At 67.0% G+C, this 54353-nt stretch carries 60 protein-coding genes and 1 tRNA gene (2 of these 61 running past the window's edge); 34 read left to right on the forward strand and 27 right to left on the reverse strand.

Annotation, left to right across the window (positions count from 1 at the left end; translation table 11 throughout):
• The 3 genes in view from leuS to holA are tightly spaced (at most 1 nt apart) and all read left to right on the forward strand, a layout consistent with a single transcriptional unit that may run on beyond the window.
• Positions 1 to 216, forward strand: the 3' portion of a protein-coding gene (gene leuS, locus IEV99_RS23010; RefSeq protein ID WP_188520171.1) for a leucine--tRNA ligase. 2415 nt of this gene lie to the left of the window's left edge; the window shows 216 of its 2631 coding nt (coding positions 2416–2631); its start codon lies beyond the left edge, outside the window; the stop codon is at positions 214 to 216.
• On the forward strand, positions 203 to 730 hold the full coding sequence (lptE, locus tag IEV99_RS23015) for an LPS assembly lipoprotein LptE (protein WP_188520172.1): 528 nt from the start codon (positions 203 to 205) through the stop codon (positions 728 to 730). The genes leuS and lptE overlap by 14 nt, the downstream gene beginning before the upstream one ends.
• Position 731: 1 nt before the next feature.
• The gene (gene holA, locus IEV99_RS23020) at positions 732 to 1751 is read left to right on the forward strand and encodes a DNA polymerase III subunit delta (RefSeq protein WP_188520173.1); all 1020 of its coding nucleotides are present in this window, start codon (positions 732 to 734) and stop codon (positions 1749 to 1751) included.
• 12 nt (positions 1752 to 1763) lie between these two features.
• On the opposite strand, the gene IEV99_RS23025 is transcribed toward holA, so the two are convergent.
• The 8 genes from IEV99_RS23025 to hemE form a co-directional block, all read right to left on the reverse strand.
• Positions 1764 to 2633, reverse strand: coding sequence for a ParB/RepB/Spo0J family partition protein (locus tag IEV99_RS23025; RefSeq protein WP_188520174.1), 870 nt, complete (start codon positions 2631 to 2633; stop codon positions 1764 to 1766).
• Between the two features lie 33 nt (positions 2634 to 2666).
• Positions 2667 to 3509: a ParA family protein gene (locus IEV99_RS23030; protein WP_188520175.1), complete on the reverse strand. Its 843-nt coding sequence runs from the start codon at positions 3507 to 3509 to the stop codon at positions 2667 to 2669.
• Between the two features lie 12 nt (positions 3510 to 3521).
• Positions 3522 to 4154: a 16S rRNA (guanine(527)-N(7))-methyltransferase RsmG gene (rsmG, locus tag IEV99_RS23035; RefSeq protein ID WP_371875822.1), complete on the reverse strand. Its 633-nt coding sequence runs from the start codon at positions 4152 to 4154 to the stop codon at positions 3522 to 3524.
• Positions 4151 to 6010: a tRNA uridine-5-carboxymethylaminomethyl(34) synthesis enzyme MnmG gene (mnmG, locus tag IEV99_RS23040; protein ID WP_188520176.1), complete on the reverse strand. Its 1860-nt coding sequence runs from the start codon at positions 6008 to 6010 to the stop codon at positions 4151 to 4153. Before mnmG ends, rsmG begins: the two co-directional genes overlap by 4 nt.
• Positions 6011 to 6075: 65 nt before the next feature.
• Positions 6076 to 7392 carry a tRNA uridine-5-carboxymethylaminomethyl(34) synthesis GTPase MnmE gene (gene mnmE / locus IEV99_RS23045; RefSeq protein ID WP_188520177.1) on the reverse strand — a complete coding sequence of 439 codons (1317 nt, stop codon included), beginning with the start codon at positions 7390 to 7392 and terminating at the stop codon, positions 6076 to 6078.
• Between the two features lie 76 nt (positions 7393 to 7468).
• Positions 7469 to 8734: a transcription termination factor Rho gene (rho, locus tag IEV99_RS23050; RefSeq protein ID WP_188520178.1), complete on the reverse strand. Its 1266-nt coding sequence runs from the start codon at positions 8732 to 8734 to the stop codon at positions 7469 to 7471.
• A 205-nt stretch (positions 8735 to 8939) separates the two neighbouring features.
• The gene (gene hemJ / locus IEV99_RS23055) at positions 8940 to 9365 is read right to left on the reverse strand and encodes a protoporphyrinogen oxidase HemJ (RefSeq protein ID WP_188520179.1); all 426 of its coding nucleotides are present in this window, start codon (positions 9363 to 9365) and stop codon (positions 8940 to 8942) included.
• A complete protein-coding gene (hemE, locus tag IEV99_RS23060) occupies positions 9362 to 10432 on the reverse strand; it encodes a uroporphyrinogen decarboxylase (RefSeq protein WP_188520180.1) in 1071 nt (356 codons plus the stop codon). Before hemE ends, hemJ begins: the two co-directional genes overlap by 4 nt.
• A 403-nt stretch (positions 10433 to 10835) precedes the next feature.
• Here hemE and IEV99_RS23065 point away from each other — a divergent pair, with 403 nt between their 5' ends.
• The 5 genes from IEV99_RS23065 to dnaQ are packed head-to-tail and all read left to right on the forward strand — an operon-like array spanning position 10836 to position 14496.
• Positions 10836 to 11666 (forward strand): pyruvate, water dikinase regulatory protein, encoded by an 831-nt coding sequence (locus IEV99_RS23065; protein ID WP_188520181.1) that lies wholly within the window; start codon positions 10836 to 10838, stop codon positions 11664 to 11666.
• Between the two features lie 3 nt (positions 11667 to 11669).
• Entirely contained in the window at positions 11670 to 12293 is a 624-nt protein-coding gene (locus IEV99_RS23070) for a Maf family nucleotide pyrophosphatase (protein WP_188520182.1), read from the forward strand.
• Positions 12290 to 13135 (forward strand): shikimate dehydrogenase, encoded by an 846-nt coding sequence (locus IEV99_RS23075; RefSeq protein ID WP_188520183.1) that lies wholly within the window; start codon positions 12290 to 12292, stop codon positions 13133 to 13135. The genes IEV99_RS23070 and IEV99_RS23075 overlap by 4 nt, the downstream gene beginning before the upstream one ends.
• Complete coding sequence (gene coaE / locus IEV99_RS23080; protein ID WP_188520184.1) at positions 13132 to 13743, forward strand: dephospho-CoA kinase; 612 nt, start codon at positions 13132 to 13134, stop codon at positions 13741 to 13743. Before IEV99_RS23075 ends, coaE begins: the two co-directional genes overlap by 4 nt.
• Before the next feature lie 27 nt (positions 13744 to 13770).
• Positions 13771 to 14496: a DNA polymerase III subunit epsilon gene (gene dnaQ, locus IEV99_RS23085; protein WP_188520185.1), complete on the forward strand. Its 726-nt coding sequence runs from the start codon at positions 13771 to 13773 to the stop codon at positions 14494 to 14496.
• A 65-nt stretch (positions 14497 to 14561) separates the two neighbouring features.
• Here the strand turns inward: dnaQ and secB are convergent, their stop codons facing one another.
• A complete protein-coding gene (secB, locus tag IEV99_RS23090) occupies positions 14562 to 15044 on the reverse strand; it encodes a protein-export chaperone SecB (protein WP_188520186.1) in 483 nt (160 codons plus the stop codon).
• A gap of 256 nt (positions 15045 to 15300) precedes the next feature.
• Between secB and IEV99_RS23095 the strand changes: the two genes are divergently transcribed.
• From IEV99_RS23095 to IEV99_RS23115, 5 genes are all read left to right on the forward strand, one after another.
• Positions 15301 to 16008: a Tim44/TimA family putative adaptor protein gene (locus IEV99_RS23095; RefSeq protein WP_188520187.1), complete on the forward strand. Its 708-nt coding sequence runs from the start codon at positions 15301 to 15303 to the stop codon at positions 16006 to 16008.
• Positions 16009 to 16021: 13 nt separating this feature from the next.
• Positions 16022 to 17212, forward strand: coding sequence for a murein transglycosylase A (gene mltA / locus IEV99_RS23100; protein WP_188520188.1), 1191 nt, complete (start codon positions 16022 to 16024; stop codon positions 17210 to 17212).
• 74 nt (positions 17213 to 17286) lie between these two features.
• On the forward strand, positions 17287 to 17784 hold the full coding sequence (locus IEV99_RS23105) for a Smr/MutS family protein (protein WP_371875823.1): 498 nt from the start codon (positions 17287 to 17289) through the stop codon (positions 17782 to 17784).
• Positions 17781 to 18152, forward strand: a complete 372-nt coding sequence (locus IEV99_RS23110; protein ID WP_188520190.1) for a helix-turn-helix domain-containing protein — start codon at positions 17781 to 17783, stop codon at positions 18150 to 18152. The genes IEV99_RS23105 and IEV99_RS23110 overlap by 4 nt, the downstream gene beginning before the upstream one ends.
• Before the next feature lie 54 nt (positions 18153 to 18206).
• Positions 18207 to 19205 carry an adenosine kinase gene (locus IEV99_RS23115; RefSeq protein ID WP_188520191.1) on the forward strand — a complete coding sequence of 333 codons (999 nt, stop codon included), beginning with the start codon at positions 18207 to 18209 and terminating at the stop codon, positions 19203 to 19205.
• A 75-nt stretch (positions 19206 to 19280) separates the two neighbouring features.
• Here IEV99_RS23115 and coaA read toward each other — a convergent pair whose 3' ends face one another.
• Genes coaA through hisB form a run of 7 tightly spaced genes read right to left on the reverse strand, consistent with a single transcriptional unit; the run spans position 19281 to position 23888 of the window.
• Positions 19281 to 20243, reverse strand: coding sequence for a type I pantothenate kinase (gene coaA / locus IEV99_RS23120; RefSeq protein WP_188520192.1), 963 nt, complete (start codon positions 20241 to 20243; stop codon positions 19281 to 19283).
• 30 nt (positions 20244 to 20273) lie between these two features.
• Complete coding sequence (locus IEV99_RS23125) at positions 20274 to 20597, reverse strand: phosphoribosyl-ATP diphosphatase (RefSeq protein ID WP_188520193.1); 324 nt, start codon at positions 20595 to 20597, stop codon at positions 20274 to 20276.
• A complete protein-coding gene (gene hisF, locus IEV99_RS23130) occupies positions 20594 to 21367 on the reverse strand; it encodes an imidazole glycerol phosphate synthase subunit HisF (RefSeq protein ID WP_188520194.1) in 774 nt (257 codons plus the stop codon). Before hisF ends, IEV99_RS23125 begins: the two co-directional genes overlap by 4 nt.
• Positions 21360 to 22118 carry a 1-(5-phosphoribosyl)-5-[(5-phosphoribosylamino)methylideneamino]imidazole-4-carboxamide isomerase gene (hisA, locus tag IEV99_RS23135; RefSeq protein ID WP_188520195.1) on the reverse strand — a complete coding sequence of 253 codons (759 nt, stop codon included), beginning with the start codon at positions 22116 to 22118 and terminating at the stop codon, positions 21360 to 21362. The genes hisF and hisA overlap by 8 nt, the downstream gene beginning before the upstream one ends.
• Positions 22106 to 22756: an imidazole glycerol phosphate synthase subunit HisH gene (gene hisH, locus IEV99_RS23140; RefSeq protein ID WP_188520196.1), complete on the reverse strand. Its 651-nt coding sequence runs from the start codon at positions 22754 to 22756 to the stop codon at positions 22106 to 22108. The genes hisA and hisH overlap by 13 nt, the downstream gene beginning before the upstream one ends.
• Positions 22753 to 23253 (reverse strand): DUF2628 domain-containing protein, encoded by a 501-nt coding sequence (locus IEV99_RS23145; RefSeq protein WP_188520197.1) that lies wholly within the window; start codon positions 23251 to 23253, stop codon positions 22753 to 22755. Before IEV99_RS23145 ends, hisH begins: the two co-directional genes overlap by 4 nt.
• Positions 23254 to 23300: 47 nt before the next feature.
• The gene (gene hisB, locus IEV99_RS23150) at positions 23301 to 23888 is read right to left on the reverse strand and encodes an imidazoleglycerol-phosphate dehydratase HisB (protein ID WP_188520198.1); all 588 of its coding nucleotides are present in this window, start codon (positions 23886 to 23888) and stop codon (positions 23301 to 23303) included.
• 195 nt (positions 23889 to 24083) lie between these two features.
• On the opposite strand from hisB, the gene hslV reads away from it, so the two are divergent.
• From hslV to olsA, 11 genes are all read left to right on the forward strand, one after another.
• The gene (gene hslV / locus IEV99_RS23155) at positions 24084 to 24641 is read left to right on the forward strand and encodes an ATP-dependent protease subunit HslV (RefSeq protein WP_188520199.1); all 558 of its coding nucleotides are present in this window, start codon (positions 24084 to 24086) and stop codon (positions 24639 to 24641) included.
• Positions 24642 to 24680: 39 nt separating this feature from the next.
• Positions 24681 to 25985, forward strand: a complete 1305-nt coding sequence (gene hslU / locus IEV99_RS23160) for an ATP-dependent protease ATPase subunit HslU (protein WP_188520200.1) — start codon at positions 24681 to 24683, stop codon at positions 25983 to 25985.
• Positions 25986 to 26033: 48 nt separating this feature from the next.
• Positions 26034 to 27608, forward strand: coding sequence for a murein biosynthesis integral membrane protein MurJ (gene murJ / locus IEV99_RS23165; RefSeq protein WP_188520201.1), 1575 nt, complete (start codon positions 26034 to 26036; stop codon positions 27606 to 27608).
• A gap of 77 nt (positions 27609 to 27685) precedes the next feature.
• On the forward strand, positions 27686 to 28726 hold the full coding sequence (gene trpS / locus IEV99_RS23170; RefSeq protein ID WP_188520202.1) for a tryptophan--tRNA ligase: 1041 nt from the start codon (positions 27686 to 27688) through the stop codon (positions 28724 to 28726).
• 61 nt (positions 28727 to 28787) lie between these two features.
• Positions 28788 to 29297: a universal stress protein gene (locus IEV99_RS23175; RefSeq protein ID WP_244644029.1), complete on the forward strand. Its 510-nt coding sequence runs from the start codon at positions 28788 to 28790 to the stop codon at positions 29295 to 29297.
• A 120-nt stretch (positions 29298 to 29417) separates the two neighbouring features.
• Entirely contained in the window at positions 29418 to 29981 is a 564-nt protein-coding gene (locus IEV99_RS23180; RefSeq protein WP_188520203.1) for a NifU family protein, read from the forward strand.
• 121 nt (positions 29982 to 30102) lie between these two features.
• On the forward strand, positions 30103 to 30708 hold the full coding sequence (locus IEV99_RS23185; RefSeq protein WP_188520204.1) for a malonic semialdehyde reductase: 606 nt from the start codon (positions 30103 to 30105) through the stop codon (positions 30706 to 30708).
• Positions 30709 to 30789: 81 nt separating this feature from the next.
• Positions 30790 to 31473, forward strand: coding sequence for a tRNA (adenosine(37)-N6)-threonylcarbamoyltransferase complex dimerization subunit type 1 TsaB (gene tsaB / locus IEV99_RS23190; RefSeq protein WP_188520205.1), 684 nt, complete (start codon positions 30790 to 30792; stop codon positions 31471 to 31473).
• A 55-nt stretch (positions 31474 to 31528) separates the two neighbouring features.
• Positions 31529 to 31954: a GNAT family N-acetyltransferase gene (locus tag IEV99_RS23195; protein WP_188520206.1), complete on the forward strand. Its 426-nt coding sequence runs from the start codon at positions 31529 to 31531 to the stop codon at positions 31952 to 31954.
• Positions 31955 to 32091: 137 nt separating this feature from the next.
• On the forward strand, positions 32092 to 32469 hold the full coding sequence (locus IEV99_RS23200; RefSeq protein WP_188520317.1) for a Fur family transcriptional regulator: 378 nt from the start codon (positions 32092 to 32094) through the stop codon (positions 32467 to 32469).
• A gap of 5 nt (positions 32470 to 32474) precedes the next feature.
• Positions 32475 to 33278 (forward strand): lyso-ornithine lipid O-acyltransferase, encoded by an 804-nt coding sequence (gene olsA, locus IEV99_RS23205; RefSeq protein ID WP_188520207.1) that lies wholly within the window; start codon positions 32475 to 32477, stop codon positions 33276 to 33278.
• A gap of 4 nt (positions 33279 to 33282) precedes the next feature.
• Here olsA and IEV99_RS23210 read toward each other — a convergent pair whose 3' ends face one another.
• The gene (locus IEV99_RS23210; RefSeq protein WP_188520208.1) at positions 33283 to 34092 is read right to left on the reverse strand and encodes an NAD-dependent epimerase/dehydratase family protein; all 810 of its coding nucleotides are present in this window, start codon (positions 34090 to 34092) and stop codon (positions 33283 to 33285) included.
• 174 nt (positions 34093 to 34266) lie between these two features.
• On the opposite strand from IEV99_RS23210, the gene IEV99_RS23215 reads away from it, so the two are divergent.
• Positions 34267 to 35496 (forward strand): MFS transporter, encoded by a 1230-nt coding sequence (locus IEV99_RS23215; protein ID WP_188520209.1) that lies wholly within the window; start codon positions 34267 to 34269, stop codon positions 35494 to 35496.
• A gap of 64 nt (positions 35497 to 35560) precedes the next feature.
• Here IEV99_RS23215 and rplT read toward each other — a convergent pair whose 3' ends face one another.
• The 4 genes from rplT to IEV99_RS23235 all read right to left on the reverse strand — a co-directional run bounded on the left by rplT (position 35561) and on the right by IEV99_RS23235 (position 38008).
• Positions 35561 to 35929, reverse strand: a complete 369-nt coding sequence (rplT, locus tag IEV99_RS23220; protein ID WP_188520210.1) for a 50S ribosomal protein L20 — start codon at positions 35927 to 35929, stop codon at positions 35561 to 35563.
• A 40-nt stretch (positions 35930 to 35969) separates the two neighbouring features.
• Positions 35970 to 36170 carry a 50S ribosomal protein L35 gene (rpmI, locus tag IEV99_RS23225; RefSeq protein WP_188520211.1) on the reverse strand — a complete coding sequence of 67 codons (201 nt, stop codon included), beginning with the start codon at positions 36168 to 36170 and terminating at the stop codon, positions 35970 to 35972.
• Positions 36171 to 36350: 180 nt separating this feature from the next.
• A complete protein-coding gene (locus tag IEV99_RS23230; protein ID WP_188520212.1) occupies positions 36351 to 37274 on the reverse strand; it encodes a dihydrodipicolinate synthase family protein in 924 nt (307 codons plus the stop codon).
• Positions 37271 to 38008 carry a GntR family transcriptional regulator gene (locus IEV99_RS23235; protein ID WP_308469389.1) on the reverse strand — a complete coding sequence of 246 codons (738 nt, stop codon included), beginning with the start codon at positions 38006 to 38008 and terminating at the stop codon, positions 37271 to 37273. Before IEV99_RS23235 ends, IEV99_RS23230 begins: the two co-directional genes overlap by 4 nt.
• Positions 38009 to 38165: 157 nt before the next feature.
• Here IEV99_RS23235 and IEV99_RS23240 point away from each other — a divergent pair, with 157 nt between their 5' ends.
• Complete coding sequence (locus tag IEV99_RS23240; protein WP_188520213.1) at positions 38166 to 39050, forward strand: SMP-30/gluconolactonase/LRE family protein; 885 nt, start codon at positions 38166 to 38168, stop codon at positions 39048 to 39050.
• Positions 39051 to 39101: 51 nt separating this feature from the next.
• Here the strand turns inward: IEV99_RS23240 and preA are convergent, their stop codons facing one another.
• Both preA and IEV99_RS23250 read right to left on the reverse strand, forming a co-directional pair.
• Complete coding sequence (preA, locus tag IEV99_RS23245; RefSeq protein WP_188520214.1) at positions 39102 to 40415, reverse strand: NAD-dependent dihydropyrimidine dehydrogenase subunit PreA; 1314 nt, start codon at positions 40413 to 40415, stop codon at positions 39102 to 39104.
• 11 nt (positions 40416 to 40426) lie between these two features.
• Positions 40427 to 41815 carry an NAD(P)-dependent oxidoreductase gene (locus tag IEV99_RS23250; RefSeq protein ID WP_188520215.1) on the reverse strand — a complete coding sequence of 463 codons (1389 nt, stop codon included), beginning with the start codon at positions 41813 to 41815 and terminating at the stop codon, positions 40427 to 40429.
• 413 nt (positions 41816 to 42228) lie between these two features.
• Here IEV99_RS23250 and IEV99_RS23255 point away from each other — a divergent pair, with 413 nt between their 5' ends.
• The 5 genes from IEV99_RS23255 to IEV99_RS23275 all read left to right on the forward strand — a co-directional run bounded on the left by IEV99_RS23255 (position 42229) and on the right by IEV99_RS23275 (position 46983).
• Positions 42229 to 43380: an extracellular solute-binding protein gene (locus IEV99_RS23255; RefSeq protein ID WP_188520216.1), complete on the forward strand. Its 1152-nt coding sequence runs from the start codon at positions 42229 to 42231 to the stop codon at positions 43378 to 43380.
• Between the two features lie 117 nt (positions 43381 to 43497).
• Positions 43498 to 44628 (forward strand): ABC transporter ATP-binding protein, encoded by a 1131-nt coding sequence (locus IEV99_RS23260; RefSeq protein ID WP_188520217.1) that lies wholly within the window; start codon positions 43498 to 43500, stop codon positions 44626 to 44628.
• A complete protein-coding gene (locus IEV99_RS23265) occupies positions 44625 to 45533 on the forward strand; it encodes an ABC transporter permease (protein WP_210318700.1) in 909 nt (302 codons plus the stop codon). The genes IEV99_RS23260 and IEV99_RS23265 overlap by 4 nt, the downstream gene beginning before the upstream one ends.
• A gap of 8 nt (positions 45534 to 45541) precedes the next feature.
• Positions 45542 to 46390: an ABC transporter permease gene (locus IEV99_RS23270; RefSeq protein WP_188520218.1), complete on the forward strand. Its 849-nt coding sequence runs from the start codon at positions 45542 to 45544 to the stop codon at positions 46388 to 46390.
• A 254-nt stretch (positions 46391 to 46644) separates the two neighbouring features.
• On the forward strand, positions 46645 to 46983 hold the full coding sequence (locus tag IEV99_RS23275; RefSeq protein ID WP_188520219.1) for a hypothetical protein: 339 nt from the start codon (positions 46645 to 46647) through the stop codon (positions 46981 to 46983).
• A gap of 147 nt (positions 46984 to 47130) precedes the next feature.
• Here the strand turns inward: IEV99_RS23275 and IEV99_RS23280 are convergent, their stop codons facing one another.
• From IEV99_RS23280 to IEV99_RS23290, 3 genes are all read right to left on the reverse strand, one after another.
• The gene (locus IEV99_RS23280; protein WP_188520220.1) at positions 47131 to 48825 is read right to left on the reverse strand and encodes a methyl-accepting chemotaxis protein; all 1695 of its coding nucleotides are present in this window, start codon (positions 48823 to 48825) and stop codon (positions 47131 to 47133) included.
• Between the two features lie 277 nt (positions 48826 to 49102).
• Positions 49103 to 49178, reverse strand: a tRNA-Ala gene (locus IEV99_RS23285).
• An 87-nt stretch (positions 49179 to 49265) separates the two neighbouring features.
• Positions 49266 to 49655 carry a TIGR02300 family protein gene (locus IEV99_RS23290; RefSeq protein WP_188520221.1) on the reverse strand — a complete coding sequence of 130 codons (390 nt, stop codon included), beginning with the start codon at positions 49653 to 49655 and terminating at the stop codon, positions 49266 to 49268.
• 170 nt (positions 49656 to 49825) lie between these two features.
• Here IEV99_RS23290 and aroA point away from each other — a divergent pair, with 170 nt between their 5' ends.
• From aroA to rpsA, 3 genes are all read left to right on the forward strand, one after another.
• Positions 49826 to 51190 carry a 3-phosphoshikimate 1-carboxyvinyltransferase gene (aroA, locus tag IEV99_RS23295; RefSeq protein WP_188520222.1) on the forward strand — a complete coding sequence of 455 codons (1365 nt, stop codon included), beginning with the start codon at positions 49826 to 49828 and terminating at the stop codon, positions 51188 to 51190.
• 4 nt (positions 51191 to 51194) lie between these two features.
• Entirely contained in the window at positions 51195 to 51827 is a 633-nt protein-coding gene (cmk, locus tag IEV99_RS23300) for a (d)CMP kinase (protein WP_188520223.1), read from the forward strand.
• A 245-nt stretch (positions 51828 to 52072) separates the two neighbouring features.
• Positions 52073 to 53782, forward strand: coding sequence for a 30S ribosomal protein S1 (gene rpsA / locus IEV99_RS23305; protein ID WP_188520224.1), 1710 nt, complete (start codon positions 52073 to 52075; stop codon positions 53780 to 53782).
• Positions 53783 to 53893: 111 nt separating this feature from the next.
• Here rpsA and IEV99_RS23310 read toward each other — a convergent pair whose 3' ends face one another.
• Positions 53894 to 54353 carry the 3' portion of a hypothetical protein gene (locus IEV99_RS23310; protein ID WP_188520225.1) on the reverse strand. Its footprint extends 179 nt past the window's final position, so only the last 460 of its 639 coding nucleotides appear in the window; its start codon lies off the right edge, out of view; the stop codon is at positions 53894 to 53896.

The raw sequence follows: 54353 nt of genomic DNA on the forward strand, positions 1-54353 counted from the left end.
GCCGCCGATCGCGCGCTGGTGGTCGAGGACGAAATCACGTTGCCGGTGCAGATCAACGGCAAGAAGCGCGCCGACGTCACCGTAAGCCGGACGGCGTCGAGCGCTGAGGTCGAAGCCGCCGTGATGCAGCTCGAGGCGGTCCAGCGCGCGCTGGAGGGCAGGCCCGTTCGCAAGTTCGTGGTGGTACCGGGAAGGATCGTCAATGTCGTCGTATGACCTGGCCCGCCGGACGCTGCGCTCCGGCCTGATCCTCGGCCTGCTCGCGTTACCGCTGGCCGGATGCTTTCGTCCGCTCTACGGAGTAGCGGCCGGAGGCGGCTCGGTCGAGGCGGCGCTCCGCGGCATTGTCGTGGACGAGGTTCAGGACCGCATCGGCCATTACCTCGTCCAGGAACTCGGCTTCGAGCTCAACGGCTCCGGCGAGCAAACCGCGGCGCGGTACCGACTCTCAATGACTGTCAAGGAAACCATTCAGGCCGCGGTGGTGAACACCACCACGGGGCGCGCTGATGCGGCCACCATCCTCGCCACCGTCAACTTCACGCTGACAGAGATCGCCACCAAGAAGCAGATCATGCAGGCCGTCGCGTTCGGGACGGCGTCCTATGATCGTTCGCCGCAGCGGTTTGCAGCCGTCCGCGCTGCGCGCGACGCCGAGATCCGCGTTGCGAAGACGCTGGCCGATCAGCTGCGCACCCGCATTGCCGCCAAGCTGGCGACCGGGACCTGAGGTGGCGACCCGCAAGGCGCATGAGGTCGATTCGTTTCTGCGCCGGCCCGACCCCGCTTTCACGGTTTTCCTCATCTATGGCCCGAATGGGGGCCTGGTGAACGAGCGCGCCCGCGCGCTCGCCAGAAGGTTCGTCGAGAATCCCGAGGATGCGTTCCAGCTTGTCCGCCTGGAGGGCGACGACATCGCATCCGACCCGTCGCGCATCGCCGACGAGGCGAACACCATCGGGTTGTTTGGCGGCCGGCGGTCGATCTGGGTTCGGGCCGGATCCCGCAACATCGCTCCCCTGATCCAGCCGTTGCTGGCCGTCCCGCCGCAGGACGCGCGTGTGGTTGTCGAGGCCGGCGATCTCGCTGCACGCAATCCGCTGCGCACCGCCGTAGAAGGGGCCCGGACCGCCATGGCGCTGCCGTGCTATGCGGATGAGGGGCGGGACTTGCCAGGCATCATCGATGGCGTCCTTGCCGAATGGGGCCTCACGGCCGACCGCGACGCCAAGGAACTGCTGCGGCAAAGCCTTTCGCCCGATCGGCTCCTGATCCGTCGTGAACTCGAAAAGCTGGCCTGCTACGCCGACGGCGCCGCGGCCGTCTCGCTGCGTGATGTTGAAGCTGTCGTGGCGGACGCAGGCGTTTCCGTTCTCGACACGGTGCTGGACGCCATCTTCCTTGGCGACATGCACGAGCTTGATCGCGGCCTGTCTCGGCTAGCGCAGGAGGGGGAGGATGCGGGCGTGCTGGTCGGCGCAGCGCTTCGTCACGCGATGATGCTGCACAAGGCGCGGATCAACCTCGACGCCGGCATGGACATGGACCGTGTCACGGACGTGTCCCGGATCTTTTTCAAACGCAAACAGGCTTTCCAGCGCCAGCTCGCCAAATGGCCGCGCCTGACGCTTGAAAGCGCCATCGCAACCCTGCGGGAGGCGCAGGCTCAGGCCCGCCGGAACGGCGGGCTCGCGATGTCGCTCGCGTCCCGCGCATTCATAACGGTCGCGATGCGGGCCAGCCGTAGCTAATCAGCCGCAAGCTCAGTGTCGTAGGCGACGGCAGAGCGCATCCAGCTGGTCGAGTGTCTTGTAGCGGATCTTGACCTCGCCACCACGGGCGCCATGGTGGATCGTCACTACCATTCCGAGCACGTCTTCCAGCGCTTTCTCGAGCGCCCGTGTATCCGGATCCTTGTCAGCCCGAACCTTGGGCGCGGGCGCAGCCGCTTGCGCGTGGACGTCCTGCGACATCTTCTCGACGTCGCGCACATTCATGCCCTTCTCGACAATCCGGCGTGCAGCCGACTCCGGGTCGGGCATCGTCAGTAGCGCGCGGGCGTGACCGGCGGTGAGCTGGCCGTCGGCGACCATCGCCTTCACGGGTTCGGGCAGCTTCAGCAACCGCATGGTGTTGGCGACATGGCTGCGGCTTTTGCCAATGATGCGGGCGAGATCCTGCTGCGAATAGTCGAATTCGGTGGCCAATTGCTCGTAGCCCAACGCCTCTTCGAGCGCGTTCAGGTCGGCGCGCTGGACGTTCTCCACGATCGCCAGCTCAAGCGCCTCACGATCCGTCGCCTCCACCAGGATGACTGGAGCTTCATGAAGTCCGGCGCGCTGCGCGGCGCGCCAACGGCGTTCTCCGGCGATGATCTCGTAGACATCCGCGAGACCAGGCAGTGTGCGCACCAGAATAGGCTGGATGATGCCTTTCTCGCGGATTGAGGCCGCAAGGTCTTCCAGGTCACTCTCCTCGAAGGTCTTTCGAGGGTTCCGGGGATTTGGACGTAGAAATTCAACTGGAACGCGCCGCTGCCCCTTTGCGCGCTCGACGGCCGCAACTTCGTCTCCAACGTCGCCGATCAGGGCCGCCAAGCCGCGACCAAGGCGGGACCGCGCCTCTTCAGCCATTTCTTACTCCCGACGATGTCGTATACGAAACGATCAACCCGCCTGCAGGGCGCGCTCTCGCTGGATGATTTCGGACGCGAGCTTCAGATACGCCTGCGAGCCGGTGCATTTCAGGTCATACAGCAGCACCGGCTTCCCGTAGGACGGCGCCTCGGATACCCGGACGTTACGCGGTATCACCGTGTCGTACACTTTGTCGCCCATGAACTGGCGAACATCCTGGACAACCTGGTTGGACAGGTTGTTGCGGGGATCGAACATGGTGAGCACAATGCCGTGAATGCTGAGCGACGGATTCAGCGCCGACCGGACCTGCTCCACCGTCTTCAGCAACTGGCTAAGCCCCTCCAGCGCAAAGAACTCGCATTGCAAGGGCACCAGCACGGCGCCGGCTGCCACCATTGCGTTGATGGTCAGCAGGTTGAGGGATGGCGGGCAGTCAACGAGCACATAGGTGAAACCCTCTTCGCCAGTGGCCTGCTGGTGGGCGTGAAGAGCCCCCACCGCGTCACGGAGGCGATGAACGCGGTCCCGCTCCGCCGCGATTTCAAGCTCTACACCAAGCAGATCTAGCGTCGATGGGGCAACCGAGAGACGCGGCACGGCCGTCTCCTGGACGGTGTCATGGAGCGACGCTTCGCCAACGAGGACATTATACGTGGAAATCTTCCGGCTCTTGCGATCAATGCCGAGCCCGGTTGACGCATTGCCCTGTGGATCAAGATCGACGATCAACACGCGTTCGCCGATCGCCGCAAGCGCTGTGCCCAGGTTGATGGCCGTCGTGGTTTTTCCGACGCCACCCTTCTGGTTGGCGAGCGCAAGCACACGAGGCCGATTGCCGGACCGACTGAGACGAATGGAGTCGAAGGTCATCACCGCCACTTTCTAAAGCGACGCGGGGCGAACATTCTGAATAAGCAGGATTCGGGCCTTCGAATCCGTGCGGCTCGCCACTGTCGCGTGGTCGAATGTCCAATATTTAGAGGCCTGGGTCAATTCGGCGTCTATATCTTGCCCCTTTGGGAACACCCCCAAGGCCTCACCTTTCAACACCTGATTGGTCAACTCCAGCAGCTTGTCCAGCGGCGCGAGAGCGCGCGCTGTCACAGCTTCGATGCTTAGCGCCGGCAACACTGCTTCAATCCGACCGGAGTGCACCGTCGCCGGCAGAGCCAGCGTGCGGACCACTTCTCGGAGAAACCCACACTTACGCCCGTTGCTCTCAACGAGGTGAACATGGGATCCGGATACTCCCTTCAGCAAAATAGCAAGCACCAAGCCTGGAAATCCGGCCCCGGACCCCAAGTCAGCTAAAACCTTTCGATGTTCCAGACAATCCAACAGCTGTGCGCTATCTGCGATGTGGCGCTCCCAAACATCATCCAACGTGCGTGGGCCCACTAAATTCTTCACCCGCTGCCATCGAACAAGAGACGAAACGAATTCGTCCAGCATGGCTGCCGTTTCACGTGAAACACCGAGGGATTTGAGCACTCGTTCGCGGGAGACGTTCGTCACGGATGCGAACCAATCGCGCGTGCGCTAGCGGCAATCACCGCCAGGGCGGCAGGGGTCATACCTTCCAAACGACTGGCCTGGCCTAAAGTGCATGGCCGAACAATGCTCAGCCTTGCTCTTAGTTCGGCAGACAAGCCGGGCAGGCCATCGTACCGCATCGCTGATGGCAGTGCGGCAGCCTCGTCCCGCTGGAACGCCTCGATGTCCCGCTCCTGACGGTCCAGGTAAACCGAGTAAGTGGCGTCGACGCACAGCCTGTCGGCGATTCTATCCGGGATGGCGCCCAGCTCAGGCCAGATGCGGACAAGATCCTGAAACGCGATGCTGGGATAAGACAACAGCTCAAATGCCGAGCGCGACACGCCGTCCTGGTTGAGGCGCAGGCCAGCCTTGGCGGCGTCCGATGGCGTAATTCGGAGGTTTTGCAACTGAGCGCGTCCGCCATCCAGGGCAGCCTTCATCTCCGCATAGGCAAGCTGCCGCGGCGAACCCACAACGCCGGCCTGGGCCCCCCAAGCTGTAAGCCGATCGCCGGCGTTGTCGGCCCTAAGCGAAAGACGGTACTCGGCGCGCGACGTGAACATTCGATACGGCTCGGTGACTCCTCGGGTCACCAGGTCGTCGATCATGACGCCGAGATAAGCTTGGGTCCGGTCGATCGTCATTGGCGCCTGCGCACCAGCCACGCGGGCGGCGTTGAGACCCGCGAGCAGGCCCTGAGCCGCAGCTTCCTCATACCCGGTCGTTCCGTTGATCTGACCGGCCAGGAAGAGCCCCGATAGCGCCTTGGTCTCGAGCGTCGGGAAAAGGCAGCGTGGATCAACGTAGTCGTACTCAATCGCGTAGCCCGGCCGGCGCATAACCGCAGACTCGAGGCCCGGTATCGTGGCGATCATCTCGCGCTGAACATCCACTGGCAGCGACGTCGAGATGCCATTGGGATAAACGGTGTCGTCGTCCAGCCCCTCCGGCTCCAGAAAAATCTGATGGCTCGTCTTTTCGGCGAAGCGAACGACCTTGTCCTCGATGGAGGGGCAATAGCGCGGGCCACGACCCTGGATTGCGCCGGTATACAGCGGCGCGCGGTCCATGTTGCGGCGGATCACCTCGTGGGTGTGAGGCGTCGTGTAGGTGATCCCACACGAGACCTGCTGAACGTCCAGCCGATCGGTCATAAATGAAAACGGCTCCGGGGGATCGTCGCCGGCCTGCATCTCCAACGCGCCCCAGGCGATCGTCGCCCCGTCGAGGCGTGCGGGCGTTCCGGTCTTCAACCGGCCGAGGGGCAGCGCGAGACTCGCCAGCGAGGCAGCAAGCGAGATCGAGGGCGCTTCCCCCATGCGCCCAGCCGGCTTTTGCTCGTCGCCGATATGGATGAGCCCGTTCAGGAACGTTCCGGTGGTGAGCACGACCGACCGGGCGGCCAGTTCGCGGCCATCCGCAAGCCTCACCCCTTGAACAGCTCCCTCCTTGTGCATTAGTTCCGCTGCCTCACCCTCCACAATGGTGAGCCCCGCGGTGGCGAGCAGGATTTCCTGAACGGCTTTTCGATAGAGCTTTCTGTCGGCCTGGGCCCGAGGACCACGAACGGCTGGCCCTTTGCGACGGTTCAGCACGCGGAACTGGATGCCGCCTCGGTCGGCAGCCAGACCCATGACACCATCCAGCGCATCGATCTCCCGGACCAGATGGCCCTTTCCGAGGCCTCCGATGGCCGGATTGCACGACATTTCCCCAACGGTGGCGAAGCGGTGGGTCAGCAGCGCAGTGCGGGCGCCCATGCGGGCCGCAGCGGCGGCCGCTTCCGTCCCCGCGTGGCCTCCGCCAATGACGATAACATCGAATTGCTCACTCATGGATTTTCCATAGCTCGCTGCGCCGCGCTTCGCCACAGCCAGCCGCGGCGATGTTCCACGTGAATCTATTTGCCGATGCAGAAGTTTGAAAACACCTTGTCGAGAATGTCTTCCGATGTGACGCGGCCGATCAGCCCGTCGAGGCTCCTCAGCGCCAGACGCAGATCCTCCGCCAGGAACTCGATAGGACCGGCATGGTCGAGGGATTGTTCTGCTCGCTCCAAATGGTCTTTCGCTGTTTGCAGAGCGACGCGATGCCGCGCGCGGGTGACAACGCCGCCGCGTTCAAGTTCTTCGCTCAAGCGGTGAACAACCGCAGCGTGAAGGGCGTCCAGCCCGATTCCGGCCACAACCGAAATCGCGAGCGCCCCAAAATCGTCTGACCGTTCCGGCTCTGAATCGATCTTCGAACGAACTCTCAGGATCGGAACACTCGCTAACTCTTCGTCGATGACGCCGCTATCAGGATCCAGCCATATAACGAGGTCCGCTCCTTTGGCGCGGTCCCGCGCACGTCGCATGCCTACTTGCTCCACGAAGTCTCGGGCGGCGTGGAGCCCTGCCGTATCAATGAGCCGCACCGGAAGGCCGTCCAGTTCGAGGTCGACCTCGATCAGGTCTCGTGTCGTTCCCGGAATGGGCGTGACGATTGCGGCCTCCCTGCCTGACCACCAATTTAAAAGCGTGGACTTTCCGGCATTGGGCGGTCCCGCGATCACGACTGTGAACCCGTCGCGAAGCCTCTCCGCGCCGCGCCTGTCCAGCTCGGCCGCGATTGCGCGAGCAACGGACGCCACCGACGCTCTCGCGGCCGGCGGCATCACGTCTCCAACGTCGTGTTCGTCCGAGAAATCAAGCGAAGCCTCGATCAGCGCCGACGCCTCGATCAGCGCGTCGCGCCAGCCCGCAACCACGCGGGCGAGGCCGCCGCCGAATTGTCCGAGCGCCTGGAGGCGCTGTCGATCCGTCTCCGAATCGATCAGGTCGGCGATGGCCTCCGCCTGGGTAAGATCGAGCTTGCCGTTCAGGAGCGCACGGCGGGTGAACTCCCCCGCCTCGGCCGGACGCAGCCCGGGCATACTGGCCAGCGCGCGGATCAGGGCGCCCTGAATGGCCCGGCCGCCATGAATGTGAAACTCGGCGACGTTCTCGCCCGTGAAGCTGTGAGGGGCCTCGAACCTCAGCACGAGAGCCTGATCGATAACGCCGTCCGGCCCGGCCAATGTGCGGATGCTGGCGACGCGCGGCTGTGGCACGCCTCCGGTGAGCTGGAGCAGAACGTCGTCGACGGCAGGCCCACTCAACCGAACGACGCTGATCGCCGCGCGGCCCGCCGCCGTTGCGACAGCGTAGATCGTTTGCGCGTCGACACCCGTTTGCATTCACCAACTCCCAAATGAGAGCGGCGGCCCGTGAGCCGCCGCCTGTCGTTTCAGAGCCGAATCAACACTGACCCGATCAGGTGTTCATCGAGTCGAAGAAATCCGAATTGGTCTTGGTTTGCCGGAGCTTGTCGAGCAGGAACTCGATCGCGTCCACGGTGCCCATCGGATTGAGAATGCGGCGCAGGACGTACATCTTCTTGAGCACGTCCGGCGGCACGAGCAGCTCTTCCTTGCGGGTGCCGGACCGGGTGATGTCGAGCGCCGGGAACACGCGCTTGTCCGACACCTTGCGGTCTAGGATGATCTCGCTGTTGCCGGTGCCCTTGAACTCCTCGAAGATCACCTCGTCCATGCGGCTGCCTGTGTCGATCAGGGCCGTAGCGATGATGGTGAGCGAGCCGCCTTCCTCGATGTTGCGGGCGGCGCCAAAGAAGCGCTTCGGACGCTGAAGCGCGTTGGCGTCGACGCCGCCGGTCAGCACCTTGCCGGAAGAAGGCACCACGGTGTTGTAGGCGCGGCCCAGGCGCGTGATCGAGTCCAGCAGGATCACGACGTCGCGGCCATGCTCCACAAGGCGCTTGGCTTTTTCGATGACCATCTCGGCCACTTGGACGTGCCGCGAAGCCGGCTCGTCGAACGTCGACGACACGACCTCGCCGCGCACCGAGCGCTGCATGTCTGTCACCTCCTCGGGCCGCTCGTCGATGAGCAACACGATGAGGTAGCACTCGGGATGGTTCGTGGTGATCGACTGCGCCACGTTCTGGAGCAGAACGGTTTTACCCGTGCGGGGCGGCGCGACGATCAGGCCGCGCTGGCCTTTTCCGATCGGCGAAACGATGTCGATGATTCGCGGCGAGAAATCCTTGCGGGTCGGATCCTCGATCTCGAGCTTGAGGCGCTCGTTCGGGTAGAGCGGCGTCAGGTTGTCGAAGTTAACCTTGTGCCGTGCCTTGTCCGGGTCCTCGAAGTTGATCGTGTTGACCTTCAGCAGCGCAAAGTAGCGCTCGCCTTCCTTGGGACTGCGGATCTGCCCTTCGACCGTGTCGCCGGTGCGCAGGCCGAAGCGCCGGATCTGGGACGGCGAGACATAGATGTCATCCGGGCCGGCCAGGTAGTTCGAATCAGGTGAGCGCAGGAAGCCGAACCCATCAGGCAGCACCTCGACAACGCCCTCGCCGATGATCTCAACCTCGTTGGACGCCAGCTGCTTGAGGATTGCGAACATCAGCTCCTGCTTGCGCATGGTGCCGGCGTTCTCGACCTGCAGCTCCTCCGCGAAGGCGAGCATCTCCGTCGGGGACTTCGCCTTGAGGTCCTGGAGCTTTATTTCCCGCATGGGTATGTCCTGGGAGTCGCGGCCCTGACCGGGCGTCTGCGAGCGGTGGGTGAGAAAAACGTGGGACCGAATGCATCGGTTCCGGGAGTGGGGTCGGCCGGGGCGTCGGGAAACCGAGCCACGAGGAAGACCAAACCACTGCTTGGGGAGGCGTTCGAGCGATAACGCGTTTTGCGCCTCAGCACAAGTCCCAGCCGTTCTCGCCTCAGAACGGCTTGACGATCACCAGGATGACGATCCCGATCATCAACACGGTGGGGACTTCATTGAGGATTCGATAGAAGCGGGCCGGCTTCTCGTTTCGATCGGCCGCGAAATTCTTGACGTAGCGCGACAGCATTCCGTGAACGCCGGACATCAGCAGCACGAGCGCGAACTTGCCGTGGAACCAGCCCGCCTTCCACCAGCCGCCCTGCCACACGAGCCAGAGCCCGGCGATCCACGCGACGATCATCGCCGGATTGATGATCGCCTTCAGGAGACGCCGCTCCATCAGCTTCAAGGTCTCGGACTTGTCCGATCCCTTCACGGCGTCCGCGTGGTACACGAAGAGCCGGGGTAGATAGAGCATGCCGGCCATCCAGGCGATGATCGCGATGACGTGCAGCGCCTTGATCCAGTCGTAGCTCACGCGACCTCTCCCCGGACCAGCTTCACCAGCCGCCCCACATGCTCGACCGGCGTTTCCGGCACGATGCCGTGGCCGAGATTGAAGATGTGCGGTCCGCCCCCGAAAGTGCTCAGCACGTCCCGCACCCCGTCTTCCAGCGCAGCGCCGCCCGCCACCACCGCGAGGGGGTCCAGATTGCCCTGCACGGGCTTGAGAGACTGCACCTGGGAAGCCGCCCAGGCGCCGTTCACGGCCCAGTCTAGCGCCACCGCGTTGGCGCCGGTTCTCTCCGCAACAAGGCGATGGCCCGGGCCGGACGCGCGCGCGAACACGATGATCCGCGCATGAGGGACCTGCGCCCGGACGCCGTCAACGATCCGCCGGATCGGTCCCAACGACCAACGCTCGAGGCCGGCAGGCGTCAAGGCGCCCGCGAAACTCTCGAAGATCTGCACCGCATCGACGCCCGCCTGGAACTGCCGCACGAGGTAGCGGATAGACGCGTCCACGAGCCGGTCGATCAGCGCGGTCAAGAATTCCGGATCCCGGTAGGCCAGCAGCCGGGACGGCGCGAGTTCGGGCGTGCCCTTGCCGGCGATCATGTAGCTCGCCACCGTCCAGGGAGCCCCGCAGAAGCCCAGGAAGGTCGTCTCCGCACCCAGCCCCGCTTTGACCCGCTCGATGGTCTCGAAGACCGGTCCCAGCCGCTCCAGGTCGATCTCGTCCGACAGCCGCGAAAGACCGCCGTCGAGCGTGATCGGGTGCAGGCGAGGTCCCTCGCCTTCGGCGAACGTCACCGGCTGCCCCAGCGCATCGGGGACGACCAGGATGTCCGAGAACAGGATCGCAGCGTCGAAGCCGAACCGCCGGATCGGTTGCATGGTCGCTTCGGCGGCTTTCGCAGGCGAATAGCAAAAATCCATGAAGGACGGCGCGGTGGCGCGAAGCTCCCGGTATTCCGGCAGGTAGCGACCTGCCTGCCGCATGATCCAGATCGGAGGCCGAGGCAAGGTCTCGCCAGCCAGGACCCGGAGAAGCGGCTTGCCGCCCGCCGACGGCTTTTCGCCCGAGAGGGGAGAGGAGGTCACTTCTAAATACCTTTTTCTAAGACTCTTTATTTTGATCCTTCTCTTAGACCGCCCGCCTGCGGAACGCCAATTGCTCCACAGGTCGCACACAGCTTGCCGGCCCCATCGCCAAGAATTCCATCCGGCTGGCGAGGACGCCCGAGGTGGTGTGGCGTTAACGATTCATTAAGGGTTTGGCAGGCCCTCCAGTGCTAACGACGCTGGAGCGGCGACCATGCCGGTCGTCTCTGTCCACCGCTGTGGTCAACAGGCGGGCTATTCCATCCCCGGCCGGATCGTCTGTTGATCGGCGCCCCCCGACTTGCGACATTGTCCCCAGGGCCTGGCCAGACAGGTCGATCTCTCCACGCCATTCACAGCCGTCCACAGGGCTGTGGATCGTCTGGGTCAAAGGATCCCAACCTTGGGGCGCAGCTATTTCCATCTTCACCTCGTCTCGGATGCGACGGGCGAAACCCTGATCGCGGTCAGCCGCGCGGCGGCCGCCCAATATCAGGGCATCTCGGCGATCGAGCACGTCTACCCGCTGGTGCGGACCTCCACGCAGCTTGATCGCGTGCTGGGCGAGCTCGAAGCGGCGCCCGGCATGGTGCTCTACACGCTGGTCGAGCCCGAACTGGCCGGCCGGCTGGAGGAAGCGTGCCGCGAGTTCGGCTGCCCGTGCCTTTCGGTGCTCGATCCGGTGCTGAGCATGTTCCAGTCTTACCTCGGAACGGTTTCGACGCATCGGCCGGGCGCTCAGCACGTCCTGAACGGCGACTATTTCAAGCGCATCGACGCCCTGAACTACACGATGATGCACGACGACGGGCAACTACCGGAGGATCTGGAATCGGCCGACATCATCCTCATCGGGGTGAGCCGCACCTCCAAGACGCCGACCAGCATCTATCTCGCCAACCGTGGGGTCAAAACCGCCAACATCCCGCTTGTCCCCGGTATCCCGCTCCCGCCCGGCATCGAGAGCGTCAAGCATCCGTTGATCGTCGGCCTGGTCGCGTCACCCGAGCGGATCGTCCAGATCCGGCAAAACCGTTTGCTGACGCTGAATGCGTCCGACCAGAGCCCCTATGTCGACAAGCTTGCGGTTACGGAAGAGATCGCGCTCTCGCGCAAGCTGTGCGCGCGTCACAACTGGCCCATCATCGACGTGACGCGACGCTCCATTGAGGAAACCGCGGCCGCCATCATGGACCACCTGAAGCGCCATCGGCTTCGGTTTATCGTGGAGTAGCGCATGCCGGCGTCGAACCTTTGGGCGGATCCAGATCCGCTGATTCTCGCGTCCCGCAGCGCCGCCCGGATCTCGCTTCTGGCGGCTGCCGGCATTCCCCTCGAGGCCATGGCGGCCGATATCGACGAGCGCGCGCTCGAAGAGGAAGCCCAGGCTGGCGGGGCTGATCCTGGCGAGACCGCGTTGGCGCTCGCCCGCGGCAAGGCCGGCGCGGTGGCGCGGTTGCGCCCGGGCCGCATGGTGCTGGGGGGTGACCAGACGCTCGCGTGCGGGGCCGAGCCGTTCCACAAGCCTGTCGACCGGGAGGAGGCCGCCGAGCAGCTCCGCCGCCTGTCGGGGCGCCGTCACGAGCTCTACTCGGCCGCGGTCGTGATGCGGGATGAGGCCGTGTTGTTCCAGACTGTCACGTCCGCGAGCCTCGCCATGCGCGCGTTGTCCGAAGACATGATCGCGCGCTATCTGGACGCGGCCGGCGAATCGCCTCTCGCGAGCGTCGGCGCCTACCAGCTTGAAGGCCTTGGGATCCATCTTTTCGAGGCCATCGAGGGGGATCACTTCACGATTCTGGGGCTTCCGTTGATTCAGTTACTCGCGTTCTTTCGGCAAAGTGGAGCCGTCCCACAGTGACCGCCGTTCCCAGCGCCTGCATCGTCGGCTGGCCCGCGAAGCATTCGCGCTCGCCTCTCATTCACGGCCATTGGCTCCGCACGCTTGGCCTCGAAGGCTCCTACGGTTGCGAGGAGGTTCGCCCCGAAGACGTTGTCGGGTTCTTGCAGACCCTGCAGGCCCGCGGCTATGTGGGTTGCAATGTCACGGTGCCGCACAAGGAGGCCGCGTTCGGCGCCATGGACGTGCTTACAGACAGGGCGCGGGCGCTCGAGGCTGTGAACACGGTCTGGATTGAGAACGGCGTGCTCCACGGCGACAACACCGATATTCTCGGCTTCGTCGCAAGCCTGGATGCCGAAACGCCAGGTTGGGCCTCCCGCACAGCGCACGCGCTCGTGCTGGGAGCCGGTGGCGCGGCGCGCGCCATCGTGGCGGGGCTTCTCGATCGTGGGGTCGAGCTGGTCACCATCCTTAACCGCACGCGCGATCGCTCCGAGCAGTTGGCCGAGTTTTTCGGCAAGCGCGTCCAGGCCTCGCGCTGGGACGCCGTCTCGCAACTGGTGCCAAGCGCCGACATGGTCGTGAACACCACGTCGCTGGGCATGAGCGGCCAGCCCGAGCTCGACATATCGCTCGAAGGGCTCAAGCCTGGCGCCGTCGTGACAGACGCCGTCTACATCCCGCTTGAAACCAGGCTGCTCGCCGAGGCCCGCCGGCGGGGCAACCCTGTGGTGGATGGCCTCGGCATGCTGCTCCACCAGGCGGCGCCTGGCTTCGAGCATTGGTTCGGCAAGCGCCCGGAGGTGACGCCCGCCTTGCGGCAGCTGATCGTGGACGATCTCGCCCGGAGCGCCCGGTGACGTTTATCCTCGGCCTCACGGGCTCCATCGGCATGGGCAAGTCCGCGACCGCAGGTTTTTTCAGGGAAGCCGGCGTTCCGGTGCACGACGCTGACGCATCGGTCCATGCCCTCTACGCAGGAGCGGCCGCGGCCCCCATCGAGGCTGCATTTCCGGGGACGACGAGACTCGGCCTCGTCGATCGCGAAGCGCTCGGAAAGATCGTCCTGGCTGATGGGGCCGCGCTCAAGCGCCTGGAAGCCATCGTCCACCCACTCGTCCGCCAGGCGGAGACGGATTTTGTCCGGAAGTGCATGGCCGCCGGCGCCGCACTGATCGTTCTCGACGTGCCCTTGCTCCTGGAAACGGGCGGAGACCGGCGCTGCGACGCGGTGCTGGTGGTGAGCGCACCGGCTTCTGTGCAAAAGCAACGCGTGCTCGCTCGCGCGGGCATGACTGAAGAACGCTTCGAGGCCATTCTGGCGAAGCAGCTGCCCGATTCGAAAAAGCGCGCCCGGGCGCACTGGGTTCTCGATACGAGCCAGGGCTTCGACGCTGCGAGGCGCGGCGTTCAGGACGTGGTCCGCGCCTGCGCGGGACGGATTGGCTCCGCCGCGACGCAGCGGTGAGCGGCGGGAAAACGGCAAAGGCGCCCGATGAGTCGCGAGATCGTCTTCGACACGGAAACCACGGGCCTGAGCCCGCTTGGAGGCGATCGCGTCGTCGAGATTGGCTGCGTCGAACTCCTGAACCACATGCCGACGGGGCAGAACTTCCACGTCTACATCAACCCCGAGAGGGACATGCCGCAGGGCGCCTTCGCGGTGCACGGGCTCTCGAGCGAGTTTCTGTCCGATAAACCCGTGTTCGCCGCAATCGCGGACGCGTTCGTGGACTTCATTGGCGACGCCAAGCTGGTCGCCCACAATGCGGCCTTTGACATCGGCTTTTTGAACGCCGAGCTCGGTCGACTCGGGCATGGCCCCATCGACCAGGGACGCGTGGTCGACACTCTCGCGATCGCCAAGCGCAAGTTTCCGTTTGCGCCCGCCAGCCTCGACGCGCTGTGCCTTCGCTTCGGCATCGACAACTCCCGTCGGACCAAGCATGGCGCGCTGCTGGACGCCGAGATCCTGGCGGAAGTCTACGTCGAGCTGCTGGGCGGGCGTCAGACTACGCTGGGCCTCGTCGCCGCCGGCGTGAAGACCGCGGTGGAGCGCGCCTCCGCGCGACGCGGATCGCTGGTGCGTCCCGAGCCGCTCCCCTCGCGCCTCACCGCCGCCGAGGCCGCCGCGCATGAGGCTTTCATCGCGACGCTCAAGGGCGAAATCGTCTGGCGGCGCTACCTGCCCGAGCAGGATGCCGCAAAGGCTGCTTCCTGACGCGAGGGTGTTCCGACATGAAAGCCGGCCTCAAGGGCCGGCTTTTCTCGTCGTTGGGCGAAGGGTTAGGCGTTCGCCGGCTGCTGCTGAACTTCGGCGATGCGTTGGCGGAACAGCGCCGCGAAGTCGATCGGGTCGATAAACAGGGGCGGGAAGCCGCCATTGCGCACGGCGTCGGCGACGATCTGGCGCGCGAACGGGAACAACAGACGCGGGCACTCGATCATCACCACCGGATGAACGTTCTCCTGCGGGATGTTCTGCACGCGGAAAATGCCGGAATAGATCAGCTCGAAGCTGAACAGCAGGTTGGGCGCTTCGCCGGCCTTGCCCTCGAGCGTCAGCTCGACTTCGTAGTCCGCATCCGCGATCTGCTTGGCGTTGACGTTCACCGAGATCGAGATCTGGGGCGGGTTCGCCTGCGGGGTCAGCGAGCGCGGGGCGTTCGGGTTCTCGAACGAGAAATCCTTGATGTACTGCGCGAGCGCGTTGAGCGAGGGCGAAATGTCCTGCTCGGGAGCGCCGGCGGCGCCGTTTCCGTTGGCCATGGGGTTCTCCTCTGGAGGCCCTGCCTTGGCCCCCGATCCGTTAAGCGATGGCCGGCTTGCGACGGCTCTTCGGCGCGCGGGCTAACACGGAAAGGCGAGCCCCACAAGAAGCGCCTGCGGCTTCGCACCTTCGCGCGCCGGCTTGCGCCTGCGCGCTTCGCCACGCCCGCGGGTGGAAGTCCAGCGCAGGACGGTCCATATAGAAGGGAACCCGATATTTCGGCGCGGGGCCGAGGCGGCGCGAGACGACGAGACGATGCAGGACTCCTTCGACCTCACGACCATCATTTTCCTGGCCTTGGCGGTCTTCGTGATCTGGCGTCTTCGCTCGGTCCTGGGAACGCGCACCGGCAACGAGCGACCGCCGGTGATGCGCAGGGCGCCTCAGGCGCCGTCGCCCGCCAACGATTCTAACGTCGTTCGCCTGGATCGCGGGCCCGAGGAAGCCGCGGCTCCGCCGATGGGGCAGCACGATCCCGATCGCTGGCAGGGCTACGCGGAGGACGCAACTCCGCTTGCGGCAGGCTTTGACGCCATCGCGGCCGCGGATGGCGGCTTCGACCCCAGGGTGTTCCGGGAGGGCGCCAAGTCGGCCTACGAGATGATCGTGACCGCCTTCGCGAGCGGCGATCGCAAATCGCTGAAGGATCTCCTGTCCAAAGACGTCTACGAGGGCTTCGTCAGCGCGATCACGGAGCGCGAGAAGCGCGGCGAAAAGGTCGAGACCACCTTCGTGTCCATCGACAAGGCCGAGTATGTGGACGCGCAACTGCGCGGCCGGACCGCCCAGGTCACGGTGCGCTTCGTCTCGAAGCTGATCACCGCCACCAAGGACCAGACCGGCGCGGTGATCGACGGCGATTCGACCAAGGTCGTCGACGTTACGGATGTGTGGACCTTCGCCCGCGAGGCAGGCTCCCGCGATCCGAATTGGAAGCTCGTCGCCACCGAAGCCGGGCACTGACGACGTGCCCGGGATGCGGCTGCGCGCGCTCGCCCGCGCGGCGACCCTGGTGCTCGCGCTGCTGCCGTCCACGGCTCGCCCCGAGACCCTCGCGATGTCGACCGTTGATCTGCCGGTTCGGTCCGGCCCTGGCGGCTCCACGCTGAAGCCGCTCGCATTTGCGGCGCTCGCCGGATGGCGGGCGGACGACCACGCAGCCGCGTTCAAGGCTTTCGCAAAAACCTGCAAGCCCGTCGCCAACGCCGGGGCGTCGCTCCGGCCCGGGCTTCCCCCCGACCCCGCGCTGGTCGACATATGCCGGCGCGCGCTCGCGCTTGGCCAGCCGGCCGGCGCCGCCGCCCGGGCGTTCTTCGAGCGCGAGTTCCAGCCTCACGAGATTACCCCTGCGGAAGGGCAGGGCTTCCTCACGGGCTATTACGAGCCCGAGATGGAGGGCTCGCTGACCCGCACCGAGCGGTTCCCTGTTCCAGTTCTGGCCCGGCCCGACGATCTCGCTTCCTATCCGGGCGGCGTTCCGGGACTTGCCGGAGGCCTCACGGCGGCGCGGAAGACGGCCGCCGGGCTCGAGCCCTATCCGGATAGGGCCGAGATCTGGGGCGGCGCCCTGAACGGCCGCAAGCTCGAACTCCTTTATGTCCGAGACGAGGTCGGGCTCTTCCTCGCGCAGGTGCAGGGCTCCGCGCGGGTCCGGCTTCCGGACGGCAAGCTGCGCCGCCTGGTCTATGCCGGGCGCAACGGTCATCCATACACCTCCATCGGCAAGGTGATCGTGACAGAGGGGCACATGACCCTCGAGGAGATGACGCTCGAAAAGCTGAAAGCCTGGCTTCGCGACCACCCGGACGACGGCCGTAGGATCATGCGGCTGAACCGCTCCTACATCTTCTTCGCGCTTGGCAAGGGCATGCGCCCCGACCAGGGCCCGACCGGCGCCGCCTCGGTCGAGCTCACGCCCGGGCGCTCCATTGCGGTCGACCGTTCGCTCTGGCCTTACGGCCTGCCGTTCTGGATCGACGCGGACCTGTCGTCCGCGACGGGCTCGCCCTTCACGCGCCTCATGACCGCGCAGGATACGGGCTCGGCCATTCTGGGCGCCGCGCGAGCGGACATTTTCCTGGGCTCCGGGGCCGAAGCCGGCCGGCAGGCCGGTCTCGTGCGCCACAGGGGCCGCTTCGTCGTCCTGCTCCCGAAAGCCCGGCCGTGACCCACCGGCGGCGACGATCCCTCACCAGCGATGAAGTCGCCCTCTGGGCGCAGGTCACGCGGCACGTGAACCCCATGCCCGGCCAAGCGCCGGTGGTCGCTCCGCCTCTCCCGGAGCCGGCTACGCCACCGCCGCCGCCGAGCGAGGCCACGAAAGCGTCCGGCGCACTCGTCAAGCCGAAGCCCACGCCTCCGCCCATTGCGCCGCTGGCGCCCCTTGAACGCCGCCTCCGGCAAAGGCTGTCGCGCGGCTCGCATGCGATCGAGGCCGTGATCGACCTGCACGGCATGCGCCAGGCCGAGGCTCACGACGCGCTGCGTGGCTTTCTCCACCGCGCCCAGGCGCAGGGCCACCTCGTGGTTCTTGTCGTCACCGGCAAGGGCGGAAGCCCCTCCGAACGGGGTGGGCTGTTCGAAGAACGCGGCGTGCTGAGGCGGACGGTCCCGCACTGGCTGCGGCTGCCGGATCTGCGCCCCCTCGTGGTTGGTTTCGAGGAGGCGGCCGCCCATCACGGCGGCGCGGGAGCGCTCTATATCCGGATGCGCCGCCAGCGTGGGCCGGGTGCGCCATGACGCCCTTCGGCGCGCGTCTGCGCGAACTCCGCGCCGAGCGCGGCGTCCAGCTGAAGGACATGGCCGAAGCCTTGGGCGTCACCCCGACCTACCTCTCCGCCCTTGAGCACGGTCGCCGGGGTCGGCCGAACTGGGGATTCGTGCAGCGGGTGATCCATTATTTCAACATCATCTGGGACGACGCCGAGGAGCTCCTACGCCTGGCCGACGTCTCCCATCCGCGTGTCACGGTAGACACTGCCGGACTCTCGCCGGACGCGACACGCCTCGCCAACCGCTTCGCCCGCATGGTCGCGCGTCTCGACGCCGACGACATCGCCGGCATCGAGGCCATCCTCGCGGCCGTTCAGGCCCGCGCCAAACCTTGACCCCGCCCGCGCCTTGCCCCACACGGGCGCACCGCCATTCAGGAACGCCGCCTCATGACCGCACCGCTCTATGACGTCCTCGGCCTCGGCAACGCCATCGTGGACGTGCTGGCCCGCACCGACGAGGCGTTCCTTCTTGCGAACCAGCTGCACAAGGGTTCGATGAGACTCATCGAAGAGCCGGAGGCCGAGCGGTTGTTTTCCGCCATGGGCCCCGCAACCGTGATTTCAGGCGGCTCGGTCGCCAACTCGATCGTCGGGGTTGCGTCGTTTGGCGGGCGTGGCGCCTATATCGGCAAGGTCAAGAACGACGAAGTCGGCGGCCTTTTCACCCACGACATCCGCTCGATTGGCGTCCACTTTCCGACCGCGCCGTCCACCGACGGCCCGGCCACGGCCCGCAGCTTCATCCTGGTGACGCCTGACGGTGAGCGCACCATGAACACCTATCTGGGCGCCTGCCAGAACCTCGGCCCCGAGGACGTGGACCCGGACGTCGTGGCTGCGTCGAGCATCGTCTATCTGGAAGGCTACCTTTGGGATCGCGACCAGGCCAAGCAGGCGTTCCGGCGCGCAGCCCAGCTGGCGCATGCGGCAGGCCGCCAGGTTGCGCTGACGCTGTCGGACAGCTTCTGCGTCGACCGCTTCCGCGACGAGTTCCTCGATTTAATGCGCACGGGCGCGCTCGACATCGTGTTCGCGAACGAGAGCGAGCTGAAGAGCCTTTACCAGACGGCTGACTTCGCCACCGCGGTCTCGGCGTTCCGTGACGAGAACCTTCTGGGCGTCGTCACCCGGTCGGAGGAAGGGTGCCTTATCGTCACCCGCGAGCAAACGCAGGCGGTCGACGCATTCCCGATCGATAACCTGGTGGACACCACCGGGGCGGGCGACCTCTTCGCGGCGGGCTTCCTGTTTGGGCTCGCGCGCGACCTGGAAGCGACCACCTGCGCCCGCATGGGCGCGCTCGCGGCCGCCGAAGTGATCCAGCATGTCGGCGCCCGTCCGGAGGTGAGCCTGCTGGACCTCGCGCGCGACAACGGCGTGCTCTGAGCGCTTTCGGATTCACGTGAAACAAACGGGGTGGGCCGCGCCGCATCTCCGGATTCACGTGAAACAATCACAGCTTCAGAGCTTTCGCAGCGCGACCTGCTCGATGCGATGGCTCGCCCCCTTGGTCAGCACCAGGCTGGCGCGCGGCCGGGTTGGCAGGACGTTGTCGCGCAGGTTCGGCAGATTGGTCCGATGCCAGATCGCCTTGGCGGTGGCCTCGGCTTCCTCGTCCGTGAACTCGGAATATTTCTTGAAGAACGATCGCGGGTCCCGGAACGCCGTTTGGCGCAGCGTCATGAAGCGGGACACGTACCATTTCTCGAGAAGGTCTTCCTCGGCGTCGAGATAAACCGAGAAATCGAAATAATCGGAGACGAATGGCACCGTCTTGCCTTCGCGCGACAGCCGGCTCGGCTGCAGGACATTGAGGCCCTCGACGATCAGGATGTCCGGCCGGTCGACGGTCACGAACTCGTCCGGCATCACGTCGTAGGTCAGGTGCGAATAAACGGGCGCCTTCACCTTCCGCTCGCCGGCCTTCACCTGCGACAGAAAACGCGTCAGCGCCAGCCCGTCATAGCTTTCCGGAAAACCCTTCTTTTCCATCAGGCCTTCACGCTGCAGCACGGCGTTGGGCAGCAGGAAGCCGTCGGTGGTCACGAGATCGACCTTGGGGGTGTTCGGCCACCGAGACAGCAGCGCCCGCAAAACGCGCGCGGTGGTGGACTTGCCGGCCGACACGGAGCCCGCGATGCCGATCACGTATGGCATCTTGCCGTCCTCCGCGAGGAGGAAGCGCTGCGTGGCCTTGAACAGCCCCTGGGTGGCCGCGACGTACAACGACAGCAGCCGCGAAAGCGGCAGGTAGATCGCCACGACCTCCTCGAGCGAGATGGGGTCGTGCAGCGATTGCAGCTTGATCAGGTCCTCGACGCCCAGCGTCAGAGGCGTATCGGCGCGCAGGGCCGCCCACTCGTCCCGCGAGAAGACGCGGTAGGGCGAGAGCTCGTCCGGCGCTGGCGTGACGCGCTCGTTCATGCGCGCTCCTTTGCGGGGCTTGGTGGGTCGTCAGCCTTGGGGGCGTGACGCCTTTTCCTGGAGCCCGGTTTGCGCGGTCCGGCGGGCGAGCTCGTCGAGGACATCCTGCAACGACAAGCCTCTCGCGCGAAGCACGACTAAGAGATGATACAAAACGTCGGCGCTTTCCATCTTCAACGCATGAACGTCGCCCTCAACGGCTGCGATCACGGCTTCGACGGCTTCTTCGCCCAACTTTTTGGCGGCGTGGGACGGCCCTTTGGCGAGCAGCTTGGCGGTGTAGGATTCCTCCGGCGACGCTTTCGCGCGCTCGGCCAGATAGCTGTCCAGGTCGTTCAGCGTAAACGCCATCAATCCATCCTCACCGGCAGCCCGGCGGCCGCGAGCCGTTCCTTGGCCTGCCGCACCGTGTATTCGCCGAAGTGGAAGATCGAGGCGGCGAGCACCGCGCTCGCATGCCCCTCGCGCACGCCCTCGACGAGGTGGTCGAGATTGCCGACCCCGCCCGACGCGATCACGGGGACCGGCACGGCGTCCGCCACCGCGCGCGTGAGCGCCACGTCGTAGCCGGTCTTCACGCCGTCGCGGTCCATGCTGGTCAGCAGGATTTCGCCCGCGCCCAGCTCGCAGACCTCCTCCGCGAACGCGATTGCGTCGATGCCGGTCGCCGTCCGGCCCCCATGCGTGAAGATGTCCCAGCGCGGATCTTCGTCCGGACCCGAGACTCGCTTGGCGTCGATCGCCACCACGATGCATTGCACGCCGAATTTCTCGGCCGCCCGACGGACGAAATTCCGGTCCGTGACGGCTGCGGTGTTGATCGAGACCTTGTCGGCCCCGGCGAGCAGAAGGGCACGAATGTCCTCGACCGTCCGCACGCCGCCGCCGACCGTCAACGGCACGAAGCAGGCCTCCGCCGTGCGGGTGACCACGTCGATCAGCGTGCCGCGCCGCTCGTGGCTGGCCGTGATATCGAGAAAGCAAAGCTCGTCCGCCCCGGCCGCGTCATACGCGATGGCGCTCTCCACCGGGTCGCCGGCGTCGCGCAGCCCGACGAAGTTCACGCCCTTGACCACGCGCCCGTCCTTGACGTCCAGGCAGGGGATGACGCGGACCTTAAGCATTGGGGGTTCTCCCCCGTGCGGCGAGGATCAGCTTGAGCGCCTCCGCGGCGTCCAGCCGCCCGTCATAGAGCGCGCGGCCCGAGATCGCCCCCTCCAGCACGGCGCAATCGGGCTCCAGCATGCGGCGCACATCGTCGATGGACGCCAGCCCGCCCGACGCGATCACCGGAATGCTCACCGCCTTGGCGAGCGCGAGCGTCGCCTCGATGTTGAGGCCGGTCAAAATGCCGTCGCGCGCGATGTCGGTGTAGACAAGGGCCGCAACGCCGACGTCCTCGAACTTGCGGCCGAGGTCCTCGGCGGACATCTCGGACAGGCGAGCCCAACCCTCCACGGCCACGCGACCGTCCCGGGCGTCGATGCCGACCGCGATCTGGCCCGGAAAGCGACGCGCCGCCTCCCGCACGAAGTCCGGATCGCGGACCGCAGCCGTGCCGATGATGACGCGCCGGATGCCGCTCGCGAGCCAGCCCTCGACGGTTCGCATGTCGCGAATGCCGCCCCCGAGCTGCACCGGAAGGCTCACGCGGCCGAGAATGGCCTCCACCGCCTGGGCGTTCACCGGCCGGCCCGCGAAGGCGCCGTCCAGATCCACGAGGTGCAGCCATTCGAAGCCCTGCGCTTCGAAATCCGCAGCCTGGGCGGCCGGGTCGTCGTTGAACACGGTCGCGAGCGCCATGTCGCCCTGCACGAGCCGCACGCAGCGGCCCTCCTTCAGGTCGATTGCGGGAAACAGGATCACGGACGCCACCTCAGGAAATTCGCGATGAGCGCCAGTCCGAGCTTCTGGCTCTTCTCGGGATGGAACTGCGCCCCCGCCATGTTGTCGCGCGCCACCATGGCGGTGACCCAACCGCCATACTCGGTTTCGGCGACCACCAGCGAAGGGTCGGCCGCCGCGAGATGGTATGAATGCACGAAATAGGCGTGCCATCCCTCCGGCCCGGTCGGGATCCCGGCCAGCAGGGCGTGCTCACGCCGGACATCGAGGGTATTCCAGCCCATATGCGGGATCTTCAGCGTCGGATCGCTGGGCTGCAGAAGCGTGACGTCGCCCGGAATCCAGCCGAGGCCAGCCGTGGTGACGTATTCGAGCCCTCGGCTCGCCATCAGCTGCATGCCCACGCAGATGCCCAGAAAGGGTCTGCCCCGACGGCGCACGGCCTCTTCAAGGGCGTCCACCATGCCCGGAACGGCGTCGAGGCCAGCCCGGCAATCCGCAAAGGCTCCCACGCCCGGCAGCACGATCCGCTCGGCGTGAAGCACGGCCTCCGGATCGGAGGTCAGGAGCACGGGCGTGTCGAGGCCTGCTTCGCGCGCCGATCGCTCGAACGCCTTCTGGGCCGAGTGCAGGTTGCCTGACCCGTAGTCGATGATCGCGATGCTCATCGCACCGCCCCGGAATCGGGAAACAACCCGAGAACCTGCGGCTGGGGCCGTGACGCATAACCCTGCGCGGGCGCTTGGCCGGCTGGGCGGGCGCTGCTGGCCGCCGGCGTGGCGCGCGACAGCCACCGGTCAAAGAACCGGCGCTCCGCGTCGTCGGCCGAAGAGCCTGTCACCACGTCCGCGATCGCGTATCCGCGCCGCGCGAGGCCCCAGGCCTTCAGGTCAGGCGCCGAGATCGCGACGAAAAGGCCGATCAGGATGTCGAGCGTCGCAATCGCGGTCTCGCTCAGGCCGGCCGCGCGCCCCAGGAACACCACCGCCATCGTGATGACGACGAACGCCAGAAACGCCCACCAGAGCCGGTTGAACAGCAGCCACAGCAGCGGAAACACCAGCGCGGTCCAATGAAAGCCGTCCTTCACCAGGATCGCGCGATCGAGGCCTTCCGGGGAGCCCGGAGCCGCCTCGGCCGGAAGGTGCACAGAATAGGTCGTCATAAGGCGCCATTTCCCAATTGCATGCGCGCGCGCAGGATCAACTGCGCTCAGAGCGCGCCCTTGGTGGAGGGCACGCGCTCGCCTTCGCGGGGATCCACCGCACATGCCTCACGCAAGGCGCGCGCCAGACCCTTGAACAGGCTCTCGGCGATATGGTGGTTGTTGTCGCCGTACAGGGTCTCGGCATGCAGGGTTATCCCGGCGTTGGTCGCGAAAGCCTGGAACCACTCGCGAACGAGTTCCGTGTCGAACTCGCCGATCTTGTCGCGTGTGAATTCGGCGCGAAACACCAGGAACGGTCGGCCCGAGATGTCGATCGAAACGCGGCTGAGCGTCTCGTCCATCGGCAGGTGAGCGGCGGCGTAGCGCCGGATGCCGCGCTTCTCGCCCAAGGCCTTCGCGAAAGCCTGGCCCAGCGCAATGCCGACATCCTCGACGGTGTGGTGCTGGTCGACATGCAGGTCGCCCTTGGCCGAGACCGTGACGTCGAACAGGGCGTGGCGCGTGAAGAGCTCGAGCATATGGTCAAAGAAGCCCACGCCGGTCGCGATCCGGGCTTCGCCGGTTCCATCGATGCTCAGGCTAACCGAGATGTCCGTCTCGGCCGTCTTGCGCGACACGCTCGCCGAACGCATGGCGTGAACTCCCGCGGGCTCTGGAGGGAAGAAAGGGTCGCCCACCGGGCCGCTTCTAGCAACTCGCGTGCCTGAACGCCACTCTGCTGCATGTTTCGTGAGCACGCGCTCACGCAGCATGGTTGCCGGCGGGCGCCCATTGGACCGGCCGTCCGCAACCCTTATGTGTGGTGGGGCGAAACTCCGGAAGATCCCATGGCTGAACACGATGACGGGCGCTGGCGCGCCACGACGATCCTGATGGTGCGCAAGGGCGGCAAGGTCGTGATCGGCGGCGACGGCCAGGTGAGCCTCGGCCAGACCGTGATGAAGTCGAACGCCCGCAAGGTGCGGCGGCTCGGCAAGGGCGACGTGATCGTCGGCTTCGCGGGCGCCACCGCTGACGCGTTCGCGCTGTTCGAGCGGCTCGAGGCCAAGATCGAGCAGTACCCCGGTCAGCTCATGCGCGCCTGCGTGGAGCTCACCAAGGATTGGCGCACGGATCGCATCCTGCGACGGCTCGAGGCCATGATGTTGGTCGCCGACAAGCAGGTCGGCCTGGTGCTGTCCGGCGCGGGAGACGTGCTGGAGCCGCAGGACGGCGTGATGGCGATCGGCTCGGGCGGCAACTACGCGCTGTCGGCCGCCCGCGCGCTGCTGGAGAACACCGATCTCGACGCCGACGCGATCGTCCGCAAGAGCCTCGGCATCGCGTCCGACATCTGCGTCTACACGAACGGCAACCTCACCATCGAGAGCCTGGACGCGGTCTGAGCCGGTCCAGCCTGCTTCCCCCACAGGGCAGAACGAAACATGAGCACTTTTTCGCCACGCGAGACGGTTTCCGAACTCGATCGCTTCATCGTCGGCCAGCGCGACGCCAAGCGCGCCGTCGCGATCGCGCTGCGAAACCGGTGGCGCCGCCAGCAGCTGGAAGGCCCGATGCGCGAGGAGGTCCTGCCCAAGAACATCCTGATGATCGGCCCCACCGGCTGCGGCAAGACCGAGATCGCCCGCCGCCTCGCCAAGCTCGCCAATGCGCCTTTCCTGAAGGTGGAGGCCACCAAGTTCACCGAGGTCGGCTATGTCGGCCGCGACGTCGAGCAGATCGTCCGTGACCTGGTGGAGATCGGCATCGGGCTCGTGCGCGAGACCCGCCGCAAGGATGTGCGCGCCCGCGCCCACAAGGCCGCCGAGGACCGCGTGCTGGACGCGCTGGTCGGGCCGGGATCGAGCCCCAACACCCGCGAGAGCTTCCGCCGCAAGCTGCGCGACGGCGAGATGGACGACAAGGAAATCGAGATCGAGCTCGCCCAGGGCCAGTCCGGCATGCCGATGTTCGAGCTGCCCAACATGCCGGGCGCGTCCGTGGGGGCGATCTCGCTGGGCGACATCTTCGGCAAGATGGGCGGCCGCACCAAGACGCGCCGCACCACCGTGAAGGAGGCCTACGAGCCGCTTGTCGCCGAGGAAAGCGACAAGCTGCTCGACCAGGACCAGATCGTCTCGGAGGCGATTCGGAACGTCGAGGAGAACGGCATCGTGTTCCTGGACGAGATCGACAAGATCTGCGGACGCGAGAACCGCGGCGGCGCCGACGTGTCTCGCGAAGGCGTCCAGCGCGACCTGCTGCCCCTGATCGAGGGCACCACCGTGAACACCAAGCACGGCCCGGTGAAGACCGATCACGTGCTGTTCGTGGCGTCCGGCGCCTTCCACGTCTCCAAGCCGTCCGACCTCCTGCCCGAGTTGCAGGGCCGCCTGCCTATCCGCGTGGAGCTCAGCTCGCTGAACGAGGACGACTTCCGCCGCATCCTGACCGACACGGAGGCGAGCCTCGTGAAGCAGTACGTGGCCTTGATGGCCACCGAGGGCGTGACGCTCGACTTCGCCGACACGGCCATCTCGGCCATCGCGCGCGTCGCCGTGGAGGTGAATGGCTCCGTGGAGAACATCGGCGCCCGCCGCCTGCAGACCGTGATGGAGCGCATCCTGGACGACATCTCGTTCACCGCGCCCGACCGCTCCGGCGAAACCATCGTGATCGACGGCGCCTATGTGGAAAATGCCGTGGGCGACCTCGCCCGCAACGCCGACCTGAGCCGCTTCATCCTCTAGGCGCCGCTCCGCCTTGCATGGCGGGAGCGAACCTGTTTCGGTCCCGCCATGACGACCACCGCCGCCGAACGCCCGCCTGCCGCCACAATCGCGCGCGATTCCGCCGTAGTGGGCGCAGGCGCGGGAGCATCCCGCATCCTCGGTTTCGTCCGGGATGTTTTGATCGCCGCCCTTTTGGGGGCAGGTCCGGCCGCGGATGCGCTTCTGGTGGCGCTGCGGGTCCCCAACCTGCTGCGTCGCGTTGTCGGCGAAGGGGCCGTCAACGGCGCGTTCACGCCCGTCTACGCACGGGTCGCCGCCGAGACCGGGCATGAAAGCGCTCGTCGGTTCGCCGGCGAATCGATCGTTGCGCTTTCGCTGGCCGTGGCGGTCGCGTTCGCGTTTGCTGAGCTTCTGGCGCCCTGGATCGTTCTCGCGCTCGCAGGTGGTTTCGGGAATGATCCTGAGCGGCTGAACCTTTCCGTGCACCTGTTGCGGTGGACACTCGCGCTCGTCCCCGCCACGGTGCTCTCGGCGTTGTTGGCCGCGCTCCTCGCCGCCGAAGGTCGCCTGAGGTGGGCCGCGCTGGCGCCGGCCGCCATCAACGGCATCCTGGTGGTTACGTTGTTCGGCTTGGCGCAGAGCCCTGTTTCGGGCGCGCAGGCCACCTTCGCGGTTGCTGCCGCTGTCTCACTAGCGGGCGCGGTTCAACTCGCCTTTGTGTCGATCCCCCTGCTTCGCGGCTCCGCTCGCCCGATCCTTTCGTGGCCGACTCGATCGCCGGCCTTGCGCCAAGCCATCGCTCTTGCGGTTCCGGGGCTCGCAACCGCAGCCTCCGCGCAGTTTTCCATCCTTGCGGCGATGTACCTGGCGTCCGACCAGCCCGCCGCCCTGGCGCATCTGCATTATGCCGATCGTCTTTTTCAACTGCCGCTCGGGTTCGTGGCCGCCGGCGCAGGCGTCGTTCTCCTGAACGAGGTGGTCAGGCTGGGTCGGGCCGGCCATACCGACGCGGTAGGGCCTTTGATGGACCAAGCCATACTGCTGGCCCTCCTTCTGGCCCTACCGGCCGCCGCGGGCCTTGCGGTGCTGAGCCTGCCGATCAGCAGCGTCCTGTTTGAGCGAGGGGCTTTCAGCGGCGCCGACGCGGCCGCGGTCGCGGCCGCGATCGCGGGCTTGAGCCTCGGTCTGCCCGCCGCCGCGATCGCACGCGTGCTCGCCCAGCCTTTTTTGGCGGTGGAGCGTAGTCGCCCGCCGCTGCTGGGCGCGCTGGCCGCGCTTGCGGCGACCATCCTGGTTGGGCTCGCGCTGCGCGCGCCCTACGGCGTCGCCGGCCTCGGGGCGGCGGTGTCGGTCGGGGCCTGGGTGGATGCTCTCGTGCTCGCATGGGCGTTGCGCACAGCCGACTGGTGGCGCCCCGGCGCAAGGTTCGCCCGGCATTGCACGGCGGTGGCTTTCGCCGCCGGCGCCATGGCGGCGGTTGTCGTCCTCGCCCGGGCCGCCGCCGGGCCGTGGCTCGACATCGCGGCGCCCATCTGGACCCGGGGTGTCGCGCTTGCGGCCATGTGCGGCGGCGGAGCGCTCGTTTACGCGGCCATCCTGCTGGCCTGCGGGGCCAGGAACTGGCGCAAGCCGCAGGCCTGAGCGGGGCTCCGCATGCTTTTCCTTGCGCGCGCTGGGGGAAGCCGCCATAAGCGCGCCGACTTGGGAGATAAAAGACGATGGCGGGCTTCAAACCCCTCGTGTTTTCCGGCGTCCAGCCGACCGGAAACCTGCATCTTGGCAATTATCTTGGAGCGATCACGAAATTCGTGGCGCTGCAGCAGAGCCATGACTGCATCTATTGCGTCGTCGACATGCACGCCATCACGGTCTGGCAGGACCCGGTGGCCCTGACCGCGCAGATTCGTGAAGTCACGGCCGCCTTTCTGGCGGCCGGCGTCGATCCCAAGCGTCACATCGTGTTCAACCAGAGCCAGGTGCACGAGCACGCCGAGCTCGCCTGGGTGTTCAACTGCGTGGCCCGCATCGGTTGGCTGAACCGCATGACGCAGTTCAAGGAGAAGGCCGGCAAGGACCGTGAGAACGCCTCGCTGGGCCTCTACGCCTATCCGAGCCTCATGGCGGCCGACATCCTGGTCTACCGGGCCACGCACGTTCCGGTCGGCGAGGACCAGAAGCAGCATCTTGAGCTCGCCCGCGACATCGCTCAGAAGTTCAACAATGACTACGCCGCCTCGATCGCGGCCGCCGGCCACGGCGAAGGCTTCTTCCCCTTGCCCGAGCCCCTCATCCAGGGTCCGGCGACGCGGGTAATGAGCCTGCGCGACGGCTCCAAGAAGATGTCGAAATCCGACCCGTCGGACTATTCGCGCATCAACCTGTCGGATGACGCGGACGCGGTCGCCCAGAAGGTCCGTAAGGCGAAGACCGACCCGGAGCCGCTGCCGTCCGAGGAAACCGGGCTTGAAAAGCGTCCGGAGGCGCAGAACCTTGTCGGCATCTTCGCCGCCCTGGCGGAGCGCAGCCGCGCTGACGTGCTGGCCGAATTCGGCGGCGCGCAGTTCTCGTCCTTCAAGGCCTCGCTGGTGGACCTCGCGGTCGCCAAGCTCGGGCCCATCGGGGCAGAGATGAAGCGGCTCACCGCGGACCCAGCCTATATCGATTCGGTGCTGGCCGACGGCGCCGAGCGCGCCAGCGCAATCGCGCGTCCCAACATGGACGCCGTGAAGGACATCGTGGGCTTTATTCGCCGCCGCTGAGCCGGCGGCGGAGCCCTTGCGGGCCGGCGCGCAGCCTGCAAGCATAGGCGAACCGGCCCTGATGGAAACCAGCCGCATGGCGCTGAAGCCCCGACGGTCCTACGAGGCCGGACACCGGCCCAAGTTTCTTGTCGTGATCGACGACACGGACGAATGTGGGCGGGCGCTTTATTTCGCGGCGCGCCGCGCCGGGCGCGTCGGAGCCGATCTTCTTCTGCTCGCGGTGATCAGTCCGGCCGACTTCCAGCACTGGCTCGGCGTTGGCTCGCTCATGGAGGCCGAGGCCGCCGAGGAGGCTGGCCGGATGCTCGAGGATGCAGCGGCCCGCGCCCGCGCGATTGCGGGCATCGATCCGCAAAAGGCCGTCCGGACGGGAGTCAAGGCGGACGAGATCCTGACCTTGATCGAGGAAGACGAGGACATCTCGCTGCTGGTTCTGGCCGCCGGCGCCGGATCGGACGGCCCCGGGCCGCTGGTCACCAATCTGGCGGGCGCCGCCGCGTCCTTTCCGATCCCGATCGCGATCGTGCCCGGCGCGCTTGCGGACGCCGATATCGATGCGCTTGCGTAAGCCTCCGGATTGATTCCGGGCCTGCGGCGAACCACATATCGTGCTAGGTATTCGTGTGTCGCCGGGCGTTCCGGCGGGTTGCGCCGCGGGCCTTGAACCCGTGAGTGCGAGGAGATCCCGATGTTCATCCAGACCGAAGCCACGCCAAATCCCGCCACGCTGAAATTCTTGCCCGGCCGTAGCGTCATGCCGGAAGGCACGCTCGACATCCGCGACACGCGCGCCGCCGAGCGCTCGCCGCTCGCTCGCCGCCTGTTCGCGGTTCCGGGCGTGACTGGCGTGTTCTATGGCTCGGATTTCGTCACCGTGACGAAAGGCGAGGGCGACTGGGCGCACCTGAAGCCCGCGATCCTCGGCGCCATCATGGAACACTTCATGTCCGGTGAGGCGCTGTTCGAGGGCCAGGCCGAGCCGGCCGCGGACGGCTCCGACAACGAGTTCTTTGACGAGGCGGACGCCGCCACGGTGGAGACCATCAAGGAACTGCTCGAAACGCGCGTTCGCCCGGCCGTTGCAGGCGATGGCGGCGACATCACCTTCAAGGGTTTCCGCGAGGGTGTGGTCTATCTCACCATGAAGGGCTCATGCTCGGGCTGCCCGTCATCCACCGCGACCCTGAAGCATGGCATCCAGAACCTGCTGCGCCACTTCCTCCCGGACGTGCGCGAGGTTCAGGCCGTGTGAGCCGTATTGCATCCGCACAAACAGGTGTTTGCACACGAACGGGCTGCTCCCTCGGGAGCGGCCCTTATCTTGTCCGGGATGCTGAAGTCAGCCGTGGGCTGACCCGCAAGGATCCCCGACCATGCTCGACACCCTGAAGGCGCCGCTCACCGACGCCGCCCTGCGCCAGCTGTTTCTCGACGCGCGTACGTTCAACGCCTTCCTGGACAAGCCCGTTTCGGACGACCTGCTGCGCCAGGTCGCGGATCTCATGAAAATGGGCCCGACCGCCGCGAACTCCGGGCCAGCCCGCATCGTGTTCGTGAAGTCGGCCGCCGCCAAGCAGAAGCTGGCCCCGGCCCTGTCCGAGGGCAACCGTGACAAGACCCTCGCCGCGCCCGTGACGGCGATCGTCGCCTATGATCTCGAATTCTACGTCCACATGTCCAAGCTGTTTCCGCACAACCCGACCGCCCGCAGCTGGTTCGAGGGCAAGCCCGCCGCCATCGAGGCGACCGGCTTCCGCAACTCCTCCCTCCAGGGCGCCTACCTGATGCTGGCCGCCCGTGCGCTCGGGCTCGATTGTGGCCCGATGTCGGGGTTCGACAACGCCGCGTTGGACGCCGCTTTTTTCCCGGACGGCAAGGTGAAGTCGAACTTCATCTGCAATCTCGGTTACGGCGATCCCGCCAGTCTCTTCCCGCGCAGCCCCCGCCTCGACTTCGAGGAGTTCTGCACGATCGCCTGAGCGCGCGGGCTTCACCTCGCGGGCATTTTCTGCGAACACACGACAGGGCGCGGTTCGAAGCGCCCCGTCGTGGAGCACAAGGTGCGCATTCTCGCCATCGATACCGCGCTGGAGGCCTGCTCGGTCTGCGTGATGGAGTCCGGGGTCGAGAACCCGGTCGCCATGGAATCCGAGCCAATGGCGCGCGGCCATGCCGAAGCGCTGATGCCCATGCTCGAACGGGTCATGAAAACCGTGGACGGCGGCTTCGGATCCCTTGATCGCGTCGCCGTGACGATCGGACCCGGCAGCTTCACGGGCCTGCGGGTCGGCATTTCGGCCGCCCGCGCCATCGCGCTCGGCGCAGGTGTCCCGGCCGTGGGCGTCACGACATTGTCAGCCTATGCGGCTCCGCTCATCGCCTCCGGCGTCCGCGCCCTGGTGGCGGTCGCAATCGACGCCCGGCATGGGCACGTCTACGCGCAGGTCGTCGGGCAGGGGGGACGCGCGGTGATGTCCCCGCGTGTGATCCTGCTGCGCGACGTGGTTCGGCAGATCGGCTCCGGGCCCGTGCTGGTCGTAGGCTCCGGCGCTGAAGCGCTATGCGCCGAAGCGAGGTTTGCGGGGCTGGACGCCGCCGTGGTGGACGCTGGCCCCGCTCCCGACATCGGCTGGGTGGCGAAGCTCGGCATGGCGGCGCGCCCCGAAATGGCGCTGCCAAAGCCCTTCTACCTTCGCTCGCCGGACGCCAAGCCGCAGGATCATCACCGCATTCCGCGTCGGTGAAGCGGTGCGCATCCCGTTTTTGAGCTCCGCCCCGTCCTCCGTCCGCTCGCTCCGCATGGAGGACGCGGCCGCGGTCGCGGCGCTGCACGCCGAGGGCTTTCACGCGGGTTGGTCAGCCTCCGAGTGCGAGGCGATGCTGCTCGACCGCGCCGTGGTGGGCCAGGGCATCGGCCCCGGGCAGGCGCTGGATGGATTCGTGCTGTCGCGCGTCGCCCTCGACGAGGCCGAAATCCTCACCATCGCGGTGGCGCGCCGCCGCCAAGGGGGCGGCCTCGGCAGGCGCTTGCTGCAGGCGCATTTCGGCGCGCTCGTGAACCGGGGCGTACGCACGCTGTTCCTGGAAGTGGACGAGGGAAACGCGCCCGCGCGGGCGCTTTACGCGCGTGCGGGGTTCGAGCAGGTCGGCCGCCGCGCCGGCTACTACCGCAAGCCGGACGGCTCCGCCGCGGCCGCCCTGGTGCTTCGGCGGACACTGGCTTAGCCTCTCGGGCGGTGGACGACCGGACGGGCTTTTCCTATAAGGGCGACCCAGTTGCAATTCGGCGGTCGCTCGTGAGTCCCAGTCGCCAGCCACGGAACAACCCCATCGAGCAGCGCTGCGTCGCCGCCGGGCTGCGGATGACGGGCCAGCGCCGCACCATCGCGCGCGTCCTCGCCGAGGCCGAGGACCATCCGGACGTCGAGGAACTGCACCGTCGCGCCCACGACATCGACCGGGGCATCTCGATTTCGACCGTGTACCGCACCGTCAAGCTGCTCGAGGATTCAGGCATCATCGCCCGCCTCGACCTCAAGGACGGCCGCGCACGCTACGAGCGCACGCCCGAAGAGCATCACGATCACCTCGTGAACCTCCGAACCGGCCAGGTCATCGAATTCCGCTCGGAGGAGATCGAGCGGCTTCAGGCCGAGATCGCGCGACGCCTTGGCTACCGGCTCGTGGACCACCGCCTGGAACTCTACGCTGTGCCGCTCGACGACGACCGCAAGAGCTAGCCGCGATGCGCCGCCTCCGCCTGGCCGCGGTGCTGGCGGTTCTCGTTCCGGTAACCCTCGTCCTTATGGCGGTTCAATGGACCGCCCTTAGAGCCGGCTGGCGCGTCGCCCACACGCTGCCGCGGCGCTTTCATCGCTTTGTCTGCGCGTTGTTCCGCATCCGAATCGAGGTGCGCGGCGCGCCCGCATCGATGCGGCCCGTGCTGGTGGTCGCCAACCACACGAGCTGGCTCGATATCGTGGTGATCTCGACGCTGGCCCCGATGAGCTTCATCGCCAAGCAGGAAGTCGCCAGCTGGCCCGTGTTCGGCGCCTTCGCGCGGCTGCAGCGGTCGATCTTCATTGACCGCCAGCGCCGCAAGGGCGCGGCCGAAGCCAACAGGGAGATCGCCGAGCGTCTCGCCGGCGGCGACGCCATCGTGCTCTTCGCCGAAGGCACCACCAGCGACGGCTGCCGCGTCCTCCCCTTCAAGTCCGCCGTGATCGGCGCCGCCCGCGACGCCATCGCGGAAGCGGGTCATACCGGCAGCGTCACCGTTCAGCCGCTCACAGTTGCTTATCCGCGGCGCGCTGGCCTGCCGGTAGGGCGACAGGACCGCGCCGCGTTGGCCTGGTATGGCGACATGGATCTCCTGCCCCATCTGGGGCCGATCATCGCCGGAGCCCCAATCGACGCCGTGGTGGAATGGGGCGAGCCCATCCCGTTCGGTGTCGACTCGAACCGCAAGGCCGTGACCCGCATCTGCGAGACCACGATCCGGGCCGCTTATGCGCGCCTGATCACAGGACGCGGGCCGACTGAGGGCTGACCCCTCACGACTTCGGCGGGATCATCCCGCCGGCGTACTCCCGCGCGCAGAACGGACCGCCTTGGAAATACAGGTCCGCCGGCTCGTGCTGCTGGCCTACCTCGCCCGCCATCGCGGCGTCCGTGTGGTCCTCGGCGCGGTCCTGAGGCTTGTACCCAAGCCGGTAGGCGGCCGAGTTGTCGTACCAGCAAGCCGCGTTGTTCGAGACCCCGAACACCACGTTGCAGTGGATGTCGGGATGCTCCAGCCCGATGGCGCAGATCTGCGCGAGGTCGCGTCCGCTCACCCAGATCGCCAGCGCGCGCTCGCTGCCGGGCAGGTCGGCGGCGTTGCCGATCCGCAGGATCAGGCTTTTCACCCCATACTTGTCGGCGTAAAGCGCGGCCGTCGCTTCGCCCCAGCACTTGCTCAGGCCATAGCGGCTGTCGGGCCGCACCGGCGCGAGCTCGTCGATACGCTGTGTCCGTGGGTAGAAGCCGACCGCGTGGTTGCTGGATCCGAAGATTACCCGCTTCACGCCGCAGCGCCGCGCCGCCTCGTAGACGTTCCACGTCCCGATGACGTTGGCGGGCAGGATCGTCTCGATCGGGGCCTCGTTGGGCTCGGCCGCCATGTGAATCACGGCGTCTATCCCCTGCATGGCGCTCTCCACCGCCGCCATGTCGGCGATGTCCCCGACTACGCTTTCCTCGTTAGGCCCGATCGGCTCCGCCGGCGCCATGTCGAAAGTGCGGATCAGGGCGAAACGCCCGGCGAATTCGCGCCTGAGCTTGCGGCCCACATGTCCGGCGCCGCCGGTGATCAGGATCTTCATCGCGTGTCCTCGTTCTTCGCCCTTGGCTGACGCCTCGAGCTGAAATATCAGATCGAAGCCACCGGGCAAGCCGTCGCATTCCGCGTCCCGCGCCCGGGCAGCCCTGCGCGATGGAGGGCGCCACGCCGAGACCGGGCGTGGTACGGCCGGCAAACCTCGACCCAACAGGACCCGATGATCAGGAACGCCAGCGGCTGGGCCGCACTTCGGTCGCGCGACTTCCGCCTGTTCATCTCGGCGCGGTTCCTGTCCGGTCTTGCGATGCAGATCCAGAATGTCGGGCTCGGATGGCTGGTCTATGACCGCACCGGCAGCGCGTTGGCGCTCGGGCTCGTCGGCCTGGCGGCCTTCTTGCCAGCGCTCGCGCTGGCGCTCGTCACCGGCCACGTGGCGGACCGCTTCGACCGGCGGCGGATCATGAGCCTTTGCTGGAGCGTGGTCGCGCTCGCGTCGCTCGGGTTGCTGCTCGTTGCCCTGAACCCCAAAGCCCCAGTCTGGCCCATCTATGCGCTGGCCGTGGTGGTGGGCTCGGCCCGGGCCTTCGCCAACCCGGCCAGCCAGGCTCTTCTGCCCAATCTGGTCGGCCGCGATGGGTTTGCGAGCGCGGTGGCGCTCAACGCCTCCGCCTGGCAGACCTCGTCCATTGCAGGCCCGGCGGTCGGTGGCATCCTCTACGCGTTCGGCCCGCCCGTGGTGTTCGCGGCCGCGCTGGCCTCCTTCGCCACTTCGGCGCTCCTGATCGCGTTCATCCGCAGCGGAGAACGGGCCCCGGTTCGGGAAAAGACCACGCTCGCCACGCTGCTGGCCGGCATCGTGTTCATTCGCGAGCGGCCCGTGATCCTGGGCGCGATCTCGCTGGATCTCTTCGCAGTGCTGCTGGGCGGCGCGACCGCGCTGCTGCCCATCTACGCGCGCGACGTGTTGTTCGTCGGCCCGGTCGGTCTCGGCATGCTGCGAAGCGCGCCCGCGATCGGGGCCGTCGCGATGTCCATCACGCTGGCGTCCAGGCCGCTGCAGCACCGGGCGGGGCGGACCATGTTCTTCGCCGTGGGCCTGTTTGGGGTGGCGACCATCATCTTCGGCCTGTCCACGAATCTCATCCTGTCGCTCGCCTGTCTGGTGGCGTTGGGTGCGGCCGACATGGTCAGCGTCTATGTACGTCAGACGCTCGTGCAATCGGAGACGCCGGACGCCATGCGGGGCCGCGTCGCGGCCGTGAACAGCGTCTTCATCGGCGCGTCCAACGAACTCGGCGAGTTCGAGTCGGGCGTGGTGGCGGCCGCCATCGGGGCCGTTCCGGCCGTCGTGGTCGGCGGTGTCGGCACCGTCGTGGTGGCGGTCCTGTGGGCCCGCTTGTTTCCGGGGCTCTGGAAGCGCGACCGTCTCGTCGCGGAGCCACGCTGAAAACAAACAAAAACCCCCGCCGGTCGCCCGGCGAGGGTTTTGCAGTCAGACAGGTCGCCGTCGCTCAGGCGGCCTGGGCCGGCAGGGCGGACTTGGCCTTCTCGACCAGGGCCTTGAAGGCCTCCGGCTCGCGGATGGCGATGTCGGACAGAACCTTGCGGTCCACCTCGACGCCAGCCTTGTTCAGGCCGTCGATGAAGCGCGAATAGGTGAGGCCGAACTCACGCACGGCTGCGTTGACGCGCTGGATCCAGAGCGCCCGGAAAGTGCGCTTCTTCGCCTTGCGGTCGCGGGTGGCGTACTGCATAGCGCGATCCACGGCCGCCTTGGCGGTGCGGATGGTATTCTTGCGGCGACCATAAAAGCCCTTGGCGGCCTTCAGGGTCTTCTTGTGCTTGGCGTGCGAAGTGACGCCGCGCTTGACGCGGGACATGGCTGATCTCCTGGATCTTGAAAAAAGTGAGCCGGGGCGATCAGCCGTTCGGCAGGAAGTACTTCTTCACGTTGGCCGCGTCGCCCTCGAAGAGGACGGCCGTGCCGCGGTTGTTGCGGAGCTGCTTGTTGGTCCGCTTGATCATCCCGTGCCGCTTGCCGGCGTGGGCATAGAGAACCTTGCCGGTCCCCGTGATCTTGAAGCGCTTCTTGGCGCTCGACTTGGTCTTCATCTTGGGCATTTTGCTCTCCTTGGACGGCACGCCGTCCCCGGTTTTCTTGGTCGGTTCGTGAGAACCGTTCGTCTCATCATGAGCGCGAAAAAGAACCGCCACGGCAGCCCTAACGGCCGGGCGGTTCGAAGGCGCGGTCTATAGCAGAACCGCAGGGGGAATCAAGGCAGGCGCGCGCGCCCGCCCGCTTCATTCCGCCGCTTGCCGGGCGTCCAGCACGCCCCAGCCGGACAGCACGCCGCGCAGCGTCTCGCGATCGGCCCCGTCCAGCGCCGGCAGGCCGGGCAGCCGCACCGGCCCGACCCGGAAGCCGATCATCTCCATGGCCTCCTTCACGACCGTCACATTGGCGCCGTTGCCGAACTTCGTCCGCATGGTCTCGAAGGTCGCGATGGTGTTCACGAGGTCGCGCACAGCCGCGAAGTCGCCGCTCTCCAGCGCCGCGTGGATCCGCAGCGACCGCGCCGGATCGACGTTCACGAGCCCGGACGTGAAGCCGCGCGCGCCGGCCGCGTAGAACGGCGCCGCCCAGCCTTCCGCCAGACCGCACACCCAGATGGCCGTCTCGGGCCCGCTGGCGCGCACGCAGTCGGCGAGCAGCATCAGGTTGGGGGTGGCGAACTTCACCGCCGCCACATTCGGGTGGTTGGCGATGCCCATGAGCTCGTTCGCCTTCATGGCGTCCGACCGCACATAAGCGACGAGAGGGAGATCGACCCCGTCCGCGATGGCCATGAAATAGGCGGCCTGGGATTGGGGAGCCGCGAACGGGTCCATCGGCTGGTGCGCCATGATGGCGTCCGCCCCGCCGGCCTTGGCGCGGCGACCGAGCTCGATCGCTTCCTTCAGCGACCGACCGACCGCGGCTGTCAACAGCGACCGGCCGGCGTTCGCCCGGGTGGCGCCGTCGTGCACGGACCGCACTTCGTCCGGGGTCAGCGCGTAGTACTCGCCGGTGTTGCCGGCCGACACGATGTTGTGGATGCCGCCGGCCGCGATACGGTCGATCACCCGGGCCAACTGCGCCTGATCGACGGCGCCGTCGGCGTCATACGGCGTGACATGGACGCCCGAAATGCCGCGCAACGCGGTTTGAAGGCGGGGGCTGGTCATGGGGTCTGCTCCTTGGCGGATTCCGAAATGGGGGCTTGGCGGCCGTCGGGATCCGCCGGCGGGCGGCCCTCGAACGCCGTCTTCACATGGTGGCGGACGGACCGCAGCACGTGGTCGCGCATGCAGCGCTCGGCGTTCTCGGGGTCGCGGCGCGCCAGCGCTTCGAATATGGCGGTATGCTCGCCGAGAGCCCGGATCCGCTCCTCGGCGTCGCCCAGGATCACGGCCCGGGCCGTGTGGACATAGATGCGCTGGCCCACCATCAGGCGGTGCAGGTATCGACACCCCGAGATGTCGTGGATTGCGTCGTGGAATTCCTCGTTCAGGTCAATCGTGGCCGCGACGTCGCCGGCCTGCGTGGCCTTTGTCATGCGGCCGACCACCTCGCGCAGGCGCTCCACGCCGGCGGGGTCGATCCGGTCAGCCGCCATGCGGGCGATCATGCCTTCCAGCGCCGCCCGGGCGAGGCCCATCTCCTCCGCCTGGCCGGCGTCGAACGTCACCCGGACTCCGCGGCGCGGCTCGGTGGCGACGAGGCCCTCGGATTCGAGGCGTCGCAGCGCCTCCTTGAGAGGCGTGGTGCTAACCCCGAGTTGCTCCGCCATGGCGCGCTCGTTGAGCCATGAGCCGGCCGGAAGCTCGCCCGCGATAATGGCGCGCCGAAGGTGCTCGTGCACATGATCCCGCAAGCCTTTCAGAAGCGCGGGATCCACGGGGCCAAGTTTTACCGACACTCGGAAACGTCCACCAAGGGCGCGGCCGGAATGAGCGCGCTGTTGCGATCTGATATATCAAAGCGAGCCGGCAGCCAAGCCGGTTGGGACGAGCTATGCGTTGTGCAAGGCAAGACCTCACGAGAGTTGCGTCGCGAAACGGCCCGAAGGAACAGCCATGCGAGTTGAAACGCCCCGCTTCGAACACCTGATCGACATCCCGCTCGGCACCGGCGAGAGTCCCGTCTGGGCGCCCGACCAGAACGCGCTCTATTTCGTCGACATCGCCGCGCCGGCGCTGTTTCGGATCGACGCCGAGACGCGCGATATGAAGCGCTGGACGATGCCGTCCGCGATTGGCAGCTTCGGTCTGTGCCCCGACGGTCGCGCCGTCGTAGCCCTGAAAACGGGCGTCTACCTGTTCGATTTCGGGTCCGAATCGCTTGATCTGCTGGTTGCGCCTGAGCCCGACATCCCGGGCAACCGGCTTAACGACGGCAAGGTCGGGCCGGATGGCTGCTTTTGGGTCGGCAGCATGGACGATCGTCCGCCCGAGCAGAAGCAGCCGATCGCGGCGCTGTATCGAGTCACCCCGGACGGAGCCTGCCAGCGTATGACGGATGGGCTGATGACCTCGAACGGCCTCGCCTGGAGCCCGGACGGCCGGCGGCTGTTCCACTCCGATAGTCGCCTGCGCTTCATCCAGACCTTCGACTGCGATCCGCGCACCGGCGCCTTGTCCAACCAGCGGCGCATCCGCGTCATGGAGGAAGAGGAAGGCCGCCCCGATGGCGCGGCGTGTGACGCCGAGGGGTACTACTGGTCGGCGGGGGTCTCGGCCGGCTGCCTGAACCGCATCGCGCCCGACGGGACCATCGACCGCAAGCTCATGCTTCCGGTGGCTTCGCCGACCATGCCGTGCTTCGGCGGTCCGGACCTGAAGACCCTGTACGTCACCTCGCTGGCGACCGACCGCACCGGCGTCTACCAGGCCGGAACCTTGATCCGGTTCGAGGTGGATGTTCCCGGCGCCAAGGTGGCGCGCTTCGGCGAACCGCTCTGAGGCCGCCCGGGCGATGGTCGGGCCGAGCCCGGCCATACCAGGATCGAGGCCCTACTCCGCTGCGACCTGCGCCATCGGGTTGTTGGGGTGCGTGGTCCAATTACTGTAGCCCGGCTGCACCACCCGGCCGGTGCGCGGATCCACCGAGCCCGCCGCCATGGGCTGCATCGTGATGCAGTTCTGCACGGGGCAAACCTCGACGCACAGGTTGCAGCCGACGCATTCCTCGTCCTTGACGACAAACATGCGCCGGCCGTCCACCATGTTGGCGATCGCCTGGTGGGAGGTGTCCTCGCACGCAATGTGGCAGCGCCCGCACTTGATGCAGAGATCCTGGTCGATCACCGCCTTGGTGACGTAGTTCAGGTTCAGGTACTGCCAGTCGGTGACGTTGGGCGTCGCCAAGCCGCGGAAGTCGTCCAGGGTCGCGTAGCCTTTCTCGTCCATCCAGTTGGACAGGCCCGCCGTCATTTCGTCGATGATCTTGAAGCCATACGTCATCGCGGCCGTGCAGACCTGCACGGTGCCGCAGCCCAGCGCGATGAACTCGGCGGCATCCCGCCACGTCGTGACGCCGCCGATCCCCGAGATCGGCATGCCGTGCGTTTCGGGGTCGCGGGCGATCTCGGCCGTCATGTTGAGCGCGATCGGCTTCACGGCCGGGCCGCAATAGCCGCCATGCGAGCCCTTGCCGTCGATCGTGGGCGTCGGAGCCATGCGGTCGAGATCCACGGACACGATCGACGAGATCGTGTTGATCAGCGACACCGCGTCTGCGCCGCCGCGTTTCGCGGCCCGCGCCGGGTGGCGAATGTCCGTGATGTTGGGCGTCAGCTTCACGATCACGGGCATGCGCGTGTGCTGTTTGCACCACCGCGCCACCATCTCGATGTATTCGGGCACCTGCCCGACTGCCGATCCCATGCCGCGCTCCGACATGCCGTGCGGGCAGCCGAAATTCAGCTCCACGCCGTCGCACTCGGTTTCCTCCACGGCGGCCAGGATCGCCTTCCAGCTCTCCTCGTCACAGGGCACCATCAAGGACACCACCATGGCGCGGTCGGGGAAGGCCTTCTTGACGGCCTTGATCTCCTGCAGGTTCACCTGCAGCGGCCGGTCGGTAATCAGCTCGATGTTGTTGAAGCCCAGCAGGCGCCGGTCGGCCCCATGGATCGCGCCGTAGCGCGGGCCGTTCACGTTGACGACCGGCGGGCCCTCCGAGCCCAGTGTCTTCCACACCACGCCGCCCCAGCCGGCTTTGAACGCGCGCGTGACGTTGACCTCGCGATCGGTGGGCGGCGCGGAGGCCAGCCAGAACGGGTTGGGAGACCGGATGCCGAGGAAATTCGTGCGCAGATCCGCCATGACGCCCTCCATTATTCGGCCGCGTGCGCGGCGCCGGCCGTCGCGACGGCGCCCATCAGCGCGCGGTTGATGCTGAGGCCGGCCTGCTTGCCGTCCTCCACGGCCGAAACCGTCAGGTCCTGCCCGCCCGCTACGCAATCGCCGCCGGCCCAGATGCCCGGCACGCTGGTGCGTCGCTCGTCGTCCACGACAATCCGGCCGCCCGAGAGCGCCAGCGCATCCGCGCCGCCGAGATCGCCGGGGGTGAGCAGCTGGCCGACCGCGCACAGCACCATGTCGGCCGGGAGCGTGAAGCGCTCGCCCGTTCCGGCGAGCTTGCCGGCGACCTCGGCGGTGCGCTCGAAGGTGACGCCCGTGACCTGCCCGGCGTCGCCGGTCAGCTCGGCGGGGGTCGCCCAAGTGCGGATCAGCACGCCGTTAGTTTGCGCCAGTTGCTGCTCGTAGAGGGAGGCCTTCATGGCGTCCTGGCCGCGGCGGTAGACGATCGTGACCTCTTCGGCCCCGAGGCGCTTGGCCTGCACGGCCGCGTCCACGGCCGTCATGCCGCCGCCGATCACGACCACCCGGCGGCCAACCGGCAGCTTCGACTTGTCGGGCGTCTGCCGCAGCGTGGCGATCCAGTCTACCGCATCCAGCACGCCGCCGAGTTCGCCTTCGCCCACAAGGCCAAGCTGGTTCACGCCGCTGAGCCCGACGCCGAGAAACACCGCGTCGAAATCCGCCCGCAGGCTGGCCAGATCGAAATCCTGGCCGAGCCGCTTGTTGGTTTCCACCGTGATGCCGCCGAGCGACAGGATGAACGCCACCTCGCGCTGGGCGAAATCGTCCGGCGCCTTATAGGACGCAATGCCGTATTCGTTCAGGCCGCCGAGCCGCGGCCTGATCTCGAACACCGTGACCTCGTGGCCATGCTCCGCAAGCTTGTGTGCGCAGGAGAGGCCCGCCGGTCCCGCCCCCACGACGGCGATCCGCTTGCCGGTGGCGGGCGCCCGCCGGAACGGCTGATGGCCGCGGTCCAGCAGCGCGTCCGTGGAATAGCGTTGCAGGAGGCCGATCTTCACCGGCTTGCCCTCCGCTTCGTTGCGGACGCAGGCTTCCTCGCACAGGGTCTCGGTCGGGCACACCCGCGCGCACATGCCGCCGAAGATGTTGGCCTTCAGGATGGTTTCGGCCGAGCCCATCGGGTTGTCGGTCTGGATCTGGCGGATGAACAGCGGGATGTCGATCGAGGTCGGGCAGGCGGTCTGGCAGGGCGCGTCGAAGCAGAAGTAGCAGCGATCGGCCTCCACATGGGCCTCATGGCGGTCGAGCGGCGCATGGAGGTCGCCGAAATTGGCCGTGTACTCGGCCGTGCTCAAGCGCCCGGACGCGATCCCGGCGGTGCTTCGGTTGGCGCTCATGGTTCCCCTCCCATTTCGCCGAAACGCGCGCGGCCGCGCATCTGAATCCTGACCGTTTGGTCAGGTTGAGGCCGGATCGGCGGGGTGTCAAGCGACCCGCAAGCCCGGGCGACGCGCGGAGGCGACGCAGCTGTCGCAATGTGACAAATCATCGTCGCAAAGCCTGAGCGCGCCGGACCGGCGCAACCCTAGGCTTCCCATCGGGGTGAAAGCCCCGCCGGACGACCGTGGGAGGGGAACCATGATCGCACGCGCCCATCCACCGCGCCGCTCGAGGTCGCGCCGGGAAGCCCGTTTTGGCGTCTTCCCTTTGCGTCACGGCCCCGTAAACTGGCGTCAATAAAGAACGATCGCGTCCGGTTCGGGCGCGGTGGCCGCGGCCGAGCCACGGCTGACATCCGGAGGGTAAGATCATGACGAAGCGCGACAACGAGGCCGGGCTCATTTCCCGGCGCGGGCTGATCAAGACGGGTGCGGCCGCCGCCGCCCTGACGGTCGCCTGTCCGGCCATCATCCGCGGCTCGCTGGCGTCGTCCGGCGCGCTGAACTTCATCGGCTGGGCTGGCTACGACGAGTTCCCGAAGGTTTTCGCCCTCTTCGAGAAGAAGACCGGCATCAAGGTGAATTTCACCGGCTACGGCAGCCAGGACGAAATGGTCGCGCAGGCCAAGACCGGCGCGGCCACTAACGGCAGCTTCGACATCTGCGAGCCGACCTCCGACCGCCTGCTGAGCTGGACCGACAATGACTTCGTCCAGCCCTGGGACGAGAAGCGCATGAACATCGACGGTGTCGATCCGGCCTTCCTCCAGGGCGGAGCCGCCAACGCGCTGACGATCAACGGCAAGCGCTACGGCGCCACCTCGGTCTGGGGCAGCGAGTCGCTGACCTACCACGCCAAGGACGCCCCGATGGTCTATGGCAAGGCCAGCCTGATGGACCTGTTCGACGACAAATACGTTGGCAAGCTGACGCTGCGCGGCCATTCGGGCCTCGTCGCCATCGGCCGCGGCCTCGACGCGCAGGGCAAGCTCCCGCACAAGTTCGAGGAGAGCTTCACGGACGAAGCCAAGATGACCGCGAACTATGACGCGATCCTCAAATTCGCCTTGTCCAAGCGCAAGAACGTCGCCCAGTTCTGGTCCAATGAGAACGAGGCCCAGGGCGCCTTCCGCACCAACGGCTGCACGGTCGGCATGTGCTGGGACACCTCGGCGGCCGCGCTCATGAAGGAGGGCTTCCCGGTCGGCTACATCGCCCCCGTGGAAGGCACCGTCTGCTGGCTGCAGAACTTCGTGCTGCTGAAGGGCGCCAAGAACCTCGAGCAGGTCTACGCGTGGATCTCGTGGATCAACTCGCCCGAGGGCGGCGCCGCCTGGGCCGCCGCTTATGGGGCCAACTCCACCTCCAAGGGCGCGGTCGAGCTCGCCGACGCCAACGCCAAGAAGTTCTTCCAGACCGCCTATCCGGGCGACGCCCTGAAGAAGCTCTGGTGGTGGCCGGCCCAGCCGTCCTGGTTCATCAGCAAGCGCACCGAATACGCCAAGAAGTTCATGTCGGCGTAACGACCGCGACACGCCTTGGACGGGCGGGGCTTGCTTCGCCCGTCCACGGCCGTCGCCTGAACGACCCTCCCTGGCCGATCGCGTGCGGCGGCGCCTGCAACGACCCTCTGGAGCCCCATGAGCCAGGACGTCGAACTCGACAACGTCACCATGCGCTTCGGCGACTTCACGGCCGTCCGCAATATCAACCTGACCGTGCGGGCGGGCGAGTTCTTCAGCTTCCTGGGCCCCTCCGGCTGCGGCAAGACCACGATCCTGCGCATTCTCTCGGGCTTCACCGAGCCCACCGAGGGCCATGTCCGCATCGGCGGCGTCGACATGGCCGGCAAGGGCCCCAACGAGCGGCCCACGGCCCTGATCTTCCAGAACCTCGCGCTGTTTCCGCTCATGAGCGTGTGGGAGAACATCGCCTTTGGGCTCGAGGTCCGCGGCGTGCCCCGCGACAAGCGCCGCAAGCGCGCCATGGAGCTCCTCGAGCTCATCGCCATGCCGGACGCGGCCGACAAGCGCATCAGCGAGCTCTCGGGCGGCATGAAGCAGCGCGTCGCCATCGCGCGCGCGCTGGCGGTGGAGCCCAAGGTCATGCTGCTCGACGAGCCGCTCTCGGCGCTCGATCTCAAGCTGCGCCAGCACATGCGCTCCGAATTGCGCGCCATCCAGCGCCGCACCGGCGTTACCTTCATCTACATCACGCACGACCAGGGCGAGGCCCTGACGATGTCGGACCGCGTCGCCGTGATGTCGCGCGGCCGCATCGAGCAGGTCGGGCCGTCCTCCGAGATCTACGACGCCCCGCAAACGCCTTTCGTGGCCACCTTTGTGGGCGAGAACAACCGCTTCTCTGGCCGCGTCGCCGACATTGCGGGCGGCGTCGCCCGCATCGAAACGGCGGCCGGCCTGCTTTCGGGCCGCGCCGGTCCGGCGCTCAAGGCCGGCGACAAGGCGACGCTGTTCGTGCGCCCCGAGCGCCTGCGCATGGGCGCCGACGAGGCGAACCGGTTGTCCGCCCGCATCCACCACGTGGACTTCGAGGGCAGCTTCGCCAACCTGTTCCTGAACGGCGCCGCCGACGGCGAAATCATCGTGCAGGCCGCCAATGACGGCGCGCTGCCGAGCCTCGCGCCGGGCGTGGAGCTCGCGCTTGGCTTTGCGCCCGAGAGCGCGGTGGTGTTGCCGACGGGCGGCGACGCTGGAACGGGTGCGGGATCCGGCGAAATGCAGCACGCCGCCGCGGAGGTCGCCGCGTGAGCGAGCTCTTCCGGCGCTACGGAACCGGGATGGCGCTCGCGATGCTGTCGGGCGTGGCCATCTGGGTCCTCGCCATGGTGGTGCTGCCCTACTTCGTGATGGTCGAATACTCCTTCCACCCCAATCTCACCGTGGTCGAGATGGGCGGCCCCAAGGACCACTACACGCTGGAGAACTACGCCTCGCTGTTTCGCGGCATCGACCTCGTGAACCTCGAGTTCCCGGACGACTTCCGCGTCTTCCTGCGCACCCTGTGGGGCGCCACGCTGGTGACCTTCATCTGCCTCGTGGTGTGCTACCCGGTGGCCTATTACCTCGCCAAGGTGGCGACGCCCGAGCGCGCGTCCTTTCTGCTGCTGATTCTCGTGATCCCGTTTTGGATCAACGAAATCCTGCGCACCTTCTCGTGGTACATCATGCTGGCCTATAGCGGCCCGCTGAACATCATCCTCAAGGCGCTGGGGATCATCGACGCGCCCGTGCGCTGGCTGTCGGGCAGCGGCGGCGTGCTGATCGGCATGACCTACGCGTTCCTGCTGTTCATGATGTTCCCGCTCTACAACGCGCTGGAGACGCTCGACCGCAACCAGGTTGAGGCCGCCCGCGATCTCGGCGCGCCGACCTGGCGCATCCATTGGCGCGTCGTGATCCCGCACGCCAAGCCGGGCATCGCGGTGGGCTGCATCATGGTGTTCGTGCTGGCGGCGTCCTCCTATGTGGTGCCCGCCCTGCTTGGCAGCCCCGGGACGCGTTGGTTCACCGAGACGATCTACAGCTGGTTCTTCGAAGCCCAGAACTGGCCGCGCGGCTCGGCCTACGCGTTCATCCTGCTCGGCCTGTGCGTCGCCTTCATCCTCACGATGATGCGCGTGTTCAAGGTCGGGCTGACCGACATCGCCAAGTAGAGGTCCCGATGCAGTCGCACCGCGCTTCGGACCGTCTCCTGACGATCTATCTGGGTCTTTTCCTGCTCTATCTGTTTCTGCCGCTGGTCGTGATGGCGGCCGCAACATTCAACACCAGCCGCTTCCCCACCGTGACGCCGTGGCTCGGCACCACCACGCGGTGGTTCGAGGCGCTCTACAACGACGCCGGCATGTGGGTGGCGCTCAAGAACAGCTTCATCATCGGTTTCTTCGTAATCGTCGTCTCGGTGCCGCTCGGCGTCGCAGCCGCGATGGTGCTGAACGGCGTCCACGCCAAGGCGCGCGGATTTTTGTATGCCGTGATGGTGTCGCCGCTGCTCACGCCCGGCGTCATCATCGGCATCTCCACGCTGGTGTTCTGGGATCGGCTGGGCGTCAAGGGCGGCCTCCACCTGGCCGTGATCGGCCAGTCGAGCTTCATCACCGCTTATGTGATGCTGATGGTGCTGGCGCGCCTCCAGCGGTTCGACTCGAGCCTGGAGGAAGCCGCGCTCGACCTGGGCGCCAGCCACGGCCAGGTGTTCCGCCGCATCCTCGCGCCTCACCTGAAGCCCGCGATCATCTCCGGGGCCGTGCTGGCTTTTTTCCAGAGCTTCGAAAACTACAACACGACCCTGTTCACGCGCGGCACGGACACGACGCTGACGATCTACATCGCATCCAAAGTCCGCACCGGCCTGACGCCGGCCGTGAATGCGCTCGGCCTCATCCTGATCGCCGTCACGGTCGCGGGCGCGGTGGCCTACGAGATCATGCGCCGGCGGGAATCGGCGCGCGAACGTGCGGCCGAGAAAGCCGCCGAGCAGGAGCAGATGAGCGCGCTGCAGCTCGCCTGAAGAGCGTTAACGCCTCAAACTTCGCATATAAACAACTTCCGCATGACACCGGTTAATTGCGTGTTCACCATCGGAGATGCAACCGCAGGGTATTGCTCTCAAAACGGCATTTGCAACGCACGATACAACCTGTGATTGCTTCTCAAGCTTTGATCCTTCGCTCACCGTGAAAGCAACCCGGGACGAAACCCGGCATGGGGCGCCAGCGGCGAGCGCCAGAATGGCCGCGGACCTCCAGGATCAAAGGATGCGCAATGACCGATGACACCCTCACGTCGGTGGACACCATTACGATCGCGGCCCTTCTCCGCGCTCTTCAGGTTGTAATCACCGCTTACAACGCCGAACACGCCGACCCTGCCGCCCTCCAGGCGCTCGAGCAGCGAACAATCGCCGAGATCAAGGCGCTCGATACGGGCGACTTCACCTACGAGGAACAGGCCGAAGGCCTCGCCGAAGGACTGATCTACGCCCGTGCGATGTTTCGCTACGCGCTCGCCAATCCGGGCCGACCTTCCCTGCCGTCGGATGGTCAACCCGCCGCGCTGGACGTCTCCGCCGATCAGCCGCTACTCCAGCATCATCGAAACTGACGCGCTGGCCGGCCGCCCGGGGCGGCTGCCGGCCCGCCGAAGCGCTTGAGCGTTCCACCGAGCGGATACGGGTTGGTGGAACGGATGATGCGCATGAGAGACGCAGGTGCGTTCGACCCGTAGCTTGCGATCAGCTCGATCTGCGGTCTAGCGAGCGGCGCGCTTGCGTCCCCTGAAGGCGTCGTCCGCCAGGCTCTGCAACCGGGCGGGCTCTCCGCCGCCATGGCGGCCCTGATCCACCCGGAAATGCGCTACGAGATCGTTCAGGCGCGTCAGCTGCGATGTCAGCGTGGCGGCCGAAGCGGCGCTCTGTTCGGCCAGCGCGGCGTTCTGCTGCGTCATCTCGTCGAGATGCGCGATCGCCTGGCTCATTTCGTCGATGCCATTCGCCTGTTCGCCGGACGCGTCCGAGATTTCCGTTACCGTGCCGGCGACCCGCTGCGACGCGTCCACGATTTCGACCAGCGCGCTGCCGGTGGAGCGAACGAGGCGCACGCCCTCGGCCACTTCCTGCGCCGAGCTGTTGATCAGGCCGGTGATGTCCTTGGCGGCGTCGCTGGAGCGCTGCGCGAGCGTGCGCACCTCCGAGGCCACCACCGCAAACCCTTTTCCGGCCTCGCCGGCGCGGGCTGCCTCGACGGCCGCGTTCAGGGCCAGCAGGTTGGTCTGGAACGCGATGTCGTCGATCACCGTCGTGATGTCCGAAATGCGCTTGGACGCCTGCTCGATCCGCTCCATCGCGGCCACGGCCTCGGTCACCACCTTGCCGCCCTGCTCGGCGACCCGGCGTGCGTCATTGGCGGCCGCCACCGCGGAGCGGGACGACGCCGCGGACGCCTTCACGGATGCGGCCAGCTCCTCGGTGGTGGCGGCCGTCTGCTCCAGCGACGAGGCCTGCTGCTCCGTGCGGCCGGACAGGTCGTCGGCGCCGCTGTTGATCTCGCGCGCGGCCTGGCCAACATCCGCGGCCGTCCCCTGGATGGTCGCAACCGTCTCGGCCAGTCGCGCCACGGTGTCGTTGAAGGCCTCGCTCAGTTCGCCGAGCCGCCCCTGGTGCTGCGCCCTGATGGTTCGGGTGAGGTCGCCCTGCGCAAGCGACTGCAGGCTTGCGGCGAGTTCGGACGTGGCCGAATCGATCGCCTGGCACAAGCCGTTCATGCTTTCGGCGATACGGCGAATGAACCCCGTCTTCCCTTCCACGCTCAGGCGTTGTGTGAAGTCTCCCGCCTGCGCGCCTGCCGCCACGGCGGCGATTTCATCCTGGGCGCCGGCTTCGGCGGTCACGTCCCGCCATTCCAGCATGGCCCCGTGACGTTGGCCCTTGGCCAGGATGGGAGACACGACGAGATCGAAGGTCCGCCGGCCGACCTTCACGCGCGCGACATGCGGCGCCGTGAGGCTGGACACCATGCGCTCCTGATGGGCCGGGTTGCGATGGAAGATTCCCATCGATTCGCCCAGGATCCCGTTCGGGTCGAAGCGCGGCAGCGCCTGTCTGAAATCCGCGACGTGCTCGGCGAAGAGCCGGCGAACTGATTCGTTCGCGTAGACGATGCGATGATTTTCGTCGGCCATCATCACGTTGGTGGGCGAGCTGTCGATCGCTGCGCGCAAGCGGGTCAGCTCCCGCTGTGCGTCCTGATCAGCCTCGGTCGTCACAACGGCGGCCGGTTCGGCCCAGACCAGGTGAACGGCCGCGACCAGAACGCATCCGAGCGAGATGGCCCCGAAGCCAAGTCCCAGCGCCGGGCTCGCGGATGCGGACAGCCACGTCAATCCGATCGTGCCGAGGCCCGCTCCCGTGAGCAGCAGCCACCGCGTGATAGTTCGCCCAGAAGCCATGACCCGTCCCCCTTGCCACCCCCGGCACGCGTCACTGCGCCACACAATCGGGGATTGGTATTGACAACCGTTAGGGGAGATTCCTCACAATGTGGTAAACGAAATCGAGTTTTTACCCGAAACATGACGCCCAATCGACAAATCACAACTGGCGTCGATACGGCACAACATACGAAAACGCCGTCGGAAACACGACGGCGCTCAGGACAACAACGATTTCTGACGGTTCAGATGCTGATTTTTCAATCTTCGCCGCATCAGGCGGGAGAGTTCCGGTTGGTGGAGCCAGGCGGGATCGAACCGCCGACCTCTTGAATGCCATTCAAGCGCTCTCCCAGCTGAGCTATGGCCCCACTTACCGAAACCAGGGGGTTGGGGCCCCCCGGCGCGTCGCCGTCTTGCGTCGGCGAGGGGGTCTATAGCCGCCCTCGCCGATCGGATCAAGCCTCTTCGTCGTCTTCTATTTCGCCATCGATCAGGTCGGCCACGTCGTCGTCGCCGGCCTCTTCCTCTTCCAGGAAGGTGTCGTCGTCTTCGGCGATGTCGTCCTCGATCTCGACGTCGTCGTCGGTCGGCAGCTCCTTGCCGCTCTCCTCCGCCTCGACTTCGTCGAGGGACACGAGCTCGGGGCCGGCGCCGGCCTCTTCGGTCTCCTCGTCGTCGTCACGATTTGCGACTTCGGCCGCGCGTCCCCGCGTCGGCGGCGCGATCGCGGCCGCCGTATAGGTGGTTCCGCATTTCGGGCAGACGATCGGATCCTTGCCGAGATCGTAGAATTTCGCGCCGCAGCTCTGGCATTGGCGCTTGGTGCCGAGTTCCGGTTTCGCCACTGGGACCAGCCTTGTCAGGGAAAAAGGGATGGCTTCGGTTAGTCGCCCGTTCCCCGGCTGTCAACGTGTCGCTCGTCCTTGCCTGGCTTGAGGTCCCGCCGCGTGACGGCGCCGTGCGCCTGTGCTAGGTGCGGCCAACCTTTCGGAACCCGCACCCGGAGAGATCGACGGTGTCCAGTTCGCCCGCCTCAGAGGCCCATCACGGCGCCCCGCAGCCGCTCACCGCGAGCCCCGGGGCGAGCCTGCGCGGCCGCGTTCGCGCCCCAGGCGACAAGTCGATTTCGCACCGAGCCATGATCTTCGGCCTGCTCGCTGTGGGCGAAACCACTGTCGAGGGTCTTCTCGAGGGCGAGGACGTGCTGCGCACCGCCGAGGCGTGCCGCGCGCTCGGGGCCACGATCGACCGCACGGGCGAGGGCGCCTGGCGCATCCAGGGCGTCGGCGTCGGCGGCCTGCGCGAACCTTCCGGCGTGCTCGACTTCGGCAACGCCGGAACCGGCTCGCGCCTGATGATGGGCGTCGTCGGCGGCGCCGGGATCACGGCCACGTTCGACGGCGACGCCTCGCTGCGCAAGCGCCCGATGCGCCGCATCCTGGATCCGCTGACCCGCATGGGCGCTGTAGTCGTGTCCGAGGCTGAGGGCGGGCGCTGCCCCATCACGCTGAAAGGCGCGCAGGACCCGCTGCCGATCGAGTACCGCACCCCGGTCGCCTCCGCGCAGATCAAGTCGGCGGTTTTGCTCGCAGCTTTGAACGCGCCCGGCCGCACCACCGTGATCGAGACCGAGGCGTCGCGCGATCACACCGAGAAGATGCTCCGCTATTTCGGCGCGACCGTCACGGTGACGCCGGAGGGCGACCATGGCCGCCGGATCGTCCTGGACGGCCGTCCCGAGCTCAAGGCCGCCCACGTGGTGGTGCCGGCCGACCCGTCCTCCGCGGCCTTCCCGATCGTCGCCGCGCTGATCACCCCCGGCTCCGACATCGTCGTCGAGGGCGTGATGATGAACCCTTTGCGCACCGGCCTGCTCACGACGCTGCGCGAGATGGGGGCCGACATCGTCGAGCTCAACCGCCGGGTGGAAGGCGGCGAGGACGTCGCGGACCTGCGCGTCCGCCATTCGGCGCTCACCGGCGTCGATGTGCCGGCGGGCCGCGCCCCCTCGATGATCGACGAGTATCCCGTGCTGGCCGTCGCGGCCGCCTTCGCGACCGGCGAGACCCGGATGCGCGGCCTCCAGGAGCTGCGCGTGAAGGAGAGCGACCGTCTGCAGGCGGTGGCGGACGGCCTCGCGGCCAACGGCGTGGACCACGGCATCGTTGGCGACGACCTGCTGGTGCGCGGCGGCGCCGGACAGGCGCAAGGGGGCGGCACGGTCGCCACCCATCTCGACCACCGCATCGCGATGAGCTTCCTCGTAATGGGACTCGCGTCGCGCCAGCCCGTCGCGGTGGACGATCGCACCATGATCGCCACCAGCTTTCCCGCCTTCGAGGGCCTGATGCAGGGCCTCGGGGCCCGATTTTCGGCCTGACACCATGATCATCGCGATCGACGGTCCCGCCGCATCCGGCAAAGGCACGCTGGCCAAGCGGCTCGCCCTCCATTACGGCCTGCCGCATCTGGACACCGGCCTGCTCTACCGCGCGGTCGCCCGCACGCTGCTGGACCACCACGATCCGCTCGGGGACGAAGCCCTGGCGGTGCGCGCCGCACAATCGCTGGATCTCGCCCACCTGGACGAAACCCGCCTGCGCGGCCGCGAGATGGGCGAGGCCGCCTCTGTGGTTGCCGCCATTCCGGCGGTGCGCACGGCGTTGACGGCCTGGCAGCGCCAGTTCGCCGCCCGACCCGAGGGCGCTGTGCTGGACGGTCGCGACATCGGCACCGTGATCTGCCCGGACGCGCAGGTGAAGATCTTCGTCACCGCCTCCGCCGAGGAGCGCGCCCGCCGCCGTCATCGCGAGCTCGCCGGCCGGGGCGATCCCACTCCCTACGAGGACGTCCTGGCCGACATCCGCAAGCGCGACGCGCGTGATTCGGGCCGCACCACCGCGCCCCTCGTGGCCGCCGCCGACGCACGCTTGCTCGATACGACCGATTTGGGTATAGAGCAGGCCTTCCAGGCGGCCGTCGCTCATGTCGAGGCCGCGAGGCGGGAGCCGGACTGACACCCCCGAGGGGGTCGAGGAACCGGCTCCGGAGAAGAGGGCGCGTTCATCGCGCCCTTCTTGTCGTGTCGCCCCGCGTGTCGATATCCCCCGGCTCCCTGGCCGAATTGAACCACGCTCCTGATCGTCGGTTCGCGCCGGCCCGCCCATGGCGGGGGCCTTCGCTCTCGCGGAGGCATCGGCGAGAGGGAGCGCATCGTAACGCAAACCACCGGCGCCGGGCCCCGAAGGCCCCAGGAGAAACAATGTCCGCAGCCCTGAAAACCCCTTCGCGCGAAGATTTCGCGTCGATGCTCGATGAGTCCTTTTCCGCCGCCGACGCCCTCGAGGGTTCGGTCGTCAAGGGCAAGGTCGTCGCCATCGAGAAGGACATGGCCGTCATCGACGTCGGCCTGAAGACCGAGGGCCGCGTCGCCCTCCGCGAGTTCACCGGACCCGGCCGCGAAGGCGTCCTCGAGGTCGGTGACGAAGTCGAGGTCTATCTCGACCGCATTGAGAACGCGCTCGGCGAAGCCGTCATCTCGCGCGACAAGGCTCGCCGCGAGGAGAGCTGGGTCAAGCTCGAAGTCTCGTACGAGAAGAACGAGAAGGTCACGGGCGTGATCTTCAACCAGGTCAAGGGCGGCTACACGGTCGACCTCGACGGCGCCGTGGCGTTCCTGCCGCGCTCGCAGGTCGACATCCGTCCGATCCGCGACGTCACCCCGCTCATGGGCGTGCCGCAGCCGTTCCAGATCCTCAAGATGGATCGTCGCCGCGGCAACATCGTGGTGTCGCGCCGCACCGTCCTCGAAGAGACCCGCGCCGAGGCTCGTTCCGAGCTGGTCGCGAACCTCGAGGAAGGCCAGACCGTCGACGGCGTCGTCAAGAACATCACCGAGTACGGCGCCTTCGTCGACCTCGGCGGCATCGACGGCCTGCTGCATGTCACCGACATGGCTTGGCGCCGCGTGAACCATCCGTCCGAGGTGGTCACCATCGGCCAGCAGCTCAAGGTCAAGATCATCAAGATCAACCATGAGACGCACCGCATCTCGCTTGGCATCAAGCAGCTGCTTGCTGATCCGTGGGAGGGCATCGAGGCCAAGTACCCGGTCAACGCCAAGTTCTCGGGCCGCGTCACCAACATCACGGACTACGGCGCCTTCGTGGAGCTGGAGCCCGGCATCGAAGGCCTTATCCACGTCTCCGAGATGTCGTGGACCAAGAAGAATGTCCACCCCGGCAAGATCGTCTCCACCTCTCAGGAAGTGGAAGTGCAGATCCTCGAGGTCGATCCCGTCAAGCGCCGCATCTCGCTGGGCCTCAAGCAGACCCTGCAGAACCCCTGGGAGGCCTTCGCCGAGAAGAACCCCTCCGGGACCGTGGTCGAGGGCGAGGTCAAGAACAAGACCGAGTTCGGCCTGTTCATCGGCCTGGACGGCGATGTCGACGGCATGGTCCATCTGTCCGACCTCGACTGGAATCGCCCTGGCGAGCAGGTCATCGAGGAGTTCAAGAAGGGCGACATCGTCAAGGCGCAGGTCCTCGACGTCGACGTCGAGAAGGAGCGCATCTCGCTTGGCATCAAGCAGCTCGGCGGCGATCCCTTCGCGGATGCGGCTGCGGCTGGCGACGTCAAGAAGGGCGCGGTCGTGACCTGCGAGATCACCGAGGTCAAGGAATCCGGCCTCGAGGTCAAGATCGTCGGCACCGACCTGACGGCCTTCATCAAGCGCAACGAGCTTGCCCGCGAGCGCCAGGACCAGCGTCCCGAGCGTTTTGCCCCCGGCGAGAAGATCGACGCCCGCGTCACCATGTTCGACCGCAAGTCGCGCAAGGTGCAGGTTTCGATCAAGGCGCTCGAGATGGCCGAAGAGAAGGAAGCCATCGCTCAGTACGGCTCGGCTGATGCCGGCGCCTCGCTCGGCGACATCCTCGGCGCCGCTCTCAAGCGCGCCAACAAGGGCGAGTAATCGCCCCGCCGGCCGGGCTTTGGCCCGATCGGCCTCTCAGCCCATACGAAAACCCGCCCGGATCGCTCCGGGCGGGTTTTTCTTGTTCAGAGGCAGGATTGCGCCGCGTCGTCAGTCGAAGCGCGCCAGCCGCGTCAGGGACGAGGCCGCGGCCGTGACGCCGCCCACGACGTCACCCATGCTGGGCAGCAGCTTGGGGGTGCGGAAACCGAAGATGCGCGGGCCGTCATGATCGGCTTGTTCGACGACAGCGCCCTGCGCGGCCGGCGGCTCCGCGACGGCCGCCACCACGACGGGGGCGGGCCGGGCCGGCTTGGCCGCCTGGAGCTTGCGACGGGGCGTGGGCGCGGGCTCGTCGGCCGCCATCACGGTGTAGCTCAGCCGGGGCTCGGCCCAGGCGCCCCCAGCCAGGGCCGCGAAGGGCCGCGACAGGGATGTCTGGAAGCCGGGGTCGCCGTCCATCGGAAACCCGTGCGCCAGCTCGGCCTGCATCGGAAATGCGCCCGTGATCGTGAACGACGCCGCCTGGGGAGCAGCCGCGACCCGCCCGGCCCGATCGACCGGCTCAGCG

The organism is Alsobacter metallidurans, from assembly GCF_014636935.1.
GTDB classification, from domain to species: Bacteria; Pseudomonadota; Alphaproteobacteria; order Rhizobiales; family Beijerinckiaceae; genus Alsobacter; species Alsobacter metallidurans.

What these genes read in the sequence shown, in the direction of transcription:
- lptE (WP_188520172.1), top strand. Translation starts at nt 203, where the DNA reads ATGTCGTCGTATGACCTGGCCCGCCGGACGCTGCGCTCCGGCCTGATC.
- IEV99_RS23025 (WP_188520174.1), bottom strand. Translation starts at nt 2,633, where the DNA reads ATGGCTGAAGAGGCGCGGTCCCGCCTTGGTCGCGGCTTGGCGGCCCTG.
- IEV99_RS23030 (WP_188520175.1), bottom strand. Translation starts at nt 3,509, where the DNA reads ATGACCTTCGACTCCATTCGTCTCAGTCGGTCCGGCAATCGGCCTCGT.
- mnmG (WP_188520176.1), bottom strand. Translation starts at nt 6,010, where the DNA reads ATGAGTGAGCAATTCGATGTTATCGTCATTGGCGGAGGCCACGCGGGG.
- mnmE (WP_188520177.1), bottom strand. Translation starts at nt 7,392, where the DNA reads ATGCAAACGGGTGTCGACGCGCAAACGATCTACGCTGTCGCAACGGCG.
- rho (WP_188520178.1), bottom strand. Translation starts at nt 8,734, where the DNA reads ATGCGGGAAATAAAGCTCCAGGACCTCAAGGCGAAGTCCCCGACGGAG.
- IEV99_RS23070 (WP_188520182.1), top strand. Translation starts at nt 11,670, where the DNA reads ATGCCGGCGTCGAACCTTTGGGCGGATCCAGATCCGCTGATTCTCGCG.
- dnaQ (WP_188520185.1), top strand. Translation starts at nt 13,771, where the DNA reads ATGAGTCGCGAGATCGTCTTCGACACGGAAACCACGGGCCTGAGCCCG.
- secB (WP_188520186.1), bottom strand. Translation starts at nt 15,044, where the DNA reads ATGGCCAACGGAAACGGCGCCGCCGGCGCTCCCGAGCAGGACATTTCG.
- IEV99_RS23095 (WP_188520187.1), top strand. Translation starts at nt 15,301, where the DNA reads ATGCAGGACTCCTTCGACCTCACGACCATCATTTTCCTGGCCTTGGCG.
- mltA (WP_188520188.1), top strand. Translation starts at nt 16,022, where the DNA reads ATGCGGCTGCGCGCGCTCGCCCGCGCGGCGACCCTGGTGCTCGCGCTG.
- IEV99_RS23105 (WP_371875823.1), top strand. Translation starts at nt 17,287, where the DNA reads ATGCCCGGCCAAGCGCCGGTGGTCGCTCCGCCTCTCCCGGAGCCGGCT.
- IEV99_RS23110 (WP_188520190.1), top strand. Translation starts at nt 17,781, where the DNA reads ATGACGCCCTTCGGCGCGCGTCTGCGCGAACTCCGCGCCGAGCGCGGC.
- IEV99_RS23115 (WP_188520191.1), top strand. Translation starts at nt 18,207, where the DNA reads ATGACCGCACCGCTCTATGACGTCCTCGGCCTCGGCAACGCCATCGTG.
- coaA (WP_188520192.1), bottom strand. Translation starts at nt 20,243, where the DNA reads ATGAACGAGCGCGTCACGCCAGCGCCGGACGAGCTCTCGCCCTACCGC.
- hisF (WP_188520194.1), bottom strand. Translation starts at nt 21,367, where the DNA reads ATGCTTAAGGTCCGCGTCATCCCCTGCCTGGACGTCAAGGACGGGCGC.
- hisH (WP_188520196.1), bottom strand. Translation starts at nt 22,756, where the DNA reads ATGAGCATCGCGATCATCGACTACGGGTCAGGCAACCTGCACTCGGCC.
- IEV99_RS23145 (WP_188520197.1), bottom strand. Translation starts at nt 23,253, where the DNA reads ATGACGACCTATTCTGTGCACCTTCCGGCCGAGGCGGCTCCGGGCTCC.
- hisB (WP_188520198.1), bottom strand. Translation starts at nt 23,888, where the DNA reads ATGCGTTCGGCGAGCGTGTCGCGCAAGACGGCCGAGACGGACATCTCG.
- hslV (WP_188520199.1), top strand. Translation starts at nt 24,084, where the DNA reads ATGGCTGAACACGATGACGGGCGCTGGCGCGCCACGACGATCCTGATG.
- hslU (WP_188520200.1), top strand. Translation starts at nt 24,681, where the DNA reads ATGAGCACTTTTTCGCCACGCGAGACGGTTTCCGAACTCGATCGCTTC.
- murJ (WP_188520201.1), top strand. Translation starts at nt 26,034, where the DNA reads ATGACGACCACCGCCGCCGAACGCCCGCCTGCCGCCACAATCGCGCGC.
- trpS (WP_188520202.1), top strand. Translation starts at nt 27,686, where the DNA reads ATGGCGGGCTTCAAACCCCTCGTGTTTTCCGGCGTCCAGCCGACCGGA.
- IEV99_RS23175 (WP_244644029.1), top strand. Translation starts at nt 28,788, where the DNA reads ATGGAAACCAGCCGCATGGCGCTGAAGCCCCGACGGTCCTACGAGGCC.
- IEV99_RS23180 (WP_188520203.1), top strand. Translation starts at nt 29,418, where the DNA reads ATGTTCATCCAGACCGAAGCCACGCCAAATCCCGCCACGCTGAAATTC.
- IEV99_RS23185 (WP_188520204.1), top strand. Translation starts at nt 30,103, where the DNA reads ATGCTCGACACCCTGAAGGCGCCGCTCACCGACGCCGCCCTGCGCCAG.
- IEV99_RS23195 (WP_188520206.1), top strand. Translation starts at nt 31,529, where the DNA reads ATGGAGGACGCGGCCGCGGTCGCGGCGCTGCACGCCGAGGGCTTTCAC.
- IEV99_RS23200 (WP_188520317.1), top strand. Translation starts at nt 32,092, where the DNA reads ATGACGGGCCAGCGCCGCACCATCGCGCGCGTCCTCGCCGAGGCCGAG.
- olsA (WP_188520207.1), top strand. Translation starts at nt 32,475, where the DNA reads ATGCGCCGCCTCCGCCTGGCCGCGGTGCTGGCGGTTCTCGTTCCGGTA.
- IEV99_RS23210 (WP_188520208.1), bottom strand. Translation starts at nt 34,092, where the DNA reads ATGAAGATCCTGATCACCGGCGGCGCCGGACATGTGGGCCGCAAGCTC.
- IEV99_RS23215 (WP_188520209.1), top strand. Translation starts at nt 34,267, where the DNA reads ATGATCAGGAACGCCAGCGGCTGGGCCGCACTTCGGTCGCGCGACTTC.
- rplT (WP_188520210.1), bottom strand. Translation starts at nt 35,929, where the DNA reads ATGTCCCGCGTCAAGCGCGGCGTCACTTCGCACGCCAAGCACAAGAAG.
- rpmI (WP_188520211.1), bottom strand. Translation starts at nt 36,170, where the DNA reads ATGCCCAAGATGAAGACCAAGTCGAGCGCCAAGAAGCGCTTCAAGATC.
- IEV99_RS23230 (WP_188520212.1), bottom strand. Translation starts at nt 37,274, where the DNA reads ATGACCAGCCCCCGCCTTCAAACCGCGTTGCGCGGCATTTCGGGCGTC.
- IEV99_RS23240 (WP_188520213.1), top strand. Translation starts at nt 38,166, where the DNA reads ATGCGAGTTGAAACGCCCCGCTTCGAACACCTGATCGACATCCCGCTC.
- preA (WP_188520214.1), bottom strand. Translation starts at nt 40,415, where the DNA reads ATGGCGGATCTGCGCACGAATTTCCTCGGCATCCGGTCTCCCAACCCG.
- IEV99_RS23250 (WP_188520215.1), bottom strand. Translation starts at nt 41,815, where the DNA reads ATGAGCGCCAACCGAAGCACCGCCGGGATCGCGTCCGGGCGCTTGAGC.
- IEV99_RS23255 (WP_188520216.1), top strand. Translation starts at nt 42,229, where the DNA reads ATGACGAAGCGCGACAACGAGGCCGGGCTCATTTCCCGGCGCGGGCTG.
- IEV99_RS23260 (WP_188520217.1), top strand. Translation starts at nt 43,498, where the DNA reads ATGAGCCAGGACGTCGAACTCGACAACGTCACCATGCGCTTCGGCGAC.
- IEV99_RS23270 (WP_188520218.1), top strand. Translation starts at nt 45,542, where the DNA reads ATGCAGTCGCACCGCGCTTCGGACCGTCTCCTGACGATCTATCTGGGT.
- IEV99_RS23275 (WP_188520219.1), top strand. Translation starts at nt 46,645, where the DNA reads ATGACCGATGACACCCTCACGTCGGTGGACACCATTACGATCGCGGCC.
- IEV99_RS23280 (WP_188520220.1), bottom strand. Translation starts at nt 48,825, where the DNA reads ATGGCTTCTGGGCGAACTATCACGCGGTGGCTGCTGCTCACGGGAGCG.
- cmk (WP_188520223.1), top strand. Translation starts at nt 51,195, where the DNA reads ATGATCATCGCGATCGACGGTCCCGCCGCATCCGGCAAAGGCACGCTG.
- rpsA (WP_188520224.1), top strand. Translation starts at nt 52,073, where the DNA reads ATGTCCGCAGCCCTGAAAACCCCTTCGCGCGAAGATTTCGCGTCGATG.